Here is a 55,800-nt window from a genome sequence, read left to right as displayed (position 1 = left end):
CAATTTCGGCCCCACCGCAGGCTGCGTCTCGATGACCGAAGCGGCGATGCGACAATTGCTGCGGCGGCTTGGACCAAAAACAAAAATCATCATCGGATGAGGACACATGCTCGACAAGGATCAGATCGCCGCCGCTTCGCAGGTCCTGGTTAAACATTGGCGCGACGGCACCAAGCTTGACGCGCTGGAGCCAGAGTTGCGGCCTCAGAACCGCACCGAGGCTTACGCCGTGCAGGCTGCGCTCAGCGGGACTTTGTTCGGCTGGAAGATCGCGGCAACGAGCGAGTCCGGACAGAAGCACATCAATGTCGCGGGACCGTTGGCCGGTCGGATCATGAGCGACACCGTGATCGCCGATGGCGGCACCGCCTCGATGAAGGGCAACGCGATGCGCGTCGGCGAACCGGAGTTCGCTTTCGGCATGGGGCGCGATCTGCCGCCGCGCGCGGCGCCATATACTGTCGACGAGGTGCTCGCCGCCGTGGACAGCTTGCATCCCGCGATCGAGATTCCCGATTCGCGCTTTGCCGATTTCGCCAGCGCCGGCGAGGCGCAGCTCATCGCCGACAACGCCTGTGCGCATCTGTTCGTGCTGGGCGCAGCGACGAATGCGAACTGGCGTGCCATGGATCTCGTCGAAGAGCGGCCGCAGATCACGCTACGCGGCCAGCGCTATCTCGGCCACGGCAAGAACGTGCTCGGCGATCCCCGCATTGCCCTGGCCTGGCTGGCCAACGAGCTGCGTGGCCTCGGCATCATCTTGCGGGCAGGGGAGGTAGTGACCACGGGCACGTGCCATCCGCCGCTTCCGATCCAGGCGGGTGATCGGTTTGTCGCGGACTTTGGCGCGCTGGGGAAGGTGGCAGTGGGGTTTGAATAGGCCCCACATACACCACCGTCATTGCGAGCGCAGCGAAGCAATCCAGAATCTTTCCGCGGAGGGACTCTGGATTGCTTCGCTGTGCTCGCAATGACGAAATCGAGAGTTCGTATGGCGCTCTGCCGTCGCTAACGGCTCTCACCGGCGCCCGAAGATCGCACTGCCCACGCGCACATGGGTGGCGCCGAGCATGATCGCGGTCGCATAATCCGCGCTCATGCCCATCGAGAGCTTCTTCAATCCATTGCGCGCGGCGACCTTGGCGGTCAGCACGAAATGCGCCGCCGGCGGCTCGTCTACCGGCGGGATGCACATCAACCCCGAGATCGTCAGCCCGTAGGTGTCGCGGCAGCTCGCGATGAAAGCATCGGCCTCGCCGGGCGCGATGCCCGCCTTCTGCGGCTCCTCACCGATATTGATCTGCACGAACAATTCCGGGTGCTTGTTCTGGGATTCGATTTCCTTGGCTAACGCCTGGCAAATGCTCGGGCGATCGACCGAATGGATGGCATCGAACAGCGCGACTGCCTCTTTCGCCTTGTTGGATTGCAGCGGGCCGATCAGATGCAGCGCGATATCGGGGTAAACAGAAGTTAACGCGGGCCACTTGCCTTTGGCCTCCTGCACGCGATTCTCCCCGAATACGCGCTGCCCGGCGCCGATGACCGGGGTAATTGCATCCGCGGCGAAAGTTTTCGACACCGCGATCAGCGTCACGGAGGCACGCTCGCGCCGCGCATCCTTGCAGGCGCGCGCGATTTCGGCTTCGACCGCGGCGAGCGCGTTTGGTGAATGGCCGGTTAGCGGCGCGGCGTTGGCTTCAGTCATGATGTCGCATCGGAGCTGGTTGTTGCGGAGCTAGTTCTAATTTTACCGAGTTCAAGAAAGAGTTTTTGAACCCCTCGCTTTACCTTAGCCGCGGGGTGGGCAGCGAAGATGTCAAACGTCAGTTTCAACCGCAAACGAGCGAAACTCAAGCAGGTTCTCGGAATCCGGGCGCGGCTTGCGTTGCTCGCGGTGATTCTGGTGACGCCTTTGATGTTCGAACGCATCCGATCGCTGGAAGACACGCGCACACGGCAGATCGCACAGGCCACAGCCGAATTCACCACCGTTGCAAGACACAGCGCCGATGCGCAGCGCGAGGTGATCTCGTCGGTCGAGACCATCCTGAAATCGGAAGCTTTCATCCGCGCCTCCGCCGGCGGCATCAGCAAGAGCTGTGACGTGCTGCGCGCGAGCCTGCCGTCGAACCTTCCCTGGATCCGCACGCTTCTGATCGCCGGCCAGGACGGGCGCATCCAGTGCGCCACCAACAACATGTATGTCGGCCTGGACCTCAGTGACCGGCCGTATTTCCAGCAGGCGCAGGAAACCGGCCGCTTCGTCCTGAGCGACTTCATCCTGTCGCGCCCGGTGCTGACACCGACCGTCATGGCGGTTTACCCGGTGTCCGCCTTCAGCGGCGTAGCGGATGCCGTCGTGCTCGCCACCGTCAACCTCGACTGGATGTCGAAGGTCATGAGCAATCTGGGGGGGCGCGCCGGCATCACGGCCGTGCTGGTCGACAGCACCGGCACCGTGCTGGCGGCACCGGCCGACCAGCATAGTGCGATCGGCCGTCCGCTCGGCAACATGCCGCTGATGTCCGCGATCGCCGACAAGGCGCTGAGGTCTGACCAGGACGAAGGTTCACTCTCTTTCCTCGCTGCCGACGGGTCCCGCCGCGCGGTCAGCTATATCCGCATCGCCGGAACCAATGCCCGCCTGATCGCCAGCATCGACGAGGACAAGGTGTCCGCGGCCGTGAGCCGCGACATCCGCACCGCCTATCTCCAGCTCGGTTTCGTCGTCGTATTCGTGCTGCTCGGCGCGCTGATCGCAGCCGAGAAACTGGTGATCAAGCCGATCAGGATGCTCGCCGACATGGCCAAGCGTCTGGGCGAGGGCGATCTGTCGGCGCGTGCCGCGCGCAATCGCCTGCCGGCCGAGTTCGTGCCGCTCGCCCGCGCGTTCAACGCGATGGCCGCACAGCTCAGCCAGCGCGAACGCGAGCTGATGGCGAGCAATGACCGACTCACGGTGATGGCCTCGATCGACATGTTGTCGGGGCTTGCCAACCGCCGCGGCTTCCAGAGCCGCCTCGATTTCGAATGGATGCGCGCGCAGCAATATGGCAGCGACCTCGCGCTGTTGATGATCGACGTCGACCATTTCAAGCTGTTCAACGACACCTACGGCCATCTCGAAGGCGATTCTTGCCTGACCAGGCTCGGCGAATCGCTGTCCGGCATCGCCGCCGACACGATGGGCTTCGCGGCCCGCTACGGCGGCGAGGAATTCTGCCTGTTGCTGCCGAACACCGACGTGGCGCGCGCCGTCGAAATTGGCGAACAGGCGCGTGCGGCCGTGCTGAAGCTGGGCCTGCCGCACATCACCTCCGACCACATGATCGTCACCGTCTCGATCGGCGTTGCCGCGACCAAGCCCAACGAGAGCTTGCGTCCGGGCGATTTGATCGAAGCCGCCGACGCCGCGCTCTACGCCGCCAAGCACCGCGGTCGCAACAACGTCGTCGAGCATGGCATCACGGTGATCGACAACGGCGCGGCGGAAATGATGATGGCGGGCTGAGGGCTAACCCGCAGCCCGGACGCGATCGACCTCGCTCTCGGTGACCAGGCCCGGCGAGCCGAACAGGACTCTCCGTATTTTTGCGGAGCAGCCTTGCGGCGCCGCGCCGCCAGCGGCAACCCATTGACCCCCCGAGGACTTCTATGGCCTAGTCCGCCGTCTTTAGACGGCCAGATCCACGAAAACCCAACGATTCCATGACCTCCGAACGCTACAACGCCCGCGACGCCGAACCGCGCTGGCAAGCCGCCTGGGACCAACAGGCGATCTTCGTCTCCAAAAACGACGATCCGCGGCCGAAATACTATGTGCTTGAGATGTTCCCCTACCCGTCGGGGCGCATCCATATCGGCCATGTCCGCAATTACACGCTTGGCGACGTACTGGCCCGCTTCATGCGAGCCAAGGGTTTCAACGTGCTGCACCCGATGGGCTGGGACGCTTTCGGCCTGCCGGCCGAGAACGCCGCGATCGAGCGCAAGGTCGCACCGAAGGCCTGGACCTACGCCAACATCGCCGCGATGAAGAAGCAGCTCCGTTCGATCGGACTGTCGCTGGACTGGAGCCGCGAGATCGCGACCTGCGATCCCTCCTATTACAAGCACCAGCAGAAGATGTTTCTGGACTTCCTGCGCGAAGGCCTCGCCGAGCGCGAGAAGCGCAAGGTGAACTGGGACCCCGTCGACATGACCGTGCTCGCCAACGAGCAGGTGATCGACGGGAAGGGCTGGCGTTCGGGTGCCGTTGTCGAGCAACGGGAAATGAACCAGTGGGTCTTCAAGATCACGAAGTACTCGCAGGAGCTGCTGTCTGCACTGGATACGCTGGACCGCTGGCCCGACAAGGTGCGGCTGATGCAGCGCAACTGGATCGGCCGGTCCGAGGGCCTGCTGATCCGCTTCGCGCTCGACGCGACGACGACGCCGGCCGGCGAGAGCGAGCTGAAGATTTTTACGACACGCCCCGACACGCTGTTCGGCGCGAAGTTCATGGCGATCTCGGCCGATCATCCGTTGGCGCAGGCAGCCGCGGCTAAGAATCCGAAGCTTGCCGAGTTCATCGGCGAGATCAAGCGGATGGGCACGGCGCAGGAGATCATCGACACCGCCGAGAAGCAGGGATTCGATACCGGCATCCGCGCGGTCCACCCGTTCGATCCGAGCTGGAAGCTGCCGGTCTATGTCGCCAACTTCGTGCTGATGGAATACGGCACCGGCGCCATTTTCGGCTGTCCCGCACACGACCAGCGCGACCTCGACTTCGTCAACAAGTACGCTCTCGGCAACACGCCGGTGGTGTGCCCCGAGGGCCAGGATCCGAAATCATTCGTCATCACCGATACCGCCTATGACGGTGACGGCCGCATGATCAATTCGCGTTTCCTTGACGGCATGACCATCGATCAGGCCAAGGACGAGGTGGCGAAGCGTCTCGAGAGCGAGCTGCGCGGCAACGCGCCGGTCGGCGAGCGCCAGGTCAATTTCCGCCTGCGCGACTGGGGCATTTCGCGCCAGCGCTATTGGGGCTGCCCGATCCCCGTCATCCATTGCCCGAAATGCGACGTCGTGCCGGTGCCGGATGCCGATCTGCCCGTCGAACTGCCGGACGATGCGACCTTCGACAAGCCGGGCAACGCGCTCGATCATCATCCGACCTGGAAGCACGTCACCTGTCCGCAATGCGGCGGCAAGGCTAGCCGCGAAACTGACACCATGGACACCTTCGTCGATTCGTCCTGGTACTTTGCGCGTTTCACCGATCCCTGGAACGAGAACGCTCCGACGACGCCAGAGGTCGCCAACCGGATGCTGCCGGTCGACCAGTATATCGGCGGCGTCGAGCACGCGATCCTGCATCTGCTCTACAGCCGCTTCTTCACCCGCGCGATGAAGGCGACCGGGCACATCGCCCTGGACGAGCCGTTCGCGGGCATGTTCACGCAGGGCATGGTAGTGCACGAGACCTACCAGAAGGCCGACGGCACCTACGTCCAGCCGGTCGAGGTGAAGGTCGAGACCGGCGCCAACGGCCGCCGCGCCACGCTGCTAACGTCAGGCGAAGACATCCAGATAGGCCCGATCGAGAAGATGTCGAAGTCGAAGAAGAACACGGTCGATCCCGACGACATCATCGAGACCTATGGCGCCGACGTCGCCCGCTGGTTCATGCTGTCGGACTCCCCGCCCGAGCGCGACGTGATCTGGAGCGACGAGCGCGTCCAGGGCGCCTCGCGCTTCGTGCAGCGGCTGTGGCGGCTGGTGAACGATTCTGTGGAACCCGGCAAGGGCGCGCCGACGGCCCGGCCGGCCAGCTTCGGCCCGGACGCCACCGCCTTGCGCAAGGCTGCCCATGGCGCGCTGGACAAGGTCACCACCGGAATCGAGCGACTGCACTTCAACGTCTGCCTCGCCCATATCCGCGAATTCACCAATGCGTTTGCGGAGATCTTGCAACGTCCCGGCCAGCCGGCTCCAGATTTGGCCTGGGCGATCCGGGAGGCCAGCCAGATCCTGGTCCAGCTGTTCTCCCCGATGATGCCGCATTTGGCCGAGGAGTGTTGGCAGGTTCTGGGCCATAGCGGGCTGGTTTCCGAGGCCAATTGGCCCCAAATCGAACGCGATTTGCTGGTTGAAGACAGTGTGACCCTGGTGGTCCAGGTCAACGGTAAGAAGCGGGGCGAGGTCACAGTTGCAACAGCGGCCGAGAATCCGGAAATCGAGGCTGCCGTTTTGGCCCTCGATGCGGTAAAACTGGCCTTGGATGGCAAACCCGTCCGCAAGGTGATTATCGTCCCCAAGAGGATCGTGAATGTTGTCGGCTAGGATCCGCATCGCAGCCCGCTTGCTGGCGGTCGCCGCACTGGCGGCCATGACGGCCGGCTGCTTCCACCCGATGTATGCCGAGCACACCGACGGCACCCCCGGTCTGCGCGAGAAGCTGATGGGGGTCGATCTACCCCCGATCGCCAAAGCCAATGCCTCACGCGAGGCCCGGGTCGGCGTCGAGGTCCGCAACGCGCTGGCCTTCAAGCTCTATGGCAGCGCCACTGGCATGCCGCCAACCCACCGCCTCGAGATCCGCTTCGCAAGCAGCAAGACGTCGCTGATCGTCGATCCCAACACCGGCCTGCCCAGCAGCGAAAACTACGGCCTCGACGCCCAGTACAATCTGATCGAGGTCGTCAGCGGCAAGTCGGTGATGACAGGCACCACGTTCTCCCGCGTGTCCTACGACATGCCCGGCTCCTATCAGCGTTTCAGCCGCAACCGCGCGGTACGTGATGCCGAGGATCGTGCTGCCAACGAGATCGCCGAGAACATCACGACTCGACTCGCCTCGTTCTTCACCGCGGGCACTTAATTCATCCCGTCACCCCGGTTCGCCCGGAATGACGAGTCCCAGGCAACATGGTCGCGCTGCGCGGAAAAGAGATCGACGCCTTTCTCGCCCGCCCCGATGCGGGCCGTCCGATCATCCTGCTCTATGGTCCCGACGCCGGCCTGGTCCGCGAACGCGCGGATGCGCTGATCGCCTCGTCCGTCGACGATCCCAATGATCCCTTCTCGCTGGTCAAGGTCGATGGCGACGAGCTCTCCGCCGAGCCGTCGCGCCTCGTCGACGAGGCCATGACGGTGCCGCTGTTCGGCGGCCGCCGCGCCATCCGCGTGCGCGCCGGCTCGCGCAGCTTTGCCAGTGCTATCGACACGCTGGCGGAAATGGGCGTCAGGGATTGCCGCATCGTGATCGAGGCCGGCGAGCTGCGTCCGGAATCGCCACTGCGCAAGGCCTGCGAACGCGCCAAGACGGCCGTCGCGATCGCCTGCTATCCCGATACCGAGCGCGATCTCGCCAAGCTCATGGAAGACGAGCTCCGCATCGCCAATTTGCGCATCGCGCAAGATGCCCGCGCGGCGCTGATGTCGTTCCTCGGCGGCGATCGCCAGGCCTCCCGCAACGAGCTGCGCAAGCTCACGCTCTATGCCCATGGCAAGGGCGAGATCACGCTGGATGACGTGATGGCTGTCGTCGCCGATGCGTCGGAACTGAAACTCGATCCGATCGTCGATGGCGCCTTCGCCGGCCGGCCCGAGATCGTCGAGAACGAGTTTGCCAAAGCCATGATCGCCGGCACCTACCCCGGCGTGATCATCTCCGCGGCGCAGCGTCAGGCGGCGTGGCTGCACAAATCGGCGCTCGCAATCGCCGACGGCACGCCCGCATCCGCGGTGCTCGACAGCGGCTATCCGCGCCTGCATTTTTCGCGGAAGCCCGCGGTCGAAACCGCATTGCGCAATTTCAGCGTGGCGCGGCTCGCCGTCATCATCGAGCAGCTCGCGACCGCCGCGCTCGATACCCGCAAGCAATCCACCCTCGCCGCCGCCATCGCCCAGCGCACGCTGATGGCGATCGCCGCAAACGCGAAGCGGCGGAGCTGAGCTTCCCGCACTGTCCCCTCGTCATTGCGAGGAGCCCTTGCGACGAAGCAATCCAGAATCTCTCCGCGGAAAGATTCTGGATGGCTTCGCTGCGCTCGCAATGACGTGTGGATCGGCATGAGGTCCTGGCTTTCGCCAGGACGACACCAAGCGGCTACAGGGCGCCCTTCGCCAGCCGCCGCATCACCTCGTCGAGCTGATCGAGGTTGCGGTAGTTGATCTGGACCGAGCCGCCGGGGTCGCGGTGGCTCACCGTGACCTTGAGCCCGAGCGCGTCGCTGACGCGCTTTTCGAGGTCGACCGTGTCAGGGTCCTTTTCCTTCGCCCCCGTGCGCGCCTTCTGCGGCTTGCGCTCCGGCACGCCCTCTTCATGCGCCAACGCCTCGGCCTGGCGGACGTTGAGGCCCTCCTCGACGATGCGCTTGGCGGCAGCGAGCGGATCAGGCACGCCGATCAGCGCGCGGGCATGACCCGCGGTCAGCTCGCCGGTCGTGATCAGGGTTTGCACCTCGGCGGGAAGCTTCGTCAGCCGCATCATGTTGGCGATGTGGCTGCGGCTCTTGCCGACGACTTTGGCGATGTCGTCCTGGCTGCGTTTGAACTCGTTGGCGAGCGCGTGATACCCAAGCGCCTCTTCCATCGGGTTGAGGTCTTCGCGTTGCACGTTCTCGACGATCGCGAACTCCAGCGCATCGCTGTCGCTGATGTCGACGGGGACGATCGGCACTTCGTGCAGGCCGGCCATTTGCGAGGCGCGCCAGCGCCGTTCGCCGGCGATGATCTCGAAGCGGTCCTGCGCACCCTTCACCGGGCGCACCACGATCGGCTGGATCACGCCATGCTGCCTGATCGAATCGCTGAGCTCCCTGAGCTCGCTCTCCGAAAAGGTGCGGCGCGGGTTGCGCGGATTGGGCTTGATGAACTCGATCGGCACCTTGCGTTGCGCGCGCGGCCGATCGACATGCTGAGCCTCGCCGCCGACGTCACCGATCAGACTCGCAAGACCCCGGCCCAGTCGCGAACGCGCTTCGTCGGCCATCGCCAGCTCCCTTGGATTCACGCTGCACTCCAGAACTGAATTGTCGAAACTCGTAACTCGTAGCATCAACGCCGCTTCAATGCGTCGTCCGCAGCTCGCGCTCGCGCTGGATCACTTCGGTGGCGAGCCGCAGATAAGCTTCGCTGCCGACGCATTTGAGATCGTAGACGAGCACCGGCTTGCCGTAGGACGGCGCCTCCGAGATGCGCACGTTGCGCGGGATCATGGTCTTGTAGACCTTCTCGCCCATGAACTGCCGGACGTCGGCAACGACCTGGTTCGAGAGATTGTTGCGCGAGTCGAACATGGTCAGCACGATGCCGTGGATCGACAGGCTCGGATTGAGCGTCGAGCGCACCTGCTCCACCGTCTGCAGCAATTGCGACAGACCTTCGAGCGCGAAGAACTCGCACTGGAGCGGCACCAGGATTGCGTCGGAAGCCGCCATCGCGTTCACGGTGATCAAGTTGAGCGAGGGCGGACAGTCGATCAGCACGTAAGTGTAATCGGCGTCGGGCGAGACGTTGTTGTTGAGCGCGCTGATCGCATCGCGCAGCTTGTACGCACGACCCGGCGTGGTGCCGAGCTCGAGCTCAAGGCCGGAGAGATCCATGGTCGAGGGCGCGATATGCAGCCGCGGCACTGCCGTCGACACCACCGCTTCCCGCAGGCTCGCCTCGCCGATCAGAACGTCATAGGTCGAGCAGGAGCGGTTGCGGCGATCGATGCCGAGTCCGGTCGAGGCATTGCCCTGCGGATCGAGATCGACGATCAGGACGCGCTCGCCGATCGCAGCGAGCGCCGTGCCGAGATTGATCGCCGTGGTTGTTTTTCCCACGCCGCCCTTCTGATTCGCCAGCGCCAGGATGCGCGGATGGCCCTGCGGGACGGCGGCGGTCTGTTCTTGCTGCGGTTCGTCAATCACGCTCATCGCAAATTCCCCCACTCGGCCCCTGACGCCTCACCCGCGCCGTTCGACGGAAGCCAGCTCGACGATCCAACCGTCGCCTGTACGGCTGTGGTGGAGCTGCGGCTGAATATTCCAATATTTAGTGGCTTCGGTCAATTCAGACTCTACATCTTGACCCTTGAGAAACAACGCCTTTGCGCCCCGGCGCATCAGCGGCTCCGCAAAGCCGATGAGTTGATGTAGCGGAGCCAGCGCACGCGCGGTGACGCAATCGACCGGGCCGGTGATTCTATCCACATTATCCCCGATCTCAGCGAGATGTACGACTCCCGGAGATGTCGTGACGCGCACGGCTTCGCGCAGGAAGGCCGCCTTCTTGGCGATTCGCTCGACCAGATGGACGCTCGCCCCGGCCGTCCCGGCCATGGCGCAGGCCAGGACGATCCCGGGAAAGCCGCCACCGCTGCCGAGGTCGGCCCAACGTTTGGCCGATGGGGCGAGAGCGACGAGCTGAAGAGAGTCGGCGATGTGCCGGGTCCAGAGGTACGGCAATGTCGAGGGCGCGACGAGGTTGGTCTTGGCCTGCCACTCCCGCAGCAGTGCGATGTAGCGATCGAGCCGGGCTTCCGTTTCATGTGAAACAGGCGCGAGGTTGAGCGCCGCAACCTTGTCGGCTGCAATGACGACGTCCCACGATCGATCGTTGGCGCTGGCCTTGTCGATCTTTGGCCGGGCAGGCGCCGGTTCGGAGCGAACACCGGCACCCTCACCCGCCGAGGGTTTTCCTGAAGACGATCTGCCGCCGCCCGGCCCGCGCTGTTTCACGTGAAACCTATGCGATTACTTTGGAAGTCTTCCGCGCTTCGCGGCGGAGATAGGCCGCAAGAATGCCGAGCGCGGCAGGCGTCATGCCGTCGATTCGGCCGGCCTGGCCAACGGTGAACGGCCGCGCGTTCTCCAGCTTGGCCCGCACCTCATTGGAGAGACCGGGGACCTGCTGGTAATCGACGTCCGACAACACCATCCCCTCGTCCCGCCTGAAGGCTTCGACGTCCGCGCTCTGGCGCTCCAGATAGACATCGTACTTCGCGTCGATCTCGAGATGGGTGGCAATGACGGGATCAATGCCGGACAGCTCGGGCCAGATCGCACGGACCTGGCTCCAGCCAATATCGGGATAGGCCATCAGTTCGAAAGCCGAGCGCCGCTGGCCGTCCCGGTTCAGGGACAGACCATGCTTGATCGCTTCGTTCGGAGTGATCGTCAGCGACTTCGAGAGCGCTCGTGCCGCATTCAGGGCGTCCATCTTGGCGCGATGATGCACCGTCCGGGCGCTGCCAACGCAGCCCAGAGCGACGCCCTTCTCGGTCAAACGCTGATCGGCATTGTCGGCACGCAGTGTCAGGCGGTACTCGGCCCTGGAGGTGAACATCCGATAGGGTTCGCTGATGCCGCGGGTGACGAGGTCGTCGACCATGACGCCAAGATAGCCATCAGCTCGGTCGAACACTGTCAGCGCGGCGCCGCTCGCAGCCAATGCCGCGTTCAGCCCGGCCACGATGCCCTGGCCGGCAGCTTCCTCGTACCCCGTGGTGCCATTGATCTGGCCGGCCAGGAACAGACCGCGCAGGCGCTTGGTCTGGAGGGTCGGATCGAGCTCACGCGGATCGATGTGGTCGTATTCGATGGCATAGCCCGGCCGGACCATCTTCACCCGCTCCAGGCCGGGAATGGTTGCGAGAATGGCGAGCTGAACGTCCTCCGGCAGCGAGGTCGAGATGCCGTTGGGATAGACAGTGCTGTCGTCGAGCCCTTCCGGCTCCAGGAAGATCTGGTGACCGTCGCGATCGCCGAAGCGAACGATCTTGTCCTCGATCGAGGGGCAATAGCGCGGTCCGGAGCTCTTGATCTGGCCGGAGTACATCGGAGAGCGATGAACATTGGCCCGGATCACCTCATGGGTGGCGGAATTGGTTCGGGTGATTCCGCACTGGATCTGCGGCGTCGTGATCCGCTCGGTCACCATCGAAAACGGCTCCGGAGGCTCGTCCCCCGGCTGCATCTCGACCGCCGACCAGTCGATCGTCGTGCCATCCAGACGCGGCGGAGTGCCCGTCTTGAGCCGTCCAAGGGTGAATCCGGCGCGCTCGAACGAGGTCGAAAGGCCCATCGCAGGCGCCTCGCCGACCCTGCCGGCGGGCCAATTCTTCTCTCCGAGATGGATCAGACCGCGAAGGAAGGTGCCGGTGGTGACGACGACAGCCCCTGCCCGAAGCTCGCGGCCATCTGCCAGGCGCAGGCCGATCACCCGTCCCTCGACCACGATCAGCTCGTCCGCTTCGCCTTCGACCACGGAAAGACCCTCGGTCTCCCGGATCGCCGCCTGCATCGCGGCCGCATAGAGCTTCCGGTCGGCCTGCGCGCGCGGACCACGGACCGCTGGGCCCTTACGGCGATTGAGAACGCGAAACTGAATACCGCCGGCGTCGCCGACCCGGCCCATCAGACCATCGAGCGCGTCGACCTCGCGAACCAGATGGCCCTTGCCGAGACCGCCAATGGCGGGATTGCAGGACATCGCGCCGACCGTGGAGAAGCGGTGCGTCACCAGAGCGGTCGCCGCGCCCATCCGGGCAGAGGCAGAAGCGGCCTCACAGCCGGCATGGCCGCCGCCAATCACAATGACGTCGAAGCTCTCTCGCTCTGTGCGCATGGACGGACTTCTAGCTCAGAGGCGGGGAAGCCGGAAGCGGAAACTGGAAAGGCGGTTGTTTCACGTGAAACGGTGCAAGCGGAGCCCAGATGTTTTTCGCGAAAACAACCCCAGGCACAGTAGAACCGCCCTTGGAAAGATTATCATTTTCAGTGGGAGAAAACGGAGCTCCCGACGCATAAAGTGTCTACTGAAGGGCCGTAACGTCCAGATGCGGCCCGGTCTCGAAGCTCGATGGCAGCGGCATACTCCCATCATCGCGAGCGGAGTGATCCGGGATCTCTCCGCTCACCCGCTCCCTTAGCTGCCACGTTTGCCAGCAAATATGGGTAATGGAGTCACGTTTTACGTGAAACGTCTCGGAACGCGACCGCAGTGTTTCACGTGAAACGAAGAAGTGGAACAAAGGCTAGTTGTACAATGAAGAACTAGGGCTACTTCCCAACGCAGAACTTCCGAAAAATCGCCCCCAGGACGTCCTCGACATCCACCCGACCCAGCAGCCGGCCCAAGGCATAGGCCGCAGCGCGCAGCTCTTCGGCGGCAAGCTCCTCGCCGTCTTCTACAAGCTCCAGACTCCGCCGCAAGCTGTCCGACGCCCGGCGCAGCAAATCCCGCTGCCGGGCCCGGGTCACCAACGCGCCCTCAGTCGTTCCGAAGAAGTCGGCGGCGAATTTCACCATAGCATCGACCAGCGCGGGAATGCCGTCCCCCCGGCTGGCGGCGATTCCGAACTCACCGTACAGGCCGACGTCCTCGACCCCGCCGAGATCGATCTTGTTGCGCACGATCCAGACCGAACCGCCGGAGCGGCTGCCTGCATTGCCGGACTTCCCCAGCAACGGCATTGCGGCCGGATCGACCGCGCGCCCCGCCTCCACCAGCCACAACACGAGGTCGGCGTCTTCGGCTCGGGCTCGCGCCCGGCGAACACCCTCCTGCTCCACCGGATCGTCGGTCTCGCGAATGCCGGCCGTGTCGATCACCGTGACGGGATAGCCATCAAGATCGAGCTGCACCTCGATCACATCGCGTGTCGTGCCGGCATGCGGCGAGACGATCGCGACGTCGCGGCGCGCGAGCTGGTTGATCAGCGTCGACTTGCCGACATTCGGCTCGCCCGCGATCGCAACCACCAGGCCGTCGCGCAAGCGTTCAGCTTGTCCCTGTGCCGCAAGGACTTCTGCGATTTCGTCATGCAGCGCACTGATCGCCTTGACCGCAGGCGCTCTCAACTCGGCGGGCACATCGCCCTCGTCGGAGAAATCGATGCCGGCCTCGATCAAGGCCGAGGCGTCGATGATGCGCTCGCGCCAGTCGCGCGCGCGATTGCCGAGGAGACCCTGCAACTGCCGCAACGCCTGGCGGCGCTGGCGGTCGGTGTCGGCATGAATGAGATCGTCGAGGCCCTCCGCCTCGGTCAGGTCGAGCTTGCCGTTCTCGAAGGCGCGCCGGGTGAATTCGCCCGGTTCGGCAGCTCGCATATTCGGAATTACGGAAATTGCGGTAAACAGTGCGGCCAGCACCGCGCGGCCGCCATGGACGTGAAATTCGGCGACGTCCTCGCCGGTCGCGCTGCCGGGCCCCGGAAACCACAACACCACCGAATCGTCGATCGGCTGGCCCACGCCGTCATGAAGGAGCCGGCGGCTGGCCTGCCTCGGCGCCGGCAGCTTGCCCGCCAGCGTCGTCAGCACCAGGCTGGCGCCTGGCCCGGAGACACGCACCGCCGCAAGCGCACTTGGCGGACGGCCAGACGACAGTGCAAAGATGGTGTGGTCTCGCGGATACATAGCCTATTTGTCCGGCTGAAAGGGAAAAGGCAAACATCCGTTTCGGCTGACAAATCGAGCGATTATGCTGCTTGGATTCTCGCAGCAAAACCAATAGTGCGATGCAATAAATTCGCGAGCGTCTACTGCAAGAACCACTTGCAACGGAATGAGCGGCATCCCTCGATCCGCTATTCATAAATTATATCAACATCTTAGACGACGCCTACTCCAGACGACAACGCCCCGCCATGCTGCAGCTCGCTGCAACAAAGTCGCACAAAGAAAAAGGGCGCCCGAAGGCGCCCTTTGGATCATGTTGCACTGCAATCAGGTGTTCATCGAATCGAAGAACTCGGAATTGCTCTTGGTCGAGCGCAGCTTGTCGAGCAGGAAGTCGATGCCGTCCATCGTCCCCATCGGATTCAGGATGCGGCGGAGTACGTACATCTTCTTCAAGACCACCGGATCGGTGATCAGCTCTTCCTTACGGGTGCCGGAGCGCGAAATGTCGATCGCCGGGAAGGTCCGCTTGTCCGACACCTTGCGATCGAGGATCAGCTCGGAGTTGCCGGTGCCCTTGAACTCTTCGAAGATGACTTCGTCCATACGGCTGCCGGTATCAACCAGCGCAGTCGCGATGATCGTCAGCGAGCCGCCCTCTTCGATGTTGCGGGCGGCGCCGAAGAACCGCTTCGGCCGCTGCAGCGCGTTGGCATCGACACCGCCGGTCAGCACCTTGCCCGATGACGGCACCACGGTGTTGTAGGCGCGGCCGAGGCGCGTGATGGAGTCCAGCAGGATCACGACGTCGCGGCCATGCTCAACCAGACGCTTGGCCTTCTCGATCACCATCTCGGCGACCTGGACATGGCGCACCGCCGGCTCGTCGAAGGTCGAGGAGACGACCTCGCCCTTCACCGAGCGCTGCATGTCCGTGACTTCTTCCGGACGTTCGTCGATCAGGAGCACGATCAGATAGCACTCGGGATGATTATGCGCGATCGAGTGCGCGATGTTCTGCATCAGCACGGTCTTGCCCGTGCGCGGCGGCGCGACGATCAGCGCGCGCTGACCCTTGCCGATCGGCGCAACGATGTCGATCACCCTTGCAGACAGGTCTTTCCGCGTGGGGTCGTCGATTTCCATGCGGAAGCGCTGATTCGGAAACAGCGGCGTGAGGTTGTCGAAATTGACCTTGTGCTTGGCCTTTTCCGGGTCCTCGAAATTGAGCGTGTTGACCTTCAGCAGCGCGAAATAGCGCTCGCCCTCCTTCGGGCTGCGGATGTGGCCTTCGATAGTGTCGCCGGTGCGCAGGCCAAAACGGCGGATCTGCGAGGGCGAAACGTAGATGTCATCCGGGCCCGGCAGATAATTCGCATCGGGCGAGCGGAGGAAGCCGAAGCCGTCGGAGAGAACCTCGACGACGCCTTCGCCGACGATGTCGGTCTCGGCGAGCGCAAGCTGCTTGAGGATGGCGAACAGCAGCTCCTGCTTGCGCATGGTGCTGGCATTCTCGACCCCATTCTCTTCCGCGAACGAGACGAGCTCGGCCGGCGTCTTCGACTTGAGGTCCTGGAGTTTGATTTCCCGCATTGGGGTGGTCCTGTGGGGTAACCTGGGAGGGGGGTGCGAGGAGGCTCTGAAATGCGGACGCGAAAAGGTAAGGTCCGCAGGTCTGGCAAGGAGAGCGCCGGTGAGGCTTCAAACCTGATGGGGTGTCCGGCCTCTGGAAAGCTCAGACACGACCACATCCGCCTGCGTTGGGTGGGATATCGCTAATATAGAAAATCGCCTCACACTCCGCAAGCAGAAGCACTGAGCGATTGTTCGCGACCGCTGCCTAGAACGGCTTCACGATCACCATGATGACGATCAGAATCATCAAGGCAGTTGGTACCTCGTTGATAATCCGATAGAATTTCTGGCTCCGGGGGCGCCGGTCCGCCGCGAAATCCTTCAGCCAGCGCGAAAAAAAGCCGTGGACCGCGGACATCGCCAGGACCAGTGCCAGTTTTACGTGCAGCCAGCCGAAAGTGAACCAGTGTCCAGCCCAGGCGAGGTAGAGCCCGGCGAGCCAGGTCACGATCATAGCGGGGTTGATGATCGCCTTGAACAGCCGCCGTTCCATGATCTTGAACGTTTCCGACTGCTGCGAGCCGACTTCAGCCTCGCAATGATAAACGAACAGCCGTGGCAAATAGAGCATGCCCGCCATCCAGGAAATGACGGCGATCACATGCAGCGCCTTGATCCAGAGGTAGACGTCTTCAAACATGTCTGGGGGTCCGGATTCCTGCCCAGCCGAGGGGAAACGTTGGGGATAGTAAGAACTCGTTAAGGTCTTGCCTGCACACATATCCGTCCGTAGCGCCCTTCTCCAATAAGAATCTTAGATTCTTAAGGTTTGAGTCTATGTGACGGTGAATTGGACTCACACATCTCCGTCCGCCCGTTCACACGCGCTTGTTCACATCCATCAACATATCCTCTGACAGCTCCGGCCGCTTTCGATAAGTCGGTCAGCTTCAAAGGCTTGCGCGTTTCTGTCGGCAGCTTATCAAGAGGGTTATCGACGCAATCCCGTTTCCCTTTCGGGAGGGCGTCGAAGTTGTTCTCAGGGGCAGCGGTGTGAAGAAAATCCGCCGTTGTCCCGCCCCCGGTGTCGCACATCCCTTTCCGGGAGGTTAAGCTCCACAGAAATCCACAAACCACACCGACTCCATACAAAGGGCTTTTGTGCCGACTTCGAACAATTATTTCCATCTGCACCTCGTCTCCGACTCCACCGGTGAGACGCTGATCACGGTCGCGCGCGCCGTTGCCGCCCAGTACGCCAACGTGACCCCGGTCGAGCACGTCTATCCGCTGGTGCGCAGCCAGAAACAGCTCGATCGCGTGCTCGACGAGATCGAGGAAGCGCCGGGAATCGTGCTGTTCACGCTGCTCGAGAAGGATCTGGTTTCGAGGCTCGAGGATAAGTGCAAGGGGATCAATGTTCCGAGCCTGTCGATCATCGGGCCGGTGATGCAGTTGTTCGAGGCCTATCTCGGAGCTGCCACGACCGGCCGGGTCGGCGCCCAGCACGTGCTCAATGCCGAATACTTCAAGCGTATCGACGCGTTGAACTACACGATGATCCACGATGACGGCCAGCATGTCGAAGGGCTCGACGACGCGGACGTGGTGCTCGTCGGCGTTTCCCGCACCTCCAAGACCCCGACGTCGATCTACCTTGCCAACCGAGGCATCCGCACTGCCAACGTGCCGCTGGTTCCAGGCATTCCGGTGCCCTCGCAACTGGAGACGTTGACGCGACCGCTGGTGGTGAGCTTGCATGCGACGCCGGAACGATTGATCCAGGTGCGCACGAACCGCCTGCTCTCCATGGGGGCCGATTCCAGCAGCGACACTTATACCGACAAGCAATCGGTCGCCGAGGAGGTCGCATTTGCCCGCAAGCTGAGCGCCAAGCACGATTGGCCGCTGCTCGACGTCACGCGGCGCTCGATCGAGGAAACCGCCGCGGCGATCATGAAACTTTACAGCGATCGTCAGCGTAACCGGCCTTCTGAATAGCTTTGGGATAGTTTCGCGATGGGTCTCTGGCTCGGCAAATCTTCGTTGATCCTGGCCTCGCAGAGCAGCGCGAGAAAGATGCTCCTGGCGAATGCCGGGCTCGAGTTCAAGGCGATCACGGCTGATATCGACGAGCGCGGCATCCAGGCCGCCTCCGGGCTTTCTGGTCCGCGCGAGATTGCCCTGCTGCTGGCGCGCGAAAAAGCCAAGGCAGTCTCGGCCCATCACGTTGGAAGCACCGTCATTGGTGCTGATCAAACGCTGGCGCTTGGCGATCGCCTCTTCAACAAGCCAGCGGGCCGCGCCCAGGCGCTGGCGCAGCTGCGCGATCTCTCCGGCCATAGCCATGAGCTGAATTCCGCCGTGGCGATCGCACGCGATGGCGAGATCATCTTCGAGGACGTCTCGGTTGCCTGCCTCACGATGCGGCAGATGACCGAGGCCGAGCTTTCGGCCTATCTCGACATCGCCGGCGGCGCCGTCAGCACCAGCGTCGGCGGCTATCAGCTCGAAAGCCTGGGGATCCATTTGTTCGAGCGTATCGAGGGCGACCACTTCACCATTCTCGGCTTGCCGCTGCTGCCGCTGCTTGCGTTCCTGCGGCGCGAGCGGCTAGTTGCGGTGTGACTGGCAGATATGGTTGGGCGCTGATGCGGATCCTGGGACTGACCGGCTCGATCGGGATGGGCAAATCCACCACCGCGAAATTGTTCGCGGAGGCTGGCGTGCCTGTCTACGATGCCGATGCGGCCGTCCATCAGCTCTATGAGGGCGAGGCCGCACCCGCGATCGAGGCCGCCTTCCCCGGCACTACCGCGAACGGCAAGGTTGATCGGCCAAAACTCTCGGCGCGTGTGGTGCACGATCCTGCGGCCATCAAGCAGCTCGAGCAGATCGTCCATCCGATGCTCGGCGCTTCCCGGAAAAAGTTCTTCGCCGACGCCGAAGCCGCCAACGCGCCGGTCGTGGTGCTGGACATACCGCTGCTGTTCGAGACGGGTGGCGAGACGCGGGTCGATGCCGTAGTCGTCGTCACCACGTCTCCGGAACTGCAGCGCGAGCGGGTGCTGGCGCGCGGCACGATGGACGAGGCCAAGCTCGACGCCATCATCGCCAAGCAGACACCCGATGCGGAAAAGCGCAGGCGTGCCGATTTCGTGGTGGATACATCCCACGGACTCGAACCGGTGCGCGCCCAAATCGCGCACATCCTCGCCGACGTCGTTAAGATGCCGCAGCGGCGCGCCTGATTCGCCGCCTGACACGGCTTCCCAGATCATGCGCGAAATCGTTCTCGACACAGAAACCACCGGCCTTGACCCGTTGCGGGGAGATCGCCTGGTCGAAATCGGCTGCGTCGAGATGCTCAATCGCATGCCGACGGGGCAGAGTTTCCACGTCTACATCAATCCCGAAAGGGACATGCCGGCAGAAGCCTTTGCGGTGCACGGGCTGTCGGCCGAATTCCTGGCGACGAAGCAGCTGTTTCACGAGGTCGTCGACGATTTTCTGGAGTTCATCGGCGACGCGCCGCTGGTGATCCACAATGCCTCGTTCGACATCAGCTTCATCAATGCCGAGCTCGACCGGATCAAGCGCCCGGCGATCCCGCGCGAGCGGCTGGTCGATACGCTGCTGCTGGCTCGGCGCAAGCATCCCGGCGTGTCGAACCGGCTCGACGATCTCTGCTCACGCTATGCGATCGACAATTCACGCCGCACCAAGCACGGCGCATTGCTCGACGCCGAGCTGCTTGCGGAAGTCTATGTGGATCTGGTCGGGGCGCGGCAGTCGCAGCTGCTGCTTGCTTCGGAATCCGAAGAGACTCGCGCCAATGGGGCTGCCGATGCGCCTCGGCGGCAACGGCCGGCGCCGCTCACCCCGCGCATTTCGGACGCCGAGCGCGAGGCCCACCGGGCCTTCATCGCAACGCTCGGCGACAAGGCGATCTGGAACGAGTTCTTGCCCGCTCCAGCCGCCCCTTTGGCTGGTTAAGCCTGGCCGCTCGGCTGAGCGGCCATTTGCCGCTCCATGTTCTGGCGATAGAGGCCGACGAAGTCGACCGGATCCAGCATCAAAGGCGGGAACCCGCCGTCGCGCACGGCAGTGGCGATGATCTCACGGGCAAACGGGAACAGCAGGCGCGGGCATTCGATCATGACCAGCGGATGCAAATTGTCCTTCGGCACGTTGGAGATGCGGAAGACGCCGGCATAAGCGAGCTCGAACGAGAACATGATCTTGCCGGCGGTCTCGGCCTTGCCCTCGACCGACAGCGTCACCTCGAACTCCTGTTCGCTGAGATTGTTGGCGCTGACATTGATCTGGATGTTGATCTGGGGCGGCTGGCTCTGCTGCTGGAGCGAGCTGGGCGCATTCGGATTTTCGAACGAGAGGTCCTTGGTATATTGCGCCAGGACGTTGAGCTGGGGAGCCTGGGCCGCCTCGGGAGGGGTGCCGTTACCGTTGGTCATAAGAGTGTCTCCTTACCCGATTGGGCTGAATTTCGCGGCGGTTGGCTAACATAGGGCTACCTCGTTCCACAAGGACGAACGGTCCCGGATGGGGAATTCCGGCCACGCCCACAACTGTGGCGTTCACCCCGGCGATCCAGCGCAACTGCGCCTTAAACGATTGAAGATGCGCGATTTCCGGGCAGGATCGGGTTTCCCCTTAAGCATAAAACGCGCTACACTCGGTGCTGTGCCAAAAGGCGCCATTGGCCGGGCAAGATTTCGTGCCTACATCCCACGGACCTGACGCGCGGACCCAAAATGGTGATGTAGACTTGCCGTTCCGGTATGGAACGGTCTACTGGCCGGATCGATTTTCCCGGCACGATCCTTTCGAGACGGCCCCTTCTACAGACGACCAGAAAGCGAATACGACGTGGACATCTACACCATCATCTTCCTGGCGCTGGCGGTCTTCATCTTTCTGAGGCTGCGCAGCGTGCTGGGGCAGCGCACGGGCAACGAGCGGCCGCCGTTCGACCGCAACGCGCTCCAGGGCGCCCAGGACAAGAACGTCGTCACCATGCCGGGCAAGGTCATCGACCAGGCTCCCTTGGCGCCGACGGCCGAGCCGACCCCGCCCTCCGACCGTTGGAAGGGCCTGACCGAGCCGGGCACCGTGCTCGCCCAGGGTCTCGACGCCATCGTCGAAAAGGATTCCACCTTCGATCCGCGGCATTTCATCTCCGGCGCCCGCGGCGCCTATGAGATGATCGTGCTGGCCTTTGCCAATGGCGACCGCCGCGCGCTGCGCGACCTGCTGTCGTCGGAGGTCTATGAAAGCTTCGATGCCGCGATCAAGGAGCGCGAGAAGAACGAGCAGAAGACCGAGACGCGTTTTGTCTCGATCGACAAGGCCGAGCTCGTCGGCGCCGAACTGCGCGACCGCACCGCCCAGCTCACGATCCGCTTCGTCTCGCAGATGATCTCGGCCACCCGGGACAAGGCCGGCAACATCGTCGACGGAAGCGCCGACACGGTCGCCGACATCACCGACATCTGGACTTTCGCCCGCGACATCACTTCTCGCGATCCGAACTGGAAGCTGGTTGGCACCGGAAGCGCGAATTAAGGTTTTCCTGAAGACCAGCGCGACGGCGCTTTGCGCAGGTGCCGTCGCGCTGTCGTCGTTTTCACTCGGCGCTGAGGCGGCGCGGCGCCACTATCGCAGCCATCACCATCATCTCCCGGAATTGCCTGCCGCGCCGCCGCGCGCCTTGCCATATCCGCAGCTTCCCCTGCCGCTCGAAATTCCCGGCGCCCAATATCTGCCGCTGGCCTGGGCCGACGTGAAGGGCTGGGGCGACGACAATCATCTCGCCGCCTACAAGACCTTTCGCGCGAGCTGCCGTCCGATCAACGCGCAGACCGGCGCTCCCGAACCGAAGGCTTTGGGCGCCTCGCTGGGCGAACCCTGCCGGGTCGCCAAATCGCTCGAGCTTACCGACGACGCTCGGGCCAAAACCTTCTTCGAGGAGAATTTTGCGCCGCTGCGGATCTCGCGCCTCGGCGAGCCCGATGGTTTCGTCACCGGCTATTACGAACCGGTGCTGGAGGGATCGCGCACGCAGACCGACGTCTACAATGTCCCGGTCTATCGCCGCCCCTCGAATCTCTTTGTGCGCGGTTACAAGCAGGATTCGGTCAGCCTGCCCAACAAGGGCCCGGTCTATCGCAAGATCGGCCGCCGCAAGCTCGTGCCTTATTACGACCGCGCCGAGATCGAGGACGGCAAGATCGCCGGCCGCGGACTCGAGATTGCCTGGCTGAAGGACCCGACCGATCTGCTGTTCGCCCAGATCCAGGGTTCGGCGCGGATCAAGTTCGACGACGGCGGCACGGTCCGGCTCAACTACGACGCCTATAACGGCTATCCCTATACGGCGGTCGGTCGCATCCTGATCGAGCGCGGCATCATTCCAAAGGAAGAGATGTCGATGCAGAAGATCAGGGAGTGGATGGCGCAGACCCCTGACGGTGCCAAGGAGCTGCGCCGCCAGAACCGCTCCTACATCTTCTTTCGCGAGGTCAATCTATCCGACAAGGAGGAGGCGGTCGGCGCGCAAGGCATTCCGTTGACGGCCGGCCGCTCGATCGCGGTCGACAAATCGCTCCACGTCTACGGCACCCCGTTTTTCATCGAAGGCGAGCTGCCGATCGATTCCGAACGCGCGAAGACGCCGTTCCATCGCTTGATGATCGCGCAGGACACGGGCTCGGCCATCATCGGTCCGGCGCGCGCCGATCTCTATTTCGGCGCGGGTCAGGATGCCGGCCGGGTCTCCGGACGGCTGCGCCATGCCATGCATTTCGTGATGCTGGTGCCGAAGAGCCTCGATCCCACAACGCGCGGCGCGCGGCTCCCGGTGCCGGACCCGCGGCCCTCGGAGAAGATCGCAAAGCTGTTTCCGCAAACGGAGCCTGCGAAGGACAAGCCGCCTGCCGAGCTGCAAAGCAAGAGCGAGACGGTCGCTGTCGCCGGTCCAGTCCCGCTGCCGGTGCCGCGTCCCGTGATCGAGCCAGTTCAGGAGCCGCGGCGGCCGGTGAAAAATCGCTCCCATCGGCAACAATGAAGCGATCGTCCCGTCCGCCCGTGCTGGAGCCTCGTCCCTCGCCGCGCCGTCGCGCGCTGAGTGAGGAAGAGCGCGCGCTGTGGGATACGGTCGCAAAGCAGGTCAAGCCGCTGAGAAAGCATCGTGCGGCGAAGGCGCAAGCTGCACCACGCACCGAGTCTTCGCCTGCAGCGCCCGCCCCCCGGATTGCGCCGTCGCCACGTCCGATTGCCGCTGCCCCGGCACCGCGCGCAGCGAAGCCGGCGGTGCCGCCGCTGGCGCCGCTCGGCAAGCGCGAGCGCACAAAGCTGTCGCGCGGGCGCAGCGAGATCGAGGCGCGGCTCGATCTGCACGGCATGACCCAGATGCGTGCCCACCGCGCGCTGAGCGGCTTCCTGCACCGCGCCCATCATGACGGCCTGACCTTCGTGCTGGTCATCACCGGCAAGGGCCGAAGCGGCGGCGAAAGCGGCGTGCTGCGCCGTCAGGTGCCGGAATGGCTGAGCCTGCCGGAATTCCGGGCCTTCGTCGTCGGATTCGAAGAGGCCGGTATCGGCCATGGCGGCGAGGGCGCGCTCTACGTGCGGATCAGGCGGGCGAGATATTAGAACGGCCGCACGATTCCGACGCGCGGGATCAATGTGACAATCAGGCCGAAGATATTTGTCGTCTGATCTTCCGCCGAAATCAGCGGCGTCTCGCGTGCGGCGGGCAGCATCTTCACCGCGTGCAGGATCAGGAACATGCAGACTGCCCAGTTCGAGATCCAGCGCGAATAGTCGAATACCATCGCGAACATCACGACATAGGCGAGGCTGACGCCGATCAGCGCCGCAATGACGAGGCGGCGATGCGTGTCGCTTGCGAGCGCGCCGATCAAATTCGCAAAATAGCGCCACAGCGGTGTGTGCAGCCAGATCAGCAGCGCGAACACGGGCACGCCGAGGATGTTGTGCGGCAGGCGGCCCCAGGTGTCGGAAATCTCCTTCGCCAACGGCTGATACCAGATGTAGGCAAACTGCAGCAGGTCGGTCCGCGACGGATCGGCCATCCGGCTCTTCAGATCGGCGACGAAATCCGCCTCCGGGACCGGCATCGTTCCCCAAAACTGCGCGGCGAAGAACAGCGCGGAGACGGCCAGCAGGGCCATGATGCCGAACGCGACATTGGTGCGATCGCAGCCATGCGCTAGATAATGCCTGATCACGACGATGGTGATGATGGTCGGCACATACATCAAGAGATGGATGTGGTGGATCAGGACGAGAACGATCGAGAACAGCGCAGCCAGCGCCACGAACAGCAGCGAGCCGGCCGGCACCAGCAGCAGGACGATCGCCAGCGCGCAGCCATAGATGTCGAAATGGCCGAGCGTGTGCATGAAGTTCTTGAGGAAGAACGGCGAGCCCGCGATGAAGACGAACGTCGGCAATGTCTTCGCGGTGAAGCCGAACGTTGTCTGGAATAGTCTTGCGTACAGCCCGAGCGTCACCAGCCATGTAGCGCCGCCGAGCGCGAACACCAGCCATAGCGGCACCTTGTCGGTGAACAGCGCGACGATCGTCCCGATCAGCGCGCGCTTGATGAAGCCAAAATGGTAATCGACGAGGAGGTGGATGTAGGGGACGTAAGGCGGCAGCTGGATCTTGTGAACGAAGACGCCAACGATGATTGCCGCGTTGATCGCGAGCAGCAGGCGCCAGGGGTTTTGCAGGAAGCGTGCGGTCACGCCGCATCCATAGCGCGACCGTCCGGAATTACAAAATGAACCGGCTCAAATCCGCGTTCTTGGCGAGGTCGCCGACGTGCTTCTGCACGAAATCGGCGTCGACCCTGACGGTCTCGCCGCTGCGATCTGGGGCGGTGAAGGAGATCTCGTCCAGCACCCGCTCCATCACGGTCTGCAGCCGCCGCGCGCCGATGTTCTCGACGGTGGAATTCACGGCCACCGCGACGTCCGCAAGCGCGTCGATGGCGTTGTCGGTGATGTCGAGCGTGACGCCTTCGGTCTGCATCAGCGCGACATATTGCTTGATCAGCGAAGCCTCCGGCTCGGTCAGGATGCGGCGCATGTCGTCACGGGTCAGCGCCTGCAGCTCGACGCGGATCGGCAGGCGGCCCTGCAATTCCGGCAGCAAATCGGACGGTTTTGCGACGTGGAAGGCGCCTGAGGCAATGAACAGGATGTGGTCGGTCTTCACCGCGCCGTGCTTGGTCGAGACGGTGGTGCCCTCGATCAGCGGCAGCAGGTCGCGCTGCACGCCCTCGCGCGAGACGTCGCCGCCGGCGCGGCCTTCGCGGGCGCAGATCTTGTCGATCTCGTCCAGGAACACGATGCCGTTGTTCTCGACCGCACTGATCGCCTCCATCGTCAACTGATCGCTGTCGAGCAGCTTGTCGGATTCCTCGTTGATGAGGATCTCGTGCGAGCTCTCCACCGTCAGCCGCCGCGTCTTGCTGCGTCCGCCGAGCTTGCCGAAGATGTCGCCGATCGAAACCGCGCCCATCTGCGCGCCAGGCATGCCCGGGATCTCGAACATCGGAAAGCCGCTGCCGCCGCCTTGCGTCTCGATCTCGATTTCCTTGTCGTTGAGCTCGCCCGCGCGCAGCTTCTTGCGGAAGGAGTCCCGCGTCGCGGCGCTGGAATTGGCGCCGACCAGGGCATCAAGTACGCGCTCCTCAGCGGCGAGCTGCGCACGTGCCTGCACGTCTTTGCGCTTGCGCTCGCGGACCTGAGAAATCGCGACCTCGACGAGATCGCGCACGATCTGCTCGACGTCGCGGCCGACATAGCCGACCTCGGTGAATTTCGTCGCCTCGACCTTCAGGAACGGCGCGTTGGCAAGCTTGGCGAGCCGCCGCGCGATCTCGGTCTTGCCGACCCCGGTCGGGCCGATCATCAGGATGTTCTTCGGCAGCACCTCTTCGCGCAAGGAGCCTTCGAGCTGCTGCCGCCGCCAGCGGTTGCGCAGCGCGATCGAGACGGCGCGCTTGGCATCGGCCTGGCCGACGATGAAACGGTCGAGTTCGGAAACGATTTCGCGGGGGGAGAAGTCTGTCATGGGACCTTAGCTAGGATCAGATGCGGGGCGGGACAAGCCGCTTTTTTTGGCCGTCAGATGATCGGCGGACCCGATTGCCATAGTTTCACGGCCTCGATCGGATGGATCAGCATCAGGATATTGAGCGTCAGATTGTCGCGAATATGCAGCGCCAGCATGATTTCGAAGGCGAGCCCAAGCAGGATGGTCACTGATACAGGCAGCAGGCGCGCTACGAGGAAGCCCAGCATCATGGACAAATTGTCAGAGATCGAATTGACGATGCTGTCGCCGAAATAATCCAGCGAGATCGTGCCGGCGCGGTAGCGTTCGATGATGAAGGGCGAGTTCTCGACGATCTCCCAGGCACCTTCGATCAGAATGGCGATGATCAGGCGGGCGGGCCAGGACAGAGACACGAACGGCAGCCGCGCGAACAGCAGCCAGGTCAGCCCGTAAAACAGGAAGCCGTGCAGGATGTGCGAGAAGGTGTACCAGTCGGCGATGTGCTGCGAATTCTCCGAGCTGTTCACCACGCCATGCCACAGCTTGACATAGCCGCAGGTGCAGATCGGCACCCGGCCCATCGCAAGCAGGATCGAGGCCTGCATCGCCAGCAGCAGCAGCGCGATGCCGACCCAGGCGAGCGGCGGAAACGCGGCCTTGCTCTCATGCGTGGTTGCCAGCGTCATGGCTCGCGCACCATCAGGAGTGCGGGCCCGTCGGGCGTCTCGACCATGCGGTCGCGGACAAAGCCGGCCTTCTCATAGGCGCGCACGGCGCGCGCGTTGAGCGGATCAGGATCAGTGACGATGCGCGGCAGGCCCTGCCGCAACTGCGCGTCGGCGAATTGCCGGATGAATGCCGAACCGTGCCCGCGCGCGATCATGTCGCTTTCGCCGATGAACTGATCGATGCCACGGGTGGCCTCCGGTTGCGGCCCAACACCCGTATTCCAGGCGGTCAGGCGGTAGCATTGAAGATAGCCGAACGGCTTGCCTTCGGCCAACACGATGAACTGGTCCATTGCCGGCTCGCCGAGATCGCCGCTCACGAGCGCGAACTGCTCGTCCGGATCGCCCCACCATTCCCGCACATGCGCTTCGCCCAGCCATCGCCGAATCAGCGGCAGAACGGCCGCGGTCATCGGGCGGAAGGTGTAGGCGAGGGCCATGGCCTACCCGGCCGACAGCGCTTCGATGGTCACATTGCGGTTGGTGTAGACGCAGATATCGGCGGCGATGTCGAGGGAGCGGCGGACGATGGTCTCGGCGTCCTTGTCGGTGTCGAGTAGGGCGCGGGCGGCCGCCAGCGCGTAATTCCCGCCGGAGCCGATCGCCATGACGCCGGCTTCGGGCTCCAACACGTCGCCGGTGCCTGTCAGCACCAGGGAGACGTCCTTGTCGGCGACGATCATCATGGCCTCCAGCCGCCGCAAATAACGGTCGGTGCGCCAGTCCTTGGCGAGCTCGACGGCGGCCCGGGTCAATTGCCCCGGATATTGCTCGAGTTTGGCTTCCAGACGCTCGAACAGCGTGAAGGCGTCGGCGGTGGCGCCGGCAAAGCCGCCGATGACGTCGCCCTTGCCGAGTTTCCGGACCTTCCTGGCGTTGTGCTTGATCACGGTCTGGCCGATCGAGACCTGGCCGTCGCCGCCGACCACCACCTTGCCGCCCTTGCGGACCGTCAAAATCGTGGTGCCGTGCCAGCCCGGCGAGCTGTTTGGGGAGTCCTGCATGAATGATCCTCGTTGACCGGGCTGATTTAGGCGGTCGGGAGCGGGGGCACAACGGGCCGCTCCGGGCCCAATTTGCTCACCATAGGCAGAAGTAGAGGCCCGGCCAGCCGTTGCCGCAGTAGCGAAGGCGTCATTTGGCTGTTAAAAGACCGGCGTTTTCGGCCCGAACTAGGATGGAAGCGTGTTTTGATGCGCACCGCGACGATCAAGCGCAAGACCAAGGAAACCGACATCGAGGTCACCGTGAACCTCGATGGCTCCGGCGTGTCCAATATCGCGACCGGCATCGGCTTTTTCGACCATATGCTCGATCTCCTCGCCCGCCATTCCCGCATTGACCTCACGGTCAAGGCGGTCGGCGATTTGCACATCGATCATCACCATACCACCGAAGACACCGGCATCGCGCTCGGCCAGGCCGTCAAGCAGGCGCTCGGCAACATGGCGGGCATCACCCGCTATGCCGGCGTGCACATGCCCATGGACGAGACGCTGTCACGCGTGGTCATCGACATCTCGGGCCGCCCGGTCCTGGTGTTCAAGGTCGACTTCCCCCGCGACAAGATCGGCGAGTTCGACACCGAATTGGTGCGCGAGTGGTTCCAGGCCTTCGCCATGAACGCCGGCGTGACTCTTCACGTCGAGACCCTATATGGCGATAACAGCCACCATATCGCCGAGTCCTGCTTCAAGGGTCTGGCACGGGCGCTGCGCACCGCCGTCGCGATCGATCCGAAGGCGGTGGGCGAAATCCCGTCCACCAAGGGCTCGCTCGGCGGCTGACATCTTTCGGCCCGCGGCCCGCGCCGTTTGCGGTATCACTGAATTCCTAGGGAACGGGGCATCGCCATGTCCGTCTACACAGTTCATGCTCCCTCCCCCGCAGGATCCGATCTGCGCGCGACCGACAAGTTCGTCTTCGTGCGCGACGGCTTCCATTTCTGGGCGATGATCTTCGGACCGCTCTGGCTGCTGTGGAATCGGCTGTGGCTGGCGCTGATCGGCTGGGTGATCTTCGTTGCCGCCTTCAACGTCGGGCTGTCCAGCCTCGGTGTCGGCCGTTCGTCGATCTTTTTCGCCGACATCATCGTCGCGCTGCTGATGGGATTCGAGGCCTCCAGCCTGCGCCGCTGGACGCTCTCGCGCGGTAAATGGCGACAGCTCGACGTGGTGATTTCCGACGACGAGGACACCGCCGAGCGCCGCTTCTTCGAGCGCTGGAGCCAGAAGCAGCGCGGCATCGTCAACGATCAATGGGCCGTCGATCGCGGTGGCCCGCCGCCGACCCGCAACGTGCCGGGTCAGCAATTCTCCAACCCGCCGCCAATGCCGGCAGGTGGCATCATTGGTTTGTTTCCAGAACCGGGAGGGTCAAGATGAGCGTCGCCATCATCGATTACGGTTCCGGCAATCTGCATTCGGCCGCCAAGGCGTTCGAGCGCGCCGCGCGCGGCATGGACAACCCGCAAAAGGTGTTCGTCACCAGCGATCCAGACCAGGCCTACAGCGCCGACCGTCTGGTACTGCCGGGCGTCGGTGCCTTCGCTGATTGCCGGCGCGGGCTCGATGCCGTCAACGGCATGGTCGAGGCGATCACCGAAGCGGTGCGCGTCAAGGCGCGGCCGATGTTCGGCATCTGCGTCGGCATGCAGCTGTTCGCCACCCGCGGCAAGGAGCATGTGATCACGCAAGGGCTGAACTGGATCGGCGGCGACGTCGAGAAGATCACGCCGAACGACGAGAGGCTGAAGATCCCGCACATGGGATGGAATACGCTCGATGTGCTGCGCGAGCATCCGGTGCTGGACAGGCTGCCGCTCGGCCCCAAGGGCCAGCACGCTTATTTCGTGCACTCCTACCACCTCAACGCCACCAACGAGGCGGACGTGCTCGCGCGCGCCGATTACGGCGGGCCCGTCACCGCGATCGTCGGCAAGGACACCGCGATCGGGACGCAGTTTCACCCCGAGAAGAGCCAGCGCTTCGGCCTCGCCCTGATCTCGAATTTTTTGCGATGGAAACCGTGATTCTCTTTCCCGCGATCGACCTCAAGAACGGCCAATGCGTGCGCCTCGAACAGGGCGACATGGCGCGCGCGACCGTGTTCAACCTCAATCCCGCTGCGCAGGCGGCGAGCTTCGTCGCGCAAGGCTTTGAGTATCTCCACGTCGTCGACCTCGACGGCGCGTTTGCCGGGAAGCCTGTGAACGCGCAGGCCGTCGAGGCGATGCTGAAGACGATCACGATTCCGGTGCAGCTCGGTGGCGGCATTCGCGATCTCGCGACTGTCGAAGCCTGGCTCGAAAAGGGCATCACCCGCGTCATCATCGGCACCGCCGCGGTGCGCGACCCCGAATTGGTGAAGGCTGCCGCCAGGAAATTCCCCGGCCGCGTCGCGGTCGGGCTCGATGCACGTGGCGGCAAGGTCGCGGTCGAAGGCTGGGCCGAGACCTCGCAGGTGACGGTGCTGGAGATCGCACGGCGTTTCGAGGATGCCGGCGTTGCCGCCATCATCTTCACCGACATCGCGCGCGACGGCCTGCTCAAAGGCTTGAATCTCGATGCGACCATTGCGCTGGCGGATGCGATCTCGATTCCCGTGATCGCCTCCGGCGGCCTCGCCTCGATCGAGGACGTCAAGGCGATGCTGACGCCGCGCGCGAAAAAACTCGCCGGCGCGATCGCCGGCCGCGCGCTCTATGACGGCCGGCTCGATCCTGCGTCCGCCCTCGCCCTGATCCGTAACGCAGGCGCTGCCTAGGAGACCTCCGATGTTCAAGGTGCGCGTGATCCCCTGCCTCGACGTCAAGGACGGCCGGGTCGTCAAGGGCGTCAACTTCGTCGATTTGCGCGATGCCGGTGACCCCGTCGAAGCGGCGATCGCCTATGACGCCGCCGGCGCGGACGAACTTACGTTTCTCGACATCACCGCGACCCATGAGAATCGCGGCATCATGCTGGACGTGGTCCAGCGCACCGCGGAAGCCTGCTTCATGCCCCTCACCGTCGGCGGCGGCGTGCGTGAGGTGAACGACATCAAGACCCTGCTGCGCGCCGGTGCGGACAAGGTCTCGATCAACAGCGCCGCGGTGTCGCGGCGCGAGTTCGTCAAGGAAGCCGCCGAGAAATTCGGCGGGCAGTGCGTGGTGGTCGCGATCGACGCCAAGCGGGTCAAGCGCGCCGGTGGCGGAGAGCGCTGGGAGATATTCACGCATGGCGGCCGCAACTCGACCGGCATCGATGCCATCGAATATGCCCAGGAAGTGGTCTCGCTCGGTGCCGGTGAAATCCTGCTCACCTCGATGGACCGCGACGGCACGCGGCAGGGTTTTGACATCCCGCTGACCCGGGCGATCGCCGACAGCATTCCCGTTCCTGTGATCGCCTCGGGCGGCGTCGGCAATCTCGATCACCTCGTCGACGGTATTCGCGACGGCCACGCCACCGCCGTGCTGGCCGCCTCGATCTTCCATTTCGGGGAATTCACCATCCGCGAAGCCAAGGAGCACATGTCCCGGCGCGGGCTGCCCATGCGCCTCGATGCCTGACGACTCCCGTTCCTAAAAATGCTAAATCATCGGCGGGAACCGGCTTATCCCGTCAGAAACCGGCCAATCATCGGCCAAGGCGCGTTTTCCGAGTATTTGTATGCCGCGTTTCACCATCCACGATCTGGCCGAGACCATCGACGCCCGCGCGGCAGCGGGTGGCGAGGCGTCCTATACCCGCAAGCTCCTCGACAAGGGCGCCGAACATTGCGCCAAAAAGTTCGGTGAGGAGGCAGTCGAAACCGTAATCGCAGCAGTCGAAAACGATCGCGCGCATCTGATCGCCGAAGGCGCCGACCTGCTCTATCATTTCCTTGTGCTGCTCAAGGCCCGCGGCGTAAAGCTGGAAGAGGTCGAGGCCGCATTGGACAAGCGGACCAATATGTCAGGGTTGGAAGAAAAGGCGTCGCGTAAGGGCGGCAGCTAGCCGAGGTGGAGAGTCGCGTCATGGATATCCGCGCACCCGAGCAGCAGTATAATCCGTACCGCGTCTATACGCGCGAGGAGTGGTCGCGACTGCGCGACGACACGCCGATGACGCTGGAGCCGGGCGAGTTCGACCGGCTACGCTCGCTGCACGACCGCCTCGATTTGCAGGAGGTCGAGGACATCTACCTGCCGCTGTCGCGCCTGCTGTCGATTTATGTCGATGCGATGCAGCGGCTTTATTACGCGGAGCGCCAGTTCCTCAACATCCGCGACCGCAAGATGCCCTACATCATCGGCGTCGCCGGTTCGGTCGCGGTTGGAAAATCCACCACGGCCCGCGTGCTTCAGGCGCTGCTGGCGCGCTGGTCGCCGCGTCCCAAGGTCGAGCTGATCACCACCGACGGATTTCTGTATCCCAACGCCGTGCTGGAGCGGCAGGGCATCATGCAGAAGAAGGGCTTTCCGGAGAGCTACGACCTGCCGCTGCTGCTCAGCTTCCTCTCCGACATCAAGGCCGGCCGCCGCCATGTGCGCGCGCCGGTCTATTCGCATTTGACCTACGACATCGTGCCGAACCAGTGGGCCGAGATCGACCAGCCCGACATCCTGATCGTCGAGGGCGTCAACGTGCTGCAGACCGGCAAGCTGCCGCGTGACGGCAAGGCCGTGCCCGTGGTGTCCGACTTCTTCGATTTCTCGGTCTATATCGACGCGGACGAGGCGGCGCTGCGGCAGTGGTACATCAGGCGCTTCCTGTCGCTGCGCGACACCGCGTTCACCAATCCAAAATCCTACTTCAATCGCTACGCGCTGTTGTCGGACGAGGAAGCCACCGCCACCGCGATCGCGATCTGGGAACGCACCAACCTCGCAAATCTCGAGGACAACATCCTGCCGACTCGTCCCCGCGCGACCCTGATCCTGAAGAAGGGCGCCGATCACACGGTGGCGAGCGTGGCGCTCAGGCGGCTGTAGCAGCCTTGATGGACGGCGCCCTTTGTCAAATTTCGGGCTGAGTATCTTTTGTTGCAGACCGGCGAGGGGTATTTGGTTATGGCTTTCGGAAACGCAAACGGGCCCCATGGTTGATCGTCTCAGAAGCGCCGCCGAGCATCTCGAAGCACCGACCTGCCCGGACTGCCATATCGAGATGAAGTGGTTCCGCTCCGAACTGCTCGCGGACGAGCCGACCCCGATCATCGCGCATCTCTTCGTGTGTCCGCATTGCAAGCGCGCCGCCCAGGTAGACACCATGTTCAGGGGAGGCCAGGCGCCGCATGACAAGCTGTCTGCGCCGCGGTTTATGGCTTATGCCGCATAACGGTTCATCCCGTCGGAGCGCGCAGTGATGCCGGGCTCCCGGCCTGCTCCGCACCCAAGCTGACGTGCGTCGCCGGCAGGTGGCTCACTTGCCTGCCTTCGCGATCCAATCCGCAGGCTTGATGCGTCCTGCAAAGGTTGCGGGACCCGAGCCGCCGGCCTTGTAGACGAAGGCTTCACCTTCCTGCACGTCCCCGGCCTCCTTGCCGAAGGCATCGGCGATGTTGGTCTTGTGGGTGACCAGGAAGGTGTTTGTGCCGGCCTTGGGCGGCGCATCGACGAACTGCCGCACGGCCTGGCCCGCCTTTGCATTTGCACCGGTCGGATTTGCCATGCCCGACGCACTCGCGTTACTGCTGTCCGTCAATGCGTCGACCGGCTTGATCTCGCGGCCGGAGATCAGTCTGCCGGCCTCGATCGCGCGGTTCAGCCGGCTGGTGTAGACGTCGCCGATCGGGATCGCGAGTTCCTTGATGGCCGTCCCGATCTGGCGCGCCATGTCCCGGCCCTTTTCACTGAGCTGACGCTGGGCGCTCATGTCGTCGAATTTGAAAGGGTAGACATCCTTTTGGCTGTCGTCGGTAGCGGTGTGGCGAAACACCAGCACGTAGCCGCCTTGCTTGAGCGAGGCGATCAGTTGCGAGCTATCGGCCGCGGCGGCTTGAGTGGAACCACAGAGAAGGATCACGAAAGCGAGGCGGCAAAGCACGTTCATGCGAAATCCTCTGTTTAAATGCCCCAGAGGATGGTGACGTGCGACGCGGTCGATTTCAATTGTCGATTACCGGCCGAGATCAGGTTCCTATGAAATCCGAATCAAACCGCGAGCTGCCGCGCCGCCGCCAGTCCGGCCAGCGCCTCTTCCAGCTTCTCGCGATCGAGCGGCTTGATCAGAAACCCGTTCATGCCCGCTTCAAAGCAGGCGTAGCGATCTTCCACCAGCGTATTGGCGGTGAGCGCGAGGATCGGCGTGTGATGGCCGCCTCTAGCTGCCTCATGCGCACGGATTCGCTTTGTCGTTTCGATGCCGTCAAGCTGCGGCATCTGGATGTCCATCAGCACGAGATCATAGGGCGTGCCGGCCGATGCCGCGCCGAGCCAGGATTCCAGCGCGGCCTCGCCATTGATCGCGATGACGACGCGGTGGCCGAGTTTCGTCAGCAGCGAGCGCATCAACAGCGCGTTGATCTCGTTGTCCTCGGCGACGAGAACCGACAGGCCTTTCGCCGGTACCGCGGCGGTGGATGGGGCCGAGGGCTCCGGCGCGAGATCGGGCGAGGCGACCTCCGGGGGTAGCGTGAGGCGTGCGGCGAGCGAGGCCGCGCGCAGCGGCTTCACCAGGAAGCCCGTGAAGGCCGGCGAAAGTTTCTCGTGGCGCGAGCCGGACGTCAGCAGCACGAGGCGTTGCGTCGCATGACTGCGTGCGGCTTCGCCGAGGCGGTCGGCGGTGGCAGCGCCGAGCGCGCGATCGATCAGGACCGAATGCCATGAGCGTTCCGGCAGCAGCGCTTCCGCCACCGCGACGTCCGTCACCATGCAGGTCTGGCCGCCCCAGCGCTCCAGCCGGCGCGCGATCAAGGAGGCCTCGATGCCGTCGGCGATCAGCAGGATCGACTTGCCGGTGAGATCGGGGACGGGGAACGCCGTCTGTTCTGCGCCAGCGTGCGCTGGCGCGAGCGGAATCGCGACCTCGAAGGTCGAACCCTTGCCCGGCTCGCTCGTGAGCGTGATGCGGCCGCCCATGCGCTTGACGATGCGCTCGCTGATGGCGAGACCGAGGCCGGTGCCGCCATAGGTGCGGGCGACGCGTTCGTCGGCCTGCTCGAATTCGCGGAAGATGCGCTGTTGCGCGTCGGCTGCGATGCCGATGCCGGTGTCGCGCACCAGAAAACTGATCTCGTTCGGCCAGATGCCGAGCTCGACGATCAGCGCGACGCCGCCGCTCGCAGTGAACTTGATGGCGTTGCCGGCGAGGTTGAGCAGCACCTGGCGCAGCCGCGCGGCGTCGCCGACCACTTCGAGCGGCAGCCGCTCGTCGACATAGGCGGCGATCTCGAGCTGCTTCGCCTGCGCGCGCGGCGCGAGCAGCTCGGTGATGTCCTCGATCAGGGCCGAGAGCGAAAAGGGACGCTGCTCGAGATCGAGCTTGCCGGCTTCGATCTTGGAATAGTCGAGCAACTCCTCGATCAGCGCCATCAGCGCTTCGCCGGAGGTCTTCACGGCCTTGGCGTAGGTCGACTGCTCAGGCGTCAGCGTGGTGTCGAGCAGCAGCCCGCCCATACCGATGATGCCGTTCAGCGGCGTGCGGATCTCGTGCGACGCCATCGCCAGGAAGCGCGATTTGGCCCGGTTGGCGGCGTCGGCCTGATCGCGGGCGTCGGACAGCGCGCGCTCGGTCTCGGTGCGGTCGGTGACGTCGCGTCCGACGCTCTGCAATTCGGCGGGCTGGGCGGCGTCGAGGCGAACATAGCCTTCGCGCCAGGCGATCCAGCGCGCGCCGAGCGGGGTTGTGATCTTCTGGTCGTGAATGCGCGTGCCGTTGCTCTCGCGGGCGCTGTCGCCCTGCTCCAGCACGGCGAAATCAAAGCGCGTGCCGACCAGCGCGCCGCGCGCCTGTCCGGCAAGCGCGCAATAGGCGTCGTTGGCGAAGGTGATGCAGCCATTTGTGTCGCGCAGCACGATCAGATCGCCCTGCTGTTCGAACAGGCTGCGGGCGCGTTCTTCCGCTTCCTTCAGCTCCCAATTGCGGTCGATCAGCGTTTCGTTGTGGGCAGCCAGCGCCCGCATCCGCTTGTTGACGAAGCGCAGGCGCATGCTGAGCGTGGCGAGGCCGAGGCAGGCGAGCGCGAACAGGAAGCTGACGCCGATCGCAAATGCATTGGGATCGTAGCCGGACGTCTCGGACCGGCTGCCGGAGACAAACCCATAGGCGCCGCCGAAGGTCGCCGAGAAGATCATGAAGGAGCGGATCGCAAAGGCGATTCGGGGGTGCTGTCGCCTGAAGCGGCGCATGCGCACCTTGATCCGGAACGTCCGACCCATCGCCACCGACCCGACTGTTTTCTTAAAACGCTACGCTCGCTGTAAACGACGATGTGCCGCCGACCTTGCGAACAGTTTGAGGCCCTGCGACCGCCTCCAAACAGGGTTGACGAGGCGTTAACGGCGCAAAGCGACGCGGCTCAAAGCGAGGCGGCCTGGAGACGGCGGTGGCCGCCGCGGGCGCCGACGATCAGCGCCGCCGCCTCGCGCTGCGAGAAGGTTTTCGAGCGCACATAGACACGGTAATCCGCCGGCCCCTCGGTGGAGAGATAGATCACCTGACCGCCGTCGACGGGCTGCGCGGCAATCGAGATCAGGCGAGTCGAGGGGTTGGCCTGGCAGGACTCCGATTCCGAGCCGAGGCCGTCGTCGACGACGGCGAAGTCGGCCGCGTCCGCATCCTCGGTGATCTGAACCCGCACCGTGGCGCGCGCGGGATCATCGGTGAAGGCGACATGCACGCCGGCGGTCCAGAACAGCGACGTCAGCTCGACCGAGGTGTCGCCGAGGGCGATGCAGGGATGCGAGACCGATCCGATCTCGCTTCGGGCAAACACCGCGGCCGCCAACAGGGGAACAACCGACGCCAGGATCTTGAAACGCAACATGACGCGCTACTCGCCGGGCCCGGTACGGGGAACTGATGGGCCTTATGGTTTGCAGAGCGTAAAGGAAACTCGTTACCGCCGGGTTGATGCCGGTATCCGGGGATGAGGATCTCAGTCGGTCAGGCGCTTCTGTTCGTTTTTCGCTCGACTTCAGTGAGAACCAAATAGCTGTTTTTGCCGAAGCTGATCGCCCACAGCGCCGCCCAGGCACCCCACCTGTTCCTGACCTCGATCTCGACGGTTTGGCCGGGAGTGGTGCGAACGACGAGCGGCTGGCTCCTGCCCCAATCAATGGTCGCCTCGATCGTGCAGGCGCCGGCCGGCAGCGTGATCTCCAACACGCCGTTGCGCGCAAGCTTCCCAACGCTGGTCCCGTTGACCCACAGCTCGTATGACCTCAGCCAATCAGCGTATTGGGACGCACGAACAAATCTGATGGTGCAGGCATTGGCGTCGGTCATAGCTTCACTCTCGGGGAACGTGCTGTTCGTCAGGAAGATGCCGCGGGCGTATCGGTCAGGCGATCTGGCGCACATCCTCCGCGAGTGCGCGGTAGGACAAGGCCTCGGCGAGATGCAGCCGGCCGATCCTGTCCGCATGATCGAGATCGGCCAGCGTGCGCGCCACCCGCAACACGCGGTGATAGCCGCGCGCCGACAGCCGCATGGTCTCGGCGGCGTCGCGCAGCAGCTTCTGGCCTTGCGCATCCGGTTTGGCAATCTCCTCCAGCACCGAGGCCGGCGCTTCGGCATTGGTGCGAACCTTCGGCAGGCCGGCGTCCGCGTAGCGGGCGAGCTGGATATCCCGCGCCGCCGCCACGCGCGCGGCGACTTCGGCCGAGCCCTCTGCGGGCGGCGGCAGGATCAAATCGGCCGCGGTCACCGCGGGAACCTCGATGCGCAAATCGATGCGGTCCATCAGCGGCCCCGAGATGCGGGCCTGGTAGTCGCCCGTGCAGCGATCGATGCGGCCGCGCTTGCAGGCATAGCCGGGCTCGAACGCATTGCCGCAGCGGCAGGGATTCATCGCCGCGACCAGCATGAAGCGTGCGGGATAGGTGACGCGGTGATTGGCGCGGGACACCGAGACCTCGCCGTTCTCCAGCGGCTGGCGCAGCGAATCCAGCACGCGCGGATCGAATTCGGGGAGCTCGTCGAGGAACAGCACGCCCTGATGCGCGAGCGAGATCTCGCCGGGCCGGGCGCGCATGCCGCCGCCGGTGAGCGCAGCCATGCTGGCGGAATGATGCGGCGAGCGAAACGGCCGCCGCGCCGTCAGTGCGCCGCCCTCGATCTCGCCGGCAACAGAGGCGATCATCGAGACCTCGAGCAACTCGCCCGGTGACAGCGGCGGCAGGATCGAGGGCAGGCGTGCCGCCAGCATCGATTTGCCGGCGCCGGGCGCGCCGATCATCAGCAGGTGATGGCCGCCGGCGGCCGCGATCTCCAGCGCCCGCTTGGCGCTCTCCTGGCCCTTGATGTCGCGCAGGTCGAGCGGCGAGCTTGCTGCTTCATGCACCTTCGGCACAGGCCGCGACAGCACCTGCGTTCCCTTGAAATGGTTGGCTATCTGGATCAGCGAACTTGCGGCGATGATCTGGATGTCCGGGCTCGCCCATGCCGCTTCCGAGCCGCAAGCCGCCGGACAAATCAGCCCCTCCTCGCGCACATTGGCGCCGATCGCGGCGGGAAGAACACCGGCCACCGGCGCGATCGATCCGTCGAGGCCAAGCTCGCCCAGAACGGTGAAGCCGGACAGCGCATCCGGAGGGATCGCGCCGATCGCCCCCATCAGGCCGAGCGCGATCGGCAGGTCATAATGGCTGCCCTCCTTGGGCAAATCGGCGGGCGCGAGATTGACGGTGATCCGCCGCGCCGGCAGCGCCAGCCCCGAGGCGATCAGCGCCGAGCGGACCCGCTCGCGCGCCTCCGACACCGCCTTGTCCGGGAGACCGACGATCGCAAAGGCGGAGCGTCAATGGCAAATTCTTTAGTCAGAACGGGATGTCGTCCTCGATTTCACCGAGGATTGCATTCAGAGCCTTGTCGGCACCGCGTGCGTGGCGAAGAGCCAGGTTGTGCATCTCCTGCATCATAGTGAACCAAGTCAACCGCTCCTCATCGCCTTCAAGATCAAGCTCTTCGTCGTTGAACCGATCAACGACAACCCCCTCGTCGTTGAGCACGGAAAGAGTGATGATCGGGGATCCCTCCACTGGTCCGTCCCTGAGCGCAATCTGGACCGAGTAATCTTTGAAAGACGCTTGGAATGTGTCGGCCGACAAGCTCTCTTGCCAGTCGATGGCGCCTTGCTGTGTCTTCGCGGAGAGCGCCCTAACGAGCCTCTTAGGTTTGCTCAGCGCCATTGCGGACCTCCTGATCTGTCTTCAATGCTGTCAAGACATCGACCAGCTTGTCTATGTCTCGGGAAATAATGGAGTTGAATTTTGCGACGGGAAGGGCGGTCTTGTTCGAGAGAGCCCTCTCGATGTGATTTTCCATGGTGCTCAGGTTTGCCACCGCGTTCTGGATTACCGCAAGCTGGTCGTCCGACAGTTTGACCTTCGACCCCTTTAGAACGATCAATTGCTTGCGAATGGTCGCGTAGCGCTCCGGAAGAGTGCCAGAAGTGCCTGTCTCGCGGTGGGCGCGCTTGATTTCCTCAAGCACTGCTATGGCCGTGGAAAAATCGACTATCGTTTCCAGAAGCCGAATGCTGTCGCGCGTGGCTTGCGCTGCCTGCTGCGCCGCTATCGCTGCGTTTTTCGACTTTCGAACGCCAACTAGGGTTGCCCCGAACCCCACGATGGCAATCAAGAAGCCGCTGACGTCGGCCCACGTACCAGCGAGGTCACGTGCCTTCAGCCATGCAAGCCCCAGCGTCAGATAATCAGACAAAAGCGTGCGTCCCCCGATGATGAGGTTGCCATATCGGTTTGCAGCGAGGAAGTGTGTCGTTGCCCCTTCTCACCCGGATCGTGCACCTGACTGTATGGCGCGTGGGTCAGAAAATTTGGGTCCCATCTGGACAGCAGGGTCCCATTTGGGGTCAGTCCTGCACCCCGGCTTTAAATGGCGGGCTTAAAGCGGTCGATTGCTGCCAAAGGCGCAACAGCAGCGTGCTCCGGTGACCCAGCAGCGTCAGCCTTGGTCCGACATAAGTCTGTGCTGCTATACTGATATAAACTGGCAGCATCGAAAACGCAGCATTTACAGCGACTTAGTGAAAGGGCTCGGTGTGCGCCCCGCTGTGCATGTGCATAGGCCTAGTCCATCATGCATACCTTTGGCGCCTACTCGCCCGCTTCCCGAGCCTCCTGAACCCACTGGTCCCATGTGTCATCCGAAGGCGTCCAGCCTGCCCGTCGTTTCTCCTGTTCGGCCTCGGCTTCCCGCAGTCGCCGCAGGAGTGCCTGCCGCGTGCTCTCGATGCGCTCCACGGCTCCTTCAAGCTGTTGGTCCGTCATGTGGCTTAGGGACGCCTTGGGGATGGTCGGTATTTCCAAGTCGCCTTCCTTGGTGGTGAATTTACGCAGCTCCTCCCCCAGCGGTTGGGGCAGGTGCGGGTCATAGAGCGCCAAGGCCAGCGCCGTAACCTCGGGGTCTTCGGAGAGCTTCTGATGCATCCGGTTGCCAATGACCTTGGCCAACTTCACCGCCGCCTCGTGCTTGTCGATCTGTCCCGGTGATGCTCCGTCGTGGGCCATCTTCGCCCGCCGCCACGTCACGTCCTTCAGCTCAGCTCCGAGGTTCGCCCGGAACTCCTTTGCGAACGCATCTCCCTTCTCGAACTTCGCCTTGATCATTCTCATGTTGGCCACAAGCCTCTCGCTGACCATCGCGAAGCGTGCGACCTCCGCCTTGCTGCCCCATCCCAACACAACCCTTTGCCAAGCCAGCTCGTAGCGGTCGCGGTCTGGTATGGCGAGCTTGATCACTTCGTTGCTCGTCACCGCGTAGTCCAAGGCTTCCCTCACGCTGCCCGCGAACCAGGTGGCCTTGATTGGGTCCTTCCACTTCAGTCTCTTGTAGCACTCCAGCCGGTGGTGTCCGTCCACGCACGTCCACCGATTATCCAGCTTGACCACCGTAACCGGGTCCAGCTCACCTATCGCGCCGATGATCTTAAGCAGGTCGTGGACATTGCGCTCGTCTACTTCCTTCAGCCCATGCGCGAAGATGCGCGGCTGAAACAGTGCAGGCCTGATTTCAATGTCTTCCCATCGGAGCTTGAGTTTCAGTGGTTCACCTGCCGATGGCCGTTGAAGTTCCTTGGTGGCCTTCTTTACCTCGGTGTCGAGAGTTGCTGCGGTGTTCTCTGCTCTGCGCGTCTGCTTAGCCAAGTGGCTCAATCCTTGAGTTGTCCGTTGGTGTCCGCTGCGGCCTTCTCAGGGAACAGCGCGTGCATCGGTGGTGTCGTCTCTCGCATCTCCGTCCAGTCCATGTGCCGCGTGCCACACGGGACGTCCTGTATCTCCTCGGAGTGGTGCCACCTGATCCACAGATGTCCCTGCACCGGATCAAGCACGATGCGCCGTATGGCGTCCCGTAGGGCAGCATTGGTCTCCGCCACGTCGTCGCTCTTGGTCAGCACGTGCTCAACGGCTTTGAGCCTGTCCTTAACGCTTGCGGTCGTCATGGTATCCCTCTGTGTCCGGAGGTCCCGCAGCTGCTTCTGTATGGCCTTCAGTTCCCGCTCAGCTTTGCCCAGTCTCCGGTCTGCCACTGGGGTTCTGTTACGCGCAGCTAGGTCAGCCAGATCGAATACCCACTGCTCTACGCGGTCAGCATTGGCCTGCAGTTCCTCGATTTGCTTCTCCAGTGCGGCCGTACTCTTGCCACGTGGCGCTTCCTTGATGAGGCCTCGCACGTTCTCTCGGAGAGCCTTGTCCACGGTGTCGTAGCGCACGGCCTTGTAGTCACAGCCCTCAGCTCGCATGTTGGCTCGGGAGCAAACGAGGTACACGTAGTCGCCTTTGGCCACTCGGGTCACCGCATGGCCACATGTGGCACAGAAGATGATGCCTGACACGATGGATTTCGTGGGCTGTCTGGCGTTCCGACCTCGGGCCGCCTTGGTGCTCAGTTTGCGGTTCACACGCCAATACACGTCTGCATCAACCGCAGCGGGGAACAGGTTCTCCACGGGAGCCATAGGCTCGTCTCGGCGCGACCTTGTGGTTTCGTCATGGGTCGTGGTGTGCGGTGTGAAGGTTCCGATAGGTGCAGAGCTGGCGAGCACCTTCCTGATGTAGCTTGTTCTCCAGTGATCAGCGGTCCTCTGGTCTCCGCTGCGTGGCCACGTCGGCAGACCGCGTTGATTGAGGTCTCGGGCAATCCGAGTAAGCCCATCACCTTTATCCATGCGCTCGAACATCTCACGCACGACGTCCGCTCGCTCCTTGATCAGTTCGTAACGTCCTTCTTTGTCGGACCAAGTGATCCACGCGGGTGTCTGTCGGGTGTATGGTTTCCCGTCCAGTCCGTTCTCAGCAAGCCGCTGCTTCTTGCGCGCCTTAGCATCACCGACAAGCTGTCCCTTGCGCACGCTCTCCTTGTTCGCCCGGATCAGTTCGAGCACGACCAAGAAGATGGCCTCGGGCTCCCGCTGGAAACGCTCGGCTGAGTATGCTTCGCCGTTCGTGAGGGTCACAAGGTTGATGCCGCTTCCAACCAACTGGAGGAACAGCCCTTGCGCTGTGACGATGTCAGCGCGTGAGAGCCGGTCCATGTTCTCAATCAGCAGGTAGCTGCCACGCTCGACGTATCCCGCATCGACAGCTCGCAGGAACCCTCCGAGGGCTCCTTGGTGCGCGTTCTTTCCCCGGTAGGCTGACACACCGAGGTCCGTCATCTTCAGTTCGGTGTCGAGCGTGAGCCCATGCTCAAGGGCGTACTTGGCCGCCTTCTCGGTTTGACGCTGGAGGCTCGCCCCAGCGGCTTGCGATGGTGTCGAGAACCGGACGTAGGAATAGGCCTTGGTCACGGCCTCGGTGCGCACAGGGACGTTCATGGGACTGCTCAGGCCGTAGCGTCGCCAACAAGGGGCTGCAGCACGTCGGCAAGTGCCTGATGGTCCACGGCGCTCTCCAAACCCTCCCCAAGGGCTCCTAGTGCTTGTGCTGTCCGTGCTATGGCCCAAGCGAACCGAACGGTGCTCCGAAGGATGATAATGGTGACGGTGTTCCCCAATTCCACTGCAATCTCCGTGTGATGCTGCTCGCCCGCGCCCTATAGCGTTGGCATTCACACTCTGCAATGGCGAAGGCCGGCAGACCGGGCGCGACCTGCACCTGCACGTCGACCGCGCGGGCCTCGATCCCCTCAAAGGCGACGGTAGAAACCCGCTGAACCATGCCCGAACCAGCCTGCCCTTTTGCACAATTAGGGGTAGCAGAGCGGGCCAATTCTTGCAAGAACAATACAGGAACGGGTCGAGGGGCGCCGGAAGGTCCTAACCAATCGTAAACACGACGAAGACACTACGCCTCGAATGCAAGCTGCTCTGCTCAGCACATTCCAACGAATGTCCGCTACTCCTAGGGGTGCGGGATGGGCCGTGGTCTAACGGGTGAACAATTCAAATGCTTGCAAATCGCCGGAGAAGCGAACGACGGATGTGCACGCGGCTCGCCAAGATTCATTTTGGCGCGGGTTCGCTGCCGCGGGACTGCACGATCACGGATATTTCGGATGGCGGCGTGAAAGTCGTGGCGGAATTTCTGGAAGTGCCGCCGCAATTCACCATCATCTTCGCGCCCGACTATTCCCGGCAGTGCCGCCTGCGCTGGCGCATCGGCTGCGAGTTCGGCGCTGAATTCACCGACTGAGCTTTCGGAAGCGCCCCGCCTTAACGGGACTTTAGCGTTAATCGGTAAGCATCTCTGATCAGTCGCCGAGTGATCAGAGTATGTCCAAGCGTTTGTCCGTCGCCTCTCTTCCGGCGAGATATCTGTTTTCCGCGCTTCTGATCCTGGCCCTCGGCGGCTGTCAGACAACCGGCATCGAGGACATCACCGGCGCGCTCGGCGGAAAGTCGGACACGGCTGGCAGGGCCGAGGCCAAGCCGGACGTGAAGCCGGACATGGATGCGCTGCGCGAGCGCTATCGCGCCAAGCCTGGCGATCCCAACGTCGCGCTCGAATACGGCAAGGCGTTGCGCCAGACCGGCCAGCGCGCGCAGGCGCTCGCGGTGCTGGAGCAGGCCGTGCTCGCCCATTCCAGCAACAAGGCGCTGCTCGCCGGCTACGGCCGTGCGCTCGCCGACAGCGGCAGTTTCCAGCAGGCGTTCGACGTCCTCGGCCGCGCGCATTCGCCCGAGGATCCCGACTGGCATATCCTGTCGGCGCAAGGCGCCGCGCTCGATCAGCTCGGTCGCAACGAGGAGGCGCAGCAATATTACGCCGCCGCGCTGAAGATCGTGCCGGACGAGCCGTCGGTGCTGTCCAATCTCGGACTGTCCTACATGCTGCAGAACAATCTGCCGCGGGCTGAGGAAACGATGCGCCGGGCGCACGAGCGCAATCCCGCCGATTTCCGCGTGCGCGCCAATCTCGCGCTCGTGCTGGGACTCGAAGGAAAGCAGGCCGAGGCCGAAGCCATCGTGAAGGCGGACCTGCCGCCGGATCAGGCGGCGGCCAAGGTCACGGCGCTGCGGCAGTTGCTGGTGAAGAAGCAGCAGCGGGCGGAGAAGTAACTCGCTCGCGCGCGTCAGGATGCCGTGTCAGGAAGCCTTGGTCCGAACGCCTTGCTCAGAACGCCTTGCTCAGGATGCCTTGCGATGCGGGGCTGACCCGCGACCCGACCTGCCCTTCAGCTTCTTCAGCAGCGGCCCGAGCAGCGAGCGCTTCGGCTTCTTCACTTCGCCCCGCCCGGCGAGGCGGTTCGCCATGTTCTGGAACAGCTCGGTGGTGCGGTGGCTCTTGGAGACCTCCGCGATCATCTGGCCGTTGTTGGCCGCGGTCGAGAACAGCTTCGAATCGAACGGGATCACCGCGATCGGCTGGCTCTCCATGGTCTTGGCGAAGGCCTTGACCTCGATCTCCGCCCGCTTGGGCATGCCGACCTGGTTGATGCAGTAGAGCGGCGGCCGGTCGTTCGGCCGCGCCGCCTTCAAGACGTTCAGCATGTTCTTGGTGTTGCGCAGGTTCGCAAGATCGGGCTCGGCCACGATGACGATGTCGTCCGCGTTGACCAGCGCGCGACGGGTCCAGCCCGACCATTGATGGGGAACATCGAGCACGATGCAGGGCGTGGTCATGCGCAGCGTGTCGAACACCGCGTCAAAGGCCTCCGCGCCGAAATCGTAGACGCGGTCAAGGGTGGCGGGCGCAGCAAGCAGGCTGAGACGCTCGGTGCATTTGGAGAGCAGACGCTCTATCAGGGCCGTGTCCGGCCGATCCTGCGACAGCACCGCATTGGCGATGCCTTGCACCGGGTCCTGGTTGTAGTCGAGACCCGCGGTGCCGAAGGCGAGGTCGAGATCGATCACGACGGAATCGAGCGCGAGGTCGCGGGCGATGGTCCAGGCCACATTGTGCGCGACGGTGGAGGCACCGACACCGCCCTTGGCCCCGACCACCGCGATGACGCGGCCGGTGATGATGGTTTCGGACGCCGAGAACAGGCTGCAGATCGAGCGGACGACGTCGAGCGTTTCGACCGGTCCCACCACATAGTCGTTGACGCCGCGGCGGACCAACTCGCGATAGGGCGCGGTGTCGTTGGGATTGCCGATCACGACCACACGGGTGCCGGGATCGCAGACGCCGGCGAGGTCGTCGAGGCCCTCGAGGATGTCGCGGGTGCCGTCGGATTCGATCACGATGACGTTCGGCGTCGGCATCGTTTCATAGACTTCGATTGCCGCCGCGAGGCCACCGTCCTTGGCCGTGAGATGCGCCTTGGCGAGACGGCGATCCTGCCCGGCCGCGGTCACCGCGGCGAGCGTCTGCGCGGTCTCGCAAAAGGCTTGCACGGAGATGCGAGGAACCGGCGCAATGTGTTCCTCGGGGTGCTGCGGATCGTCCGCTTCTTCGTCGTGGACGCGTGTCATCTGCCTGTATCGCTGAGTTTGGCCTTGTCGGCGTCTGGATTGCTGCTCGCGATCGGCGTGCCCTTGCGATAGCGCTCGAAGGCCATGTCACGCCGTGCGTTATAGACCGGCGTCTCGGACCGCGGCTGCTCCAGGTCGGCCGGATTGTCGATCATGGCCGCGAGGTTGCGCTGGCTGGCGCAGCCCAGATTGAAATAGGGCCGGTTCTCGTTGTAGCCGGGGTCGAGGATGGAGGGGCCGATATCTTCCGGCCACAGCCCGCAGGGGCCGGCGACCGCGGCGATCCGGGAATAGCTCAGGCGGATGGTGGGCAGCAGCCCTGGATCCTCGGGCCGATAGGGATGCTGGACGATGGCACGCGATGGCACGCCGACGGATGCGAGCACGGAACGGATCTCGTGATAGGTCGCCGCCGCCGCGCGCGAATTCGCCGCGTTGACCGGGACGTCGACCACGACCGAGCCGGTGCCTTCGCGCACCCAGTCCCGGGCAATGCCGGCGACGTCCGCGTGCTGCGCGGCCGAGAGGCCGCCGCGAGCCTTGCCGACGAAGATCACGATCGACTTCTTGGCTTCCTCGACCGCGATCGGGTGACGCTGGCGATAGTCGGTCGGCACCGTCTGGGTGACGATCTCGCCGGTGGTGTTGCAGGCGCCCAGCATGACGGAGAGCCCCGTCAGTGCCAGCGCGACGCTCAACCCGCGACGTCGATCGGCCATGGTCTTCGTCATCGCTTCATCCCCTCGTGCCCCGTCTCTTGCCCCGTTCCCCAACCTGTCCGTTCGTCGTCAGTCGATGATGAAGCCGAAATCGCCGGGCGTGCCCGCGATCGGATCGACGCGGCGCGCGACGCCATAGAGGCGGTTCATGCGACCGAGCAGCGCCGTCTGGGCGTCAGACGCCGGGGCGAAGCCGTCGTCGGGGCGGGACAGCTCCTTCTGAGCCACCGCGCGCACCACATAGGGCGTCACGATCACCATCAGCTCGGTTTCGTTGTTGACGAAGTCCTGGCTGCGGAACAGCGCGCCGATGATCGGCACCTGGTCGACGCCGGGCAGGCCGTTGATCGCCTGTTTGGTCTGCTGCTGGATCAGGCCGGCCATGGCCATCGAGCCGCCCGAGGGAATTTCCAGCGTCGTTTCGGCGCGGCGGGTCTGGATCGAGGGGATGGTGATCGAGTTGGTCGAGCTCGACGACAGCGCCTGGGTCACCGTGATGGCGCTTTGGTTCGACAGCTCGGACACCTCGGTCATCACCCGCAGGCTGATCCGTCCCTCGCTCAGCACGACCGGGGTGAAGTTCAGGGAGATGCCGAACTTCTTGTAGGTGATCTGGGTGGTGCAAACGTGGGTGACGGGATCGCAGGCATAGCCCGAGGGAATGGGGAATTCGCCGCCGGCGATGAAGGTGGCGGATTCGCCGGAGATCGCGGTCAGGCTCGGCTCGGCGAGCGTGCGCATGACACCGGCACTTTCCATCGCGCGCATCGTGGCGCTGACGGTCGCGAAGCCTTTGGTGAGACCGGCGACACCTAATCCGTTGTTGCTGACGATCGGTCCGCCGCTGACCGAGAACGGGTTGGAATTGTTGAAGTTCACCACCGCGGTGCCGGCGTTCAGACTGGCGCTGAGATCGACGCCCAACTGCTTGACGATATCGCGGCGCACTTCGCCGACGACGACCTTGAGCATCACCTGGTCGCGGCCGCGCACGATGATGTTATTGACCACCTTGTCGGAGCCGCCGACCAGTTTCGCGGCGACGTCGCCGGCCTGCTGGGCCTCGACCGGGCTCGATACCGAGCCTGTCAGCATCACGCTGTCGCCGACGCCTTCGATCTGCACGCCCGGCAGCGACTGGCGCAGCGCCGTGCGCATGCCGTTGAGATCGCGCTTCACCGCGATATCGTAGGCGGCGACCTGCTGGCCGTCTGCGGCGAAGAACACGACGTTGGTCTGGCCGACCTGTCCGCCGATGATATAGGCGCGTTGGGCCGAGCGGATCACGGCATTGGCGATCTTGGGATCGGCGACCAGCACGTCCTTGACGTCGCGCGGCAGGTCGATGACGGCGGACTTGCCGACGCCGAGCGACAGGAAGCGCGTCTTCGCCGGCGCGATCGTCCCGACCGGCGAAACATCGAGATCGGCTGCCTGCATCGGCGCCTGGTCGCCGACCGGCGCATCTGCGGCGCTGACGACATCGGGGGCTGCGAGGAGCCCCAGGGTCAGCATCGTCCCCGTCCAGAACGAGCGCGCGCGATTCCCCCGAATGCGCATGCCCGTCCGATCATCCCCGTAGTTCATCATGTCCCCATCACTTCTGTGACGTCAGTTGCCGCGCCTGTACGCCGTAGCGGATCACGTTGACCCCGCCGGACCGCTTGCTCGCCTGGTCCTCGGGCGTGCTGTCGACCGAGTTGGCATCGACGATGCTGCGCAGCGCGAGTGTCAGCGTGCCGCCCTGGCGCGCTGCCGATAGCGCGGCGACCTGGTCGGGTTTAAGCTCGAGCGTGACGGTCCTGCCGACGACGGCGTTCTGGCCGTCCTTTTCCTTCGGCGCCTGGTCGATCGCGAGCACGCGGATATTGGTCAGGATCGCTTCGGATAGGATGAGGTCGTTACCGGCGGCCCCGTCAGGATTCTTCAGGCGGCGGGTCAGCATGATGTCGACGCGGTCATTCGGCAGGATGAAGCCGCCGGCGGCAGTCTCGGCTGAAATCTCGGTGGAGACGGCGCGCATGCCCGACGGCAGGATCGCGGCCATGAAGCCGGAGCCGTCGGCCCTGACCAGCTTCTGCTCGCGGATTGGCTCGCCCTGCATCAACGGCACGCGTGCGATCGAGCCTGCAATCTGGATCTGCGCCTCGGGCCTGTTGTCGCGGCGGATGAAGGCGCTGCTCGCGGTCGCCGCCGGCCAGAGCTGCCATTGCAGGTCCTCGGGCTTCACGGCTTGACCGAGCTGGATGTCGTTCTTGGCGACCAGGACCTCGACCGTCGGCAGCTTCTCGGCGACGGGGAGAACGGGCGCGGGCTTGTTGTCATAGCCGCTCGCCAGATACGCAGCGACGCCGCCGGCGCCCAGTGCGATGACGAGAACGACAATGCGTGCGGTGTTCATACGCTTCTACTCTACGCGGGGCACTCGAACCGCACCTGGCGGGCTCCCCGACATCGATGAGTAGGCAGCAAAAGTATAAGCGGTGTTGCGAGGCCGAATGTGATCGACGGCCGCGCTGTGGTCTTTCGGCAGATGGTGAACGTCGCGTTAGCCGGTCGGCCACCGGCCCCGTAGTTTCACGCAGTGCGGCCACTGCGTTCGAATGATGCGCGCGGCGTCATGGTGAATGGGTGGTTAGTGGTGTGTGGGGTGATGCCGCGCATGCATTACGTAGCCTGGATGGAGCGAAGCGCAATCCGGGGCCGCTGAACATGATGTGGCATCCCGGATTTCGCTGCGCTCCATCCGGGCTACGGGCCGGCGGCTACTTCGCGCGCTTTTGCTCGATCACGTCCCAGAGCTTTGCGGCAACGTCCGGTCCGCCGAGCCGCGCGATGGCGCGGATGCCGGTCGGCGAGGTCACGTTGATCTCGGTGAGGTTGCCGTTGATGACGTCGATGCCGACGAACAACAGCCCGCGCTCGCGCAGCGCCGGGCCGACGGTAGCGCAGATCTCGCGCTCGCGCGGCGTGAGCTCGGTCTCCTGCGCAGCGCCGCCGCGCACCATGTTGGAGCGGAGGTCGTCGGCGGCCGGGACACGATTCACCGCGCCCGCGAACTCGCCGTTGATCAGGATGATGCGCTTGTCGCCGTGCTTCACCTCGGGGATGAACTGCTGGATCACCCAGGCTTCCTTGAATGTCACCGAGAACATGTCGAACAGCGAGCCGAAATTCATGTCCTGCGGCATCACGCGGAACACCGCAGCGCCGCCATGGCCGTGCAGCGGCTTCATGACGACGGCGCCATGCCTGTCGCGAAAGGCGTTGATCTCGTCGAGATCGCGCGAGATCAGCGTCGGCGGCATCAGCTGCGGGAAGTTCATCACGAACAGCTTTTCCGGCGCGTTGCGCACCGATGCGGGGTCATTGACGACGAGTGTCTTCGGATGGATGCGTTCGAGAAGGTGCGTCGAGGTGATGTAGGCGAGGTCGAACGGCGGATCCTGGCGCAGCAACACCACGTCGAAGCTGTTGAGCGCCTCGCGCCTGGGTTCGCCCAGGGTGAAATGATTGCCGGGCTCGTCGCGCACGGTGAGCAGCTGAACCGGAGCGACGATTTCCTCGCCGACCATCGAGAGCTTGTCGGGCGTGTAATAGGACAGGCCGTGGCCGCGCTTCTGCGCCTCCAGGAGCAGCGCAAAGGTGGAATCGCCCTTGATGTTGATGCGGGCGATGGGGTCCATCTGGACGGCGACGTTCAGTTTCATGGTCTGCCTTTCAGGTCGAGGCGTCGAATGCCGCCAACACATGGCGTGGAAGTCGTTTCGGCGCAATCAGCATGGCATCGAATCGCATTTCAAATTCCGCATGCTCGGGATGCGCGACGAGCCAGCCTTGCGCGGCATCGATGATGCGCTGCTGCTGGCGCGGCGTCACGGCGAAGGCGGCGTCGTCCAGCGTCGCGCGCGCCTTGACCTCGACGAAGGCGATCAAATTGCGGCGGCGCGCCACGATGTCGATCTCGCCATGCGGCGTGCGGTAACGTTTGGCGAGGATGCGGTAGCCCTTGGCCATGAGATAAGCCGCAGCGCGGCTTTCCGCAGAGATGCCGGTGTGGAACGCGGCGACGCGCTCGGGCGAGGCGATTTTCGGTTCCGACGGGACGTCAGTCTTCGCCATCGCCGCCCCGCAGATCTTTGGCAAGCTCAAGCGCGCGGGCATAGACCTCGCGGCGCGGCCGGCCCGAGAGGGCGACCGCATGCGCCACCGCATCCTTGACGCTGTTCGCGGCAAGCTGCTCACGCAGGACGTCGTCGAGCGCATCCGATGTCAGCATCTCGGCATCCGCCGCAGGCGGAGCGATCACCAGCACGAATTCGCCGCGCGTCTCCAGCGTGTCGGCATCGCGCGCCAGCTCACGCAGCGTCGCGCGCGAAATCTGCTCGTGCAGTTTGGTCAGCTCGCGGCAAATCGCGGCTTCCCGGGTCCCCATGATCTCGGCGAGCTCGGCGAGCGTGTCCTGCACGCGGTTGCCGGAATCGAACATCACCAGCGTCGCATCGATGCGCGCAAGCTCGGCCACGCGCGACTTTCGCGCGGCGGATTTCGAAGGCAGAAAGCCTTCGAAGAAGAAGCGGTCGGTCGGCAGCGCTGCGACCGATAGCGCCGCCAGCACCGAGGACGGGCCGGGCAGCGCGTAGACCGCGTGGCCGGCGGCGCAGACCTCGCGCACCAGCTTGTAGCCGGGGTCCGAGATCAACGGCGTGCCGGCATCCGACACCAGCGCGATCGAGCCGCCCTGCGAAAGCCGCTCCAGGATCTTCGGACGGGCCGCTTCAGCGTTGTGCTCGTGATACTGCTTGAGCTGCGCAGAGATGTTGTAGCGCTCGGTCAGACGCCGCGTGATGCGGGTGTCCTCGCAGGCGATGACGTCGACCCCGGCGAGGGTCTGCAGCGCCCGCAGCGTGATGTCACCGAGATTGCCGATGGGGGTCGCCACCAGGTGCAGGCCAGGCGCGGCCTTCGGCGCGACAAGCCGATGGGCGTCGACGGAGAAACCGCGCGAGGCGGCCTCCGTCGTCTCAGGTGTGTTTGTCGGGGACGGCTTTGCGCGCATAATCAGACGAACTTAGGTATGATCCCCGGGGCTGGGAACCGGTCCCCGGAAAAAGATCGTGCCTGGGCGAGGCAAGGGGCGAGGCAGGACTGGAATGTGATCCATTCGGCATCACATTCCCCAGGGAATGAAGCGTCAGCGCCATATTCGCGGCGGAAACGCCGCCTTGATGCTGGGTGACGGACGGCGGACAGCTAGCCAGAACTTGAAAGGAAGCCGCGTTAAGCGGGCATTATCCTTTTGTTTGAGTTAACTATTTGCCGACAATATGCCTGAATCCATGGCCGGTGTCGTGGAAAGAATGTCGTGACCGGCTGGCGACGGTCGGTCGGAAGAGAAACTGTCATGACGGGCCCACGTGATCCCAGATCCTCCTTTTCGGAGGAGTCTCCCGTTCAGGGGCCCCTGATGTCAGGGGCGACGCGGCGAAGCGCGCTCGGTCTGTTGCTCGGCGCGCCGCTGCTGTCGGCCTGCGCCGGCGTGCAGCAGAGCCTGAGCCAGTTCTCCAATCCGTTCAGCAGTTCCTCCCCGCCTCCGGCCCAGCCGGCCGGCCCGCCGCAACAGGCGACGACCGCCGGCACCGGCGGGGTGAAGGTTGCCGTGATCCTGCCGCTGTCGGCATCTGGCAATGCCGGCCTTGCCGCGCAGTCGATGCGCAACGCCGCCGAGATGGCGCTGGCCGAGTTCCAGAATCCCAACATCCAGCTCCTGATCAAGGACGACAATGGTAGCCCGCAGGGCGCGCAGGCCAGTGCGCAGCAGGCGGTCGATGAGGGCGCCGAGATCATCCTGGGGCCGCTATTCGCGCAGTCGGTGCCTGCGGTGGCGCAGATCGCGCGCACGCGCGGCATCCCGGTGATGGCGTTCTCGACCGATTCCAGCATCGCCGGCCGCGGTGTCTATCTGCTGAGCTTCCTGCCGGAGTCCGACGTCAACCGCATCGTCGAATATTCCGCCAGCATCGGGAAGCGCTCCGTCGCCGTGCTCGTGCCCGACAATGCCTATGGCAATGTGGTCGAGGCCGCGGTGAAGGCGGCGGTGCCGCGCCGCGGAGGGCGCATCGTCGCGTTCGAGAAATACGGCGCCGATCGCGCCACGCCGGCCCGGACCGTGGCGCAGCAGCTCGGCAGCGCCGATGCGCTGTTCATCGCCGATGATGGCGACGCCGTCGTCTCGGTCGCCGATGCGATGAGCGCGGCGGGTGCGAATCTGCGCAATATCCAGCTGCTCGGCACCGGCCTGTGGGACAGTCCGCGCGTCTATGCCAGCTCCAACTTGCAAGGCGGCCTCTACGCCGCGCCGGACCCGGCCGGCTTCCGCGCCTTCTCCGGCCGCTATCGCACCAAATATGGCGCCGAGCCCGTGCGCACCGCCACGCTTGCCTATGATGCGGTCGCCCTGGTGGCCGCGCTGGCGCGTACGCAGGGCACGACGCGCTTTTCGTCGGACGTGCTCACCAATCCCTCCGGCTTTGCCGGCATCGACGGCCTGTTCCGCTTTCGCGCCGACGGCACCAATGAGCGGGGCTTGGCGGTGATGAAGGTCACGACCGGCGGCGGCGTTGCGGTCGCGGGCTCGCCGAAGAGCTTTGGGGCGTAGCTGTTTCCTCGACGTCGTCCTGGCTTTCGCCAGGACGACGATGGAGAGACTTTACGCCGCGAGATCCGCGACCACCGCGTCCAGCACCGGAAAACCGCTGCTCGTCACGCGCAGCCGTCCCGTTGCATCCACCGTGATTGCACCTTCTTCGCTCAGCAGCGTGATGCGCTTGGGATCGAGTGAGCGGCCGGAGAGCGCTTTGTAACGCTCGGGGTCGATGCCCTCGGCGAGGCGCAATCCCATAAGCAGGAATTCGTCGGCGCGCTCTTCGCTGTTGAGGAGATCGTCGGTGACGACGCCGTGGCCGTTGGTCTCGACCCGCATCAGCCAGGCTTCGGGGCGCTTCTCGGTGGCGGTCGCGTGCCTGATACCGTCGATGTCGAGGCGGCCATGGGCGCCGGGGCCGATGCCGGCATATTCTTCGCCGCGCCAGTAGACCAGATTGTGCCGGCACTCGGCGCCGCGCCGCGCGTGATTTGAAATCTCGTAGGCGGGCAGGCCGAGCCTGTCGCAGGTCTCCTGCGTGACGTCGTAGAGCGCGCGTGCGACCGCTTCATCCGGCGTCTTCAGCTTGCCGGCTTGATGTAGGCCGAAGAACGGCGTGCCTTCTTCGATCGTCAATTGATAGAGCGACAGATGCTCGGCCGCCTCGCCGATCGCGAGACGCAATTCATCGGCCCACATCGCCGGCGTCTGGTCGGGACGGGCGTAGATCAGGTCGAACGAATAGCGATCGAACGAGCGGCGCGCGATAGCGACGGCATCGAGGGCCTCGCGCGCGCTGTGCATGCGGCCGAGCGCTTTTAGCGAGGCATCGTCGAGCGCCTGCACGCCGAGCGAGACGCGGTTGACGCCGGCGGCGCGATAGCCGGCGAAGCGCGTAGCCTCGACGCTGGTCGGGTTTGCCTCCAGCGTGACTTCGACGTCTTTCGCCACGGTCCAGTGCTTGCCGATGGCGTCGAGCACAGCGCCGACGGTTGCAGGCTGCATGAGCGAGGGCGTACCGCCGCCGAGAAAGATCGAGGTGACTTCGCGTCCGGGCGCGCGCTCGGCGGTCGCAGCGATTTCGCGCGCGAATGCTGACGCAAACCGCGGCTCGTCGATCGGGGCGTGGCGAACGTGGCTGTTGAAATCGCAATAGGGGCACTTCGACAGGCAGAACGGCCAGTGCACGTAGACGCCGAAGGCTTCCTTAGCGCGGCTCAAGGCAGATCTCCGCCAGTTTCACGAAGGCGCGGGCACGATGCGACAGGCCGAGACCGAGCGGCGGCAGGCCGTGCTTCTCGATGCTCTCCATCTCGCCGAAGGTGCGGCTATGGCCGTCGGGCAAAAACATCGGGTCGTAGCCGAAGCCGGCGGTGCCGCGCGGCGGCCACACCAGCGTGCCGTCGACGCGCCCCTCGACCTCTTCGAGATGATCGTCGGGCCATGCAACGCAGAGCGCGGAAACGAAGTGCGCCTTGCGTTTGGCCGGCGTGGTCGCGCCGCGCTCCTGCAACAGACGCTCGATCTGCGCCATCGCTGCGGCAAAATCCTTGTTCGGGCCGGCCCAGCGCGCCGAGTAGATGCCGGGCGCGCCGTCGAGCGCGTCGACCACGATGCCGGAATCATCGGCGAAAGACGGCAGCTTCGTTGCCTGCGCCGCCGCGATCGCCTTGATCGCGGCATTGCTGCGGAAATCGTTTCCGGTTTCTTCCGGCTCGGGAAGGCCGAGCTCGCCGGCCGACACTGCTTCGATGCCGTAAGGCGCGAGTAGCTCCTTCATCTCGGCGAGCTTGCCGGGATTATGGGTCGCGATAACCAGCTTTCCGGTGATTCGGCGGTGCATCGGGCTATTGACTACGCTACCGCCAGTTTCTGCAAGTCCACGAGACGCGCGACGCCCTTGCGCGCCAGCGCCATCAACGCCAGGAACTCGGCTTCCGTGAATGGCTCGCGTTCCGCGGTGCCCTGGACCTCGATGATGCGGCCATCGCCGGTCATGACGAAATTGGCGTCGGTGTCGGCTTCGGAGTCCTCGGCATAGTCGAGGTCGAGCACGGGCGTGCCCTTGTAGATGCCGCAGGAGATCGCGGCGACGTTGTCGCGCAACACATTGGCCTTGACCATGTTGCGCGCCTTCATCCAGCTGACGCAATCGGCGAGCGCGACCCAGGCACCGGTGATCGAGGCGGTGCGGGTGCCGCCGTCGGCCTGGAGCACGTCGCAATCGACCGTGATCTGGCGCTCACCGAGCGCTTCGAGATTGATGATGGTGCGAAGCGAGCGGCCGATCAGGCGCTGGATTTCGACGGTGCGGCCGCTCTGCTTTCCGGCGGAGGCCTCGCGGCGGGTGCGTTCCGAGGTCGCGCGCGGCAGCATGCCGTATTCGGCGGTGACCCAGCCGCGGCCCTGGCCCTTCAGCCATGGCGGCAGGCGGTCTTCCAGCGTGGCGGTGACCAGCACGTGGGTGTCGCCGAATTTCACCAGGCACGAGCCTTCCGCATATTTGACCACGCCGCGCTCCAGCGTCACGGGGCGCAATTCGTCGGGCGCACGGCGGCTTGGCCGCATGGGAAATCCTCCAAAACTCTCAAAAAAGTGCTGTTGGCGGTGCTTGTAGGGGGGGTGAGGGT

The 55,800-nt window shown here is 64.1% G+C and carries 56 protein-coding genes and 1 pseudogene (1 of these 57 only partly in view); 24 read left to right on the top strand and 33 right to left on the bottom strand.

What is annotated here, in order from left to right:
• Positions 1-100, top strand: the final stretch of a protein-coding gene (locus IVB36_RS27255) for a L,D-transpeptidase family protein (protein ID WP_026233855.1). The gene continues 470 nt to the left of window position 1, outside the view; only the last 100 of its 570 coding nucleotides appear in the window; its start codon lies off the left edge, out of view; its stop codon occupies positions 98-100.
• A 6-nt stretch (positions 101-106) separates the two neighbouring features.
• Entirely contained in the window at positions 107-880 is a 774-nt protein-coding gene (locus IVB36_RS27250; RefSeq protein ID WP_018459652.1) for a fumarylacetoacetate hydrolase family protein, read from the top strand.
• A gap of 138 nt (positions 881-1,018) precedes the next feature.
• Here the strand turns inward: IVB36_RS27250 and IVB36_RS27245 are convergent, their stop codons facing one another.
• The gene (locus IVB36_RS27245; protein ID WP_247393713.1) at positions 1,019-1,708 is read right to left on the bottom strand and encodes a YggS family pyridoxal phosphate-dependent enzyme; all 690 of its coding nucleotides are present in this window, start codon (positions 1,706-1,708) and stop codon (positions 1,019-1,021) included.
• Positions 1,709-1,816: 108 nt separating this feature from the next.
• On the opposite strand from IVB36_RS27245, the gene IVB36_RS27240 reads away from it, so the two are divergent.
• From IVB36_RS27240 to holA, 4 genes are all read left to right on the top strand, one after another.
• Positions 1,817-3,514: a diguanylate cyclase gene (locus IVB36_RS27240; protein WP_247393710.1), complete on the top strand. Its 1,698-nt coding sequence runs from the start codon at positions 1,817-1,819 to the stop codon at positions 3,512-3,514.
• A gap of 197 nt (positions 3,515-3,711) precedes the next feature.
• Positions 3,712-6,336: a leucine--tRNA ligase gene (gene leuS, locus IVB36_RS27235; RefSeq protein WP_018459649.1), complete on the top strand. Its 2,625-nt coding sequence runs from the start codon at positions 3,712-3,714 to the stop codon at positions 6,334-6,336.
• Entirely contained in the window at positions 6,323-6,874 is a 552-nt protein-coding gene (gene lptE, locus IVB36_RS27230; protein WP_018459648.1) for an LPS assembly lipoprotein LptE, read from the top strand. Before leuS ends, lptE begins: the two co-directional genes overlap by 14 nt.
• Before the next feature lie 47 nt (positions 6,875-6,921).
• Positions 6,922-7,950 (top strand): DNA polymerase III subunit delta, encoded by a 1,029-nt coding sequence (holA, locus tag IVB36_RS27225; RefSeq protein ID WP_018459647.1) that lies wholly within the window; start codon positions 6,922-6,924, stop codon positions 7,948-7,950.
• A gap of 154 nt (positions 7,951-8,104) precedes the next feature.
• Here the strand turns inward: holA and IVB36_RS27220 are convergent, their stop codons facing one another.
• The 7 genes from IVB36_RS27220 to hemJ all read right to left on the bottom strand — a co-directional run bounded on the left by IVB36_RS27220 (position 8,105) and on the right by hemJ (position 16,662).
• Complete coding sequence (locus IVB36_RS27220; RefSeq protein ID WP_018459646.1) at positions 8,105-8,989, bottom strand: ParB/RepB/Spo0J family partition protein; 885 nt, start codon at positions 8,987-8,989, stop codon at positions 8,105-8,107.
• 76 nt (positions 8,990-9,065) lie between these two features.
• On the bottom strand, positions 9,066-9,920 hold the full coding sequence (locus IVB36_RS27215; RefSeq protein WP_018459645.1) for a ParA family protein: 855 nt from the start codon (positions 9,918-9,920) through the stop codon (positions 9,066-9,068).
• A 30-nt stretch (positions 9,921-9,950) separates the two neighbouring features.
• Positions 9,951-10,724, bottom strand: coding sequence for a 16S rRNA (guanine(527)-N(7))-methyltransferase RsmG (gene rsmG / locus IVB36_RS27210; protein ID WP_018459644.1), 774 nt, complete (start codon positions 10,722-10,724; stop codon positions 9,951-9,953).
• Positions 10,725-10,731: 7 nt separating this feature from the next.
• Entirely contained in the window at positions 10,732-12,612 is a 1,881-nt protein-coding gene (gene mnmG, locus IVB36_RS27205) for a tRNA uridine-5-carboxymethylaminomethyl(34) synthesis enzyme MnmG (RefSeq protein ID WP_018459643.1), read from the bottom strand.
• Positions 12,613-13,046: 434 nt separating this feature from the next.
• Positions 13,047-14,405, bottom strand: a complete 1,359-nt coding sequence (gene mnmE / locus IVB36_RS27200; protein ID WP_247393694.1) for a tRNA uridine-5-carboxymethylaminomethyl(34) synthesis GTPase MnmE — start codon at positions 14,403-14,405, stop codon at positions 13,047-13,049.
• Between the two features lie 309 nt (positions 14,406-14,714).
• A complete protein-coding gene (gene rho, locus IVB36_RS27195) occupies positions 14,715-15,980 on the bottom strand; it encodes a transcription termination factor Rho (RefSeq protein WP_007598612.1) in 1,266 nt (421 codons plus the stop codon).
• A gap of 247 nt (positions 15,981-16,227) precedes the next feature.
• Positions 16,228-16,662: a protoporphyrinogen oxidase HemJ gene (gene hemJ, locus IVB36_RS27190; RefSeq protein ID WP_018459641.1), complete on the bottom strand. Its 435-nt coding sequence runs from the start codon at positions 16,660-16,662 to the stop codon at positions 16,228-16,230.
• A gap of 461 nt (positions 16,663-17,123) precedes the next feature.
• Between hemJ and IVB36_RS27185 the strand changes: the two genes are divergently transcribed.
• From IVB36_RS27185 to dnaQ, 4 genes are read left to right on the top strand one after another with little or no spacing between them, the layout of a single operon-like run.
• Positions 17,124-17,963: a pyruvate, water dikinase regulatory protein gene (locus tag IVB36_RS27185; RefSeq protein ID WP_018459640.1), complete on the top strand. Its 840-nt coding sequence runs from the start codon at positions 17,124-17,126 to the stop codon at positions 17,961-17,963.
• 18 nt (positions 17,964-17,981) lie between these two features.
• Positions 17,982-18,590, top strand: coding sequence for a Maf family nucleotide pyrophosphatase (locus IVB36_RS27180; protein ID WP_247295824.1), 609 nt, complete (start codon positions 17,982-17,984; stop codon positions 18,588-18,590).
• A 23-nt stretch (positions 18,591-18,613) separates the two neighbouring features.
• The gene (coaE, locus tag IVB36_RS27175; RefSeq protein ID WP_085349243.1) at positions 18,614-19,213 is read left to right on the top strand and encodes a dephospho-CoA kinase; all 600 of its coding nucleotides are present in this window, start codon (positions 18,614-18,616) and stop codon (positions 19,211-19,213) included.
• A 28-nt stretch (positions 19,214-19,241) separates the two neighbouring features.
• A complete protein-coding gene (gene dnaQ / locus IVB36_RS27170; RefSeq protein WP_018459637.1) occupies positions 19,242-19,958 on the top strand; it encodes a DNA polymerase III subunit epsilon in 717 nt (238 codons plus the stop codon).
• On the opposite strand, the gene secB is transcribed toward dnaQ, so the two are convergent.
• Entirely contained in the window at positions 19,955-20,437 is a 483-nt protein-coding gene (gene secB / locus IVB36_RS27165) for a protein-export chaperone SecB (RefSeq protein WP_007598595.1), read from the bottom strand. The two genes, dnaQ and secB, sit on opposite strands and share 4 nt — an antisense overlap.
• 415 nt (positions 20,438-20,852) lie before the next feature.
• On the opposite strand from secB, the gene IVB36_RS27160 reads away from it, so the two are divergent.
• The 3 genes from IVB36_RS27160 to IVB36_RS27150 are packed head-to-tail and all read left to right on the top strand — an operon-like array spanning position 20,853 to position 23,636.
• Complete coding sequence (locus IVB36_RS27160; protein WP_007604067.1) at positions 20,853-21,548, top strand: Tim44/TimA family putative adaptor protein; 696 nt, start codon at positions 20,853-20,855, stop codon at positions 21,546-21,548.
• Entirely contained in the window at positions 21,526-23,049 is a 1,524-nt protein-coding gene (locus IVB36_RS27155) for an MltA domain-containing protein (RefSeq protein ID WP_018459636.1), read from the top strand. The genes IVB36_RS27160 and IVB36_RS27155 overlap by 23 nt, the downstream gene beginning before the upstream one ends.
• A complete protein-coding gene (locus IVB36_RS27150; protein ID WP_018459635.1) occupies positions 23,046-23,636 on the top strand; it encodes a Smr/MutS family protein in 591 nt (196 codons plus the stop codon). The genes IVB36_RS27155 and IVB36_RS27150 overlap by 4 nt, the downstream gene beginning before the upstream one ends.
• On the opposite strand, the gene IVB36_RS27145 is transcribed toward IVB36_RS27150, so the two are convergent.
• From IVB36_RS27145 to hslV, 5 genes are read right to left on the bottom strand one after another with little or no spacing between them, the layout of a single operon-like run.
• A complete protein-coding gene (locus IVB36_RS27145) occupies positions 23,633-24,757 on the bottom strand; it encodes a hypothetical protein (protein WP_018459634.1) in 1,125 nt (374 codons plus the stop codon). The two genes, IVB36_RS27150 and IVB36_RS27145, sit on opposite strands and share 4 nt — an antisense overlap.
• Before the next feature lie 28 nt (positions 24,758-24,785).
• Positions 24,786-26,090: an ATP-dependent protease ATPase subunit HslU gene (gene hslU / locus IVB36_RS27140; RefSeq protein ID WP_018459633.1), complete on the bottom strand. Its 1,305-nt coding sequence runs from the start codon at positions 26,088-26,090 to the stop codon at positions 24,786-24,788.
• A gap of 53 nt (positions 26,091-26,143) precedes the next feature.
• The gene (locus tag IVB36_RS27135) at positions 26,144-26,761 is read right to left on the bottom strand and encodes a DUF2585 domain-containing protein (protein ID WP_018459632.1); all 618 of its coding nucleotides are present in this window, start codon (positions 26,759-26,761) and stop codon (positions 26,144-26,146) included.
• Entirely contained in the window at positions 26,758-27,243 is a 486-nt protein-coding gene (locus tag IVB36_RS27130; RefSeq protein WP_018459631.1) for a GNAT family N-acetyltransferase, read from the bottom strand. Before IVB36_RS27130 ends, IVB36_RS27135 begins: the two co-directional genes overlap by 4 nt.
• Before the next feature lie 3 nt (positions 27,244-27,246).
• Positions 27,247-27,807 (bottom strand): ATP-dependent protease subunit HslV, encoded by a 561-nt coding sequence (hslV, locus tag IVB36_RS27125; RefSeq protein ID WP_018459630.1) that lies wholly within the window; start codon positions 27,805-27,807, stop codon positions 27,247-27,249.
• Between the two features lie 189 nt (positions 27,808-27,996).
• Here hslV and hisB point away from each other — a divergent pair, with 189 nt between their 5' ends.
• From hisB to IVB36_RS27085, 8 genes are all read left to right on the top strand, one after another.
• On the top strand, positions 27,997-28,590 hold the full coding sequence (gene hisB / locus IVB36_RS27120) for an imidazoleglycerol-phosphate dehydratase HisB (protein WP_007604059.1): 594 nt from the start codon (positions 27,997-27,999) through the stop codon (positions 28,588-28,590).
• 66 nt (positions 28,591-28,656) lie between these two features.
• Positions 28,657-29,187: a DUF2628 domain-containing protein gene (locus tag IVB36_RS27115; protein ID WP_018459629.1), complete on the top strand. Its 531-nt coding sequence runs from the start codon at positions 28,657-28,659 to the stop codon at positions 29,185-29,187.
• Positions 29,184-29,834, top strand: a complete 651-nt coding sequence (hisH, locus tag IVB36_RS27110; RefSeq protein ID WP_018459628.1) for an imidazole glycerol phosphate synthase subunit HisH — start codon at positions 29,184-29,186, stop codon at positions 29,832-29,834. Before IVB36_RS27115 ends, hisH begins: the two co-directional genes overlap by 4 nt.
• The gene (gene hisA, locus IVB36_RS27105) at positions 29,822-30,568 is read left to right on the top strand and encodes a 1-(5-phosphoribosyl)-5-[(5-phosphoribosylamino)methylideneamino]imidazole-4-carboxamide isomerase (protein WP_018459627.1); all 747 of its coding nucleotides are present in this window, start codon (positions 29,822-29,824) and stop codon (positions 30,566-30,568) included. Before hisH ends, hisA begins: the two co-directional genes overlap by 13 nt.
• A 10-nt stretch (positions 30,569-30,578) precedes the next feature.
• Positions 30,579-31,355 (top strand): imidazole glycerol phosphate synthase subunit HisF, encoded by a 777-nt coding sequence (hisF, locus tag IVB36_RS27100; RefSeq protein ID WP_018459626.1) that lies wholly within the window; start codon positions 30,579-30,581, stop codon positions 31,353-31,355.
• Between the two features lie 100 nt (positions 31,356-31,455).
• Positions 31,456-31,782: a phosphoribosyl-ATP diphosphatase gene (locus IVB36_RS27095; protein WP_007598445.1), complete on the top strand. Its 327-nt coding sequence runs from the start codon at positions 31,456-31,458 to the stop codon at positions 31,780-31,782.
• A gap of 20 nt (positions 31,783-31,802) precedes the next feature.
• Positions 31,803-32,759 (top strand): type I pantothenate kinase, encoded by a 957-nt coding sequence (gene coaA, locus IVB36_RS27090; protein ID WP_007598451.1) that lies wholly within the window; start codon positions 31,803-31,805, stop codon positions 32,757-32,759.
• Positions 32,760-32,865: 106 nt separating this feature from the next.
• Positions 32,866-33,105: a hypothetical protein gene (locus IVB36_RS27085; RefSeq protein WP_018459625.1), complete on the top strand. Its 240-nt coding sequence runs from the start codon at positions 32,866-32,868 to the stop codon at positions 33,103-33,105.
• A gap of 84 nt (positions 33,106-33,189) precedes the next feature.
• Here IVB36_RS27085 and IVB36_RS27080 read toward each other — a convergent pair whose 3' ends face one another.
• The 9 genes and pseudogenes from IVB36_RS27080 to IVB36_RS27040 form a co-directional block, all read right to left on the bottom strand.
• Entirely contained in the window at positions 33,190-33,819 is a 630-nt protein-coding gene (locus tag IVB36_RS27080; RefSeq protein WP_018459624.1) for a histidine phosphatase family protein, read from the bottom strand.
• A gap of 101 nt (positions 33,820-33,920) precedes the next feature.
• A complete protein-coding gene (locus IVB36_RS27075; RefSeq protein ID WP_247393691.1) occupies positions 33,921-36,146 on the bottom strand; it encodes a PAS domain-containing hybrid sensor histidine kinase/response regulator in 2,226 nt (741 codons plus the stop codon).
• A gap of 140 nt (positions 36,147-36,286) precedes the next feature.
• Entirely contained in the window at positions 36,287-36,754 is a 468-nt protein-coding gene (locus tag IVB36_RS27070) for a hypothetical protein (protein ID WP_085349256.1), read from the bottom strand.
• A gap of 119 nt (positions 36,755-36,873) precedes the next feature.
• Entirely contained in the window at positions 36,874-37,215 is a 342-nt protein-coding gene (locus IVB36_RS27065; protein WP_018459621.1) for a hypothetical protein, read from the bottom strand.
• A gap of 55 nt (positions 37,216-37,270) precedes the next feature.
• Positions 37,271-38,722: pseudogene (locus IVB36_RS27060) on the bottom strand (YifB family Mg chelatase-like AAA ATPase); the annotation flags it as partial.
• Positions 38,723-38,747: 25 nt separating this feature from the next.
• Positions 38,748-39,119 (bottom strand): hypothetical protein, encoded by a 372-nt coding sequence (locus tag IVB36_RS27055; RefSeq protein ID WP_247393688.1) that lies wholly within the window; start codon positions 39,117-39,119, stop codon positions 38,748-38,750.
• Positions 39,100-39,651 carry a hypothetical protein gene (locus IVB36_RS27050; RefSeq protein ID WP_247393686.1) on the bottom strand — a complete coding sequence of 184 codons (552 nt, stop codon included), beginning with the start codon at positions 39,649-39,651 and terminating at the stop codon, positions 39,100-39,102. Before IVB36_RS27050 ends, IVB36_RS27055 begins: the two co-directional genes overlap by 20 nt.
• Positions 39,652-40,046: 395 nt before the next feature.
• Positions 40,047-41,096 carry a ParB/RepB/Spo0J family partition protein gene (locus IVB36_RS27045; protein ID WP_247393683.1) on the bottom strand — a complete coding sequence of 350 codons (1,050 nt, stop codon included), beginning with the start codon at positions 41,094-41,096 and terminating at the stop codon, positions 40,047-40,049.
• Between the two features lie 5 nt (positions 41,097-41,101).
• The gene (locus IVB36_RS27040) at positions 41,102-42,766 is read right to left on the bottom strand and encodes a recombinase family protein (RefSeq protein WP_247393681.1); all 1,665 of its coding nucleotides are present in this window, start codon (positions 42,764-42,766) and stop codon (positions 41,102-41,104) included.
• A gap of 571 nt (positions 42,767-43,337) precedes the next feature.
• Here IVB36_RS27040 and IVB36_RS27035 point away from each other — a divergent pair.
• A complete protein-coding gene (locus IVB36_RS27035) occupies positions 43,338-43,583 on the top strand; it encodes a PilZ domain-containing protein (RefSeq protein ID WP_007598461.1) in 246 nt (81 codons plus the stop codon).
• A gap of 80 nt (positions 43,584-43,663) precedes the next feature.
• Positions 43,664-44,449 carry a tetratricopeptide repeat protein gene (locus IVB36_RS27030; protein WP_018459619.1) on the top strand — a complete coding sequence of 262 codons (786 nt, stop codon included), beginning with the start codon at positions 43,664-43,666 and terminating at the stop codon, positions 44,447-44,449.
• A gap of 69 nt (positions 44,450-44,518) precedes the next feature.
• Here IVB36_RS27030 and IVB36_RS27025 read toward each other — a convergent pair whose 3' ends face one another.
• The 7 genes from IVB36_RS27025 to rsmI all read right to left on the bottom strand — a co-directional run bounded on the left by IVB36_RS27025 (position 44,519) and on the right by rsmI (position 51,586).
• Positions 44,519-45,808 carry an AAA family ATPase gene (locus tag IVB36_RS27025; protein WP_018459618.1) on the bottom strand — a complete coding sequence of 430 codons (1,290 nt, stop codon included), beginning with the start codon at positions 45,806-45,808 and terminating at the stop codon, positions 44,519-44,521.
• Positions 45,805-46,539, bottom strand: coding sequence for a pilus assembly protein CpaD (locus IVB36_RS27020; RefSeq protein WP_018459617.1), 735 nt, complete (start codon positions 46,537-46,539; stop codon positions 45,805-45,807). The genes IVB36_RS27025 and IVB36_RS27020 overlap by 4 nt, the downstream gene beginning before the upstream one ends.
• A gap of 57 nt (positions 46,540-46,596) precedes the next feature.
• Positions 46,597-48,114: a type II and III secretion system protein family protein gene (locus tag IVB36_RS27015; protein ID WP_026233853.1), complete on the bottom strand. Its 1,518-nt coding sequence runs from the start codon at positions 48,112-48,114 to the stop codon at positions 46,597-46,599.
• Positions 48,115-48,124: 10 nt separating this feature from the next.
• A complete protein-coding gene (gene cpaB, locus IVB36_RS27010) occupies positions 48,125-48,928 on the bottom strand; it encodes a Flp pilus assembly protein CpaB (protein ID WP_018459615.1) in 804 nt (267 codons plus the stop codon).
• A gap of 364 nt (positions 48,929-49,292) precedes the next feature.
• Positions 49,293-50,237, bottom strand: coding sequence for a glutathione synthase (gene gshB / locus IVB36_RS27005; RefSeq protein WP_018459614.1), 945 nt, complete (start codon positions 50,235-50,237; stop codon positions 49,293-49,295).
• A gap of 10 nt (positions 50,238-50,247) precedes the next feature.
• The gene (locus IVB36_RS27000) at positions 50,248-50,649 is read right to left on the bottom strand and encodes a YraN family protein (RefSeq protein WP_018459613.1); all 402 of its coding nucleotides are present in this window, start codon (positions 50,647-50,649) and stop codon (positions 50,248-50,250) included.
• Positions 50,636-51,586: a 16S rRNA (cytidine(1402)-2'-O)-methyltransferase gene (rsmI, locus tag IVB36_RS26995; RefSeq protein ID WP_247295830.1), complete on the bottom strand. Its 951-nt coding sequence runs from the start codon at positions 51,584-51,586 to the stop codon at positions 50,636-50,638. The genes IVB36_RS27000 and rsmI overlap by 14 nt, the downstream gene beginning before the upstream one ends.
• 408 nt (positions 51,587-51,994) lie before the next feature.
• Between rsmI and IVB36_RS26990 the strand changes: the two genes are divergently transcribed.
• Positions 51,995-53,185 carry a penicillin-binding protein activator gene (locus IVB36_RS26990; RefSeq protein WP_018459611.1) on the top strand — a complete coding sequence of 397 codons (1,191 nt, stop codon included), beginning with the start codon at positions 51,995-51,997 and terminating at the stop codon, positions 53,183-53,185.
• Between the two features lie 51 nt (positions 53,186-53,236).
• Here the strand turns inward: IVB36_RS26990 and hemW are convergent, their stop codons facing one another.
• Genes hemW through rph form a run of 3 tightly spaced genes read right to left on the bottom strand, consistent with a single transcriptional unit; the run spans position 53,237 to position 55,738 of the window.
• On the bottom strand, positions 53,237-54,391 hold the full coding sequence (gene hemW, locus IVB36_RS26985; protein WP_018459610.1) for a radical SAM family heme chaperone HemW: 1,155 nt from the start codon (positions 54,389-54,391) through the stop codon (positions 53,237-53,239).
• Positions 54,378-55,013, bottom strand: coding sequence for an RdgB/HAM1 family non-canonical purine NTP pyrophosphatase (gene rdgB / locus IVB36_RS26980; protein WP_018459609.1), 636 nt, complete (start codon positions 55,011-55,013; stop codon positions 54,378-54,380). Before rdgB ends, hemW begins: the two co-directional genes overlap by 14 nt.
• Positions 55,014-55,024: 11 nt before the next feature.
• Complete coding sequence (gene rph, locus IVB36_RS26975; RefSeq protein ID WP_007598482.1) at positions 55,025-55,738, bottom strand: ribonuclease PH; 714 nt, start codon at positions 55,736-55,738, stop codon at positions 55,025-55,027.
• Between the last annotated feature and the right edge of the window lie 62 nt (positions 55,739-55,800).

The organism is Bradyrhizobium sp. 35, from assembly GCF_023073215.1.
In the GTDB taxonomy this organism is placed as follows: domain Bacteria; phylum Pseudomonadota; class Alphaproteobacteria; order Rhizobiales; family Xanthobacteraceae; genus Bradyrhizobium; species Bradyrhizobium canariense_D.
Note: the sequence above shows the minus strand (reverse complement) of the source record. Positions and strands in the feature narration are given on the sequence as shown.

What these genes read in the sequence shown, in the direction of transcription:
- IVB36_RS27250 (WP_018459652.1), top strand. Translation starts at nt 107, where the DNA reads ATGCTCGACAAGGATCAGATCGCCGCCGCTTCGCAGGTCCTGGTTAAA.
- IVB36_RS27245 (WP_247393713.1), bottom strand. Translation starts at nt 1,708, where the DNA reads ATGACTGAAGCCAACGCCGCGCCGCTAACCGGCCATTCACCAAACGCG.
- IVB36_RS27240 (WP_247393710.1), top strand. Translation starts at nt 1,817, where the DNA reads ATGTCAAACGTCAGTTTCAACCGCAAACGAGCGAAACTCAAGCAGGTT.
- leuS (WP_018459649.1), top strand. Translation starts at nt 3,712, where the DNA reads ATGACCTCCGAACGCTACAACGCCCGCGACGCCGAACCGCGCTGGCAA.
- lptE (WP_018459648.1), top strand. Translation starts at nt 6,323, where the DNA reads ATGTTGTCGGCTAGGATCCGCATCGCAGCCCGCTTGCTGGCGGTCGCC.
- holA (WP_018459647.1), top strand. Translation starts at nt 6,922, where the DNA reads ATGGTCGCGCTGCGCGGAAAAGAGATCGACGCCTTTCTCGCCCGCCCC.
- IVB36_RS27220 (WP_018459646.1), bottom strand. Translation starts at nt 8,989, where the DNA reads ATGGCCGACGAAGCGCGTTCGCGACTGGGCCGGGGTCTTGCGAGTCTG.
- IVB36_RS27215 (WP_018459645.1), bottom strand. Translation starts at nt 9,920, where the DNA reads ATGAGCGTGATTGACGAACCGCAGCAAGAACAGACCGCCGCCGTCCCG.
- mnmG (WP_018459643.1), bottom strand. Translation starts at nt 12,612, where the DNA reads ATGCGCACAGAGCGAGAGAGCTTCGACGTCATTGTGATTGGCGGCGGC.
- mnmE (WP_247393694.1), bottom strand. Translation starts at nt 14,405, where the DNA reads ATGTATCCGCGAGACCACACCATCTTTGCACTGTCGTCTGGCCGTCCG.
- rho (WP_007598612.1), bottom strand. Translation starts at nt 15,980, where the DNA reads ATGCGGGAAATCAAACTCCAGGACCTCAAGTCGAAGACGCCGGCCGAG.
- hemJ (WP_018459641.1), bottom strand. Translation starts at nt 16,662, where the DNA reads ATGTTTGAAGACGTCTACCTCTGGATCAAGGCGCTGCATGTGATCGCC.
- IVB36_RS27180 (WP_247295824.1), top strand. Translation starts at nt 17,982, where the DNA reads ATGGGTCTCTGGCTCGGCAAATCTTCGTTGATCCTGGCCTCGCAGAGC.
- coaE (WP_085349243.1), top strand. Translation starts at nt 18,614, where the DNA reads ATGCGGATCCTGGGACTGACCGGCTCGATCGGGATGGGCAAATCCACC.
- dnaQ (WP_018459637.1), top strand. Translation starts at nt 19,242, where the DNA reads ATGCGCGAAATCGTTCTCGACACAGAAACCACCGGCCTTGACCCGTTG.
- secB (WP_007598595.1), bottom strand. Translation starts at nt 20,437, where the DNA reads ATGACCAACGGTAACGGCACCCCTCCCGAGGCGGCCCAGGCTCCCCAG.
- IVB36_RS27150 (WP_018459635.1), top strand. Translation starts at nt 23,046, where the DNA reads ATGAAGCGATCGTCCCGTCCGCCCGTGCTGGAGCCTCGTCCCTCGCCG.
- hslU (WP_018459633.1), bottom strand. Translation starts at nt 26,090, where the DNA reads ATGACAGACTTCTCCCCCCGCGAAATCGTTTCCGAACTCGACCGTTTC.
- IVB36_RS27135 (WP_018459632.1), bottom strand. Translation starts at nt 26,761, where the DNA reads ATGACGCTGGCAACCACGCATGAGAGCAAGGCCGCGTTTCCGCCGCTC.
- IVB36_RS27130 (WP_018459631.1), bottom strand. Translation starts at nt 27,243, where the DNA reads ATGGCCCTCGCCTACACCTTCCGCCCGATGACCGCGGCCGTTCTGCCG.
- hslV (WP_018459630.1), bottom strand. Translation starts at nt 27,807, where the DNA reads ATGCAGGACTCCCCAAACAGCTCGCCGGGCTGGCACGGCACCACGATT.
- hisB (WP_007604059.1), top strand. Translation starts at nt 27,997, where the DNA reads ATGCGCACCGCGACGATCAAGCGCAAGACCAAGGAAACCGACATCGAG.
- IVB36_RS27115 (WP_018459629.1), top strand. Translation starts at nt 28,657, where the DNA reads ATGTCCGTCTACACAGTTCATGCTCCCTCCCCCGCAGGATCCGATCTG.
- hisH (WP_018459628.1), top strand. Translation starts at nt 29,184, where the DNA reads ATGAGCGTCGCCATCATCGATTACGGTTCCGGCAATCTGCATTCGGCC.
- hisA (WP_018459627.1), top strand. Translation starts at nt 29,822, where the DNA reads ATGGAAACCGTGATTCTCTTTCCCGCGATCGACCTCAAGAACGGCCAA.
- hisF (WP_018459626.1), top strand. Translation starts at nt 30,579, where the DNA reads ATGTTCAAGGTGCGCGTGATCCCCTGCCTCGACGTCAAGGACGGCCGG.
- IVB36_RS27095 (WP_007598445.1), top strand. Translation starts at nt 31,456, where the DNA reads ATGCCGCGTTTCACCATCCACGATCTGGCCGAGACCATCGACGCCCGC.
- coaA (WP_007598451.1), top strand. Translation starts at nt 31,803, where the DNA reads ATGGATATCCGCGCACCCGAGCAGCAGTATAATCCGTACCGCGTCTAT.
- IVB36_RS27085 (WP_018459625.1), top strand. Translation starts at nt 32,866, where the DNA reads ATGGTTGATCGTCTCAGAAGCGCCGCCGAGCATCTCGAAGCACCGACC.
- IVB36_RS27080 (WP_018459624.1), bottom strand. Translation starts at nt 33,819, where the DNA reads ATGAACGTGCTTTGCCGCCTCGCTTTCGTGATCCTTCTCTGTGGTTCC.
- IVB36_RS27075 (WP_247393691.1), bottom strand. Translation starts at nt 36,146, where the DNA reads ATGGGTCGGACGTTCCGGATCAAGGTGCGCATGCGCCGCTTCAGGCGA.
- IVB36_RS27070 (WP_085349256.1), bottom strand. Translation starts at nt 36,754, where the DNA reads ATGTTGCGTTTCAAGATCCTGGCGTCGGTTGTTCCCCTGTTGGCGGCC.
- IVB36_RS27065 (WP_018459621.1), bottom strand. Translation starts at nt 37,215, where the DNA reads ATGACCGACGCCAATGCCTGCACCATCAGATTTGTTCGTGCGTCCCAA.
- IVB36_RS27055 (WP_247393688.1), bottom strand. Translation starts at nt 39,119, where the DNA reads ATGGCGCTGAGCAAACCTAAGAGGCTCGTTAGGGCGCTCTCCGCGAAG.
- IVB36_RS27040 (WP_247393681.1), bottom strand. Translation starts at nt 42,766, where the DNA reads ATGAACGTCCCTGTGCGCACCGAGGCCGTGACCAAGGCCTATTCCTAC.
- IVB36_RS27035 (WP_007598461.1), top strand. Translation starts at nt 43,338, where the DNA reads ATGCTTGCAAATCGCCGGAGAAGCGAACGACGGATGTGCACGCGGCTC.
- IVB36_RS27030 (WP_018459619.1), top strand. Translation starts at nt 43,664, where the DNA reads ATGTCCAAGCGTTTGTCCGTCGCCTCTCTTCCGGCGAGATATCTGTTT.
- IVB36_RS27025 (WP_018459618.1), bottom strand. Translation starts at nt 45,808, where the DNA reads ATGACACGCGTCCACGACGAAGAAGCGGACGATCCGCAGCACCCCGAG.
- IVB36_RS27020 (WP_018459617.1), bottom strand. Translation starts at nt 46,539, where the DNA reads ATGACGAAGACCATGGCCGATCGACGTCGCGGGTTGAGCGTCGCGCTG.
- IVB36_RS27015 (WP_026233853.1), bottom strand. Translation starts at nt 48,114, where the DNA reads ATGAACTACGGGGATGATCGGACGGGCATGCGCATTCGGGGGAATCGC.
- cpaB (WP_018459615.1), bottom strand. Translation starts at nt 48,928, where the DNA reads ATGAACACCGCACGCATTGTCGTTCTCGTCATCGCACTGGGCGCCGGC.
- gshB (WP_018459614.1), bottom strand. Translation starts at nt 50,237, where the DNA reads ATGAAACTGAACGTCGCCGTCCAGATGGACCCCATCGCCCGCATCAAC.
- IVB36_RS27000 (WP_018459613.1), bottom strand. Translation starts at nt 50,649, where the DNA reads ATGGCGAAGACTGACGTCCCGTCGGAACCGAAAATCGCCTCGCCCGAG.
- rsmI (WP_247295830.1), bottom strand. Translation starts at nt 51,586, where the DNA reads ATGCGCGCAAAGCCGTCCCCGACAAACACACCTGAGACGACGGAGGCC.
- IVB36_RS26990 (WP_018459611.1), top strand. Translation starts at nt 51,995, where the DNA reads ATGTCAGGGGCGACGCGGCGAAGCGCGCTCGGTCTGTTGCTCGGCGCG.
- rdgB (WP_018459609.1), bottom strand. Translation starts at nt 55,013, where the DNA reads ATGCACCGCCGAATCACCGGAAAGCTGGTTATCGCGACCCATAATCCC.
- rph (WP_007598482.1), bottom strand. Translation starts at nt 55,738, where the DNA reads ATGCGGCCAAGCCGCCGTGCGCCCGACGAATTGCGCCCCGTGACGCTG.